The 56,686-nt window shown below is 62.8% G+C and carries 54 protein-coding genes and 1 riboswitch (1 of these 55 cut by a window edge); of the genes, 36 read left to right on the top strand and 18 right to left on the bottom strand.

Annotated elements, in window-relative coordinates; genetic code table 11:
* Window positions 1-75: the start of a DUF6101 family protein gene (locus HK439_RS07415; RefSeq protein ID WP_190290762.1), read on the bottom strand. It extends 522 nt beyond the left edge of the window; 75 of the gene's 597 nt are visible here — the first part of the coding sequence; it begins with the start codon at window positions 73-75; the stop codon falls past the left edge of the window.
* A gap of 231 nt (window positions 76-306) precedes the next feature.
* On the opposite strand from HK439_RS07415, the gene HK439_RS07410 reads away from it, so the two are divergent.
* From HK439_RS07410 to lpxK, 6 genes are read left to right on the top strand one after another with little or no spacing between them, the layout of a single operon-like run.
* Window positions 307-1,650 carry a TldD/PmbA family protein gene (locus HK439_RS07410; protein ID WP_190290761.1) on the top strand — a complete coding sequence of 448 codons (1,344 nt, stop codon included), beginning with the start codon at window positions 307-309 and terminating at the stop codon, window positions 1,648-1,650.
* Window positions 1,637-2,434, top strand: a complete 798-nt coding sequence (locus tag HK439_RS07405; protein WP_209011629.1) for a 3'(2'),5'-bisphosphate nucleotidase CysQ — start codon at window positions 1,637-1,639, stop codon at window positions 2,432-2,434. Before HK439_RS07410 ends, HK439_RS07405 begins: the two co-directional genes overlap by 14 nt.
* 34 nt (window positions 2,435-2,468) lie before the next feature.
* Entirely contained in the window at window positions 2,469-2,708 is a 240-nt protein-coding gene (locus HK439_RS07400) for a DUF4170 domain-containing protein (protein WP_190290759.1), read from the top strand.
* A 42-nt stretch (window positions 2,709-2,750) separates the two neighbouring features.
* Complete coding sequence (locus tag HK439_RS07395; RefSeq protein ID WP_190290758.1) at window positions 2,751-3,449, top strand: lysophospholipid acyltransferase family protein; 699 nt, start codon at window positions 2,751-2,753, stop codon at window positions 3,447-3,449.
* Window positions 3,442-4,749, top strand: a complete 1,308-nt coding sequence (locus HK439_RS07390; protein WP_190290757.1) for a 3-deoxy-D-manno-octulosonic acid transferase — start codon at window positions 3,442-3,444, stop codon at window positions 4,747-4,749. Before HK439_RS07395 ends, HK439_RS07390 begins: the two co-directional genes overlap by 8 nt.
* Window positions 4,746-5,768, top strand: coding sequence for a tetraacyldisaccharide 4'-kinase (gene lpxK / locus HK439_RS07385; protein ID WP_190290756.1), 1,023 nt, complete (start codon window positions 4,746-4,748; stop codon window positions 5,766-5,768). Before HK439_RS07390 ends, lpxK begins: the two co-directional genes overlap by 4 nt.
* A 118-nt stretch (window positions 5,769-5,886) precedes the next feature.
* Here the strand turns inward: lpxK and HK439_RS07380 are convergent, their stop codons facing one another.
* Window positions 5,887-6,114, bottom strand: coding sequence for a DUF2093 domain-containing protein (locus HK439_RS07380; protein ID WP_190290755.1), 228 nt, complete (start codon window positions 6,112-6,114; stop codon window positions 5,887-5,889).
* Window positions 6,115-6,728: 614 nt separating this feature from the next.
* Between HK439_RS07380 and tldD the strand changes: the two genes are divergently transcribed.
* Both tldD and HK439_RS07370 read left to right on the top strand, forming a co-directional pair.
* Window positions 6,729-8,144, top strand: a complete 1,416-nt coding sequence (tldD, locus tag HK439_RS07375) for a metalloprotease TldD (protein WP_419247578.1) — start codon at window positions 6,729-6,731, stop codon at window positions 8,142-8,144.
* Window positions 8,145-8,283: 139 nt separating this feature from the next.
* Complete coding sequence (locus HK439_RS07370; RefSeq protein WP_190290753.1) at window positions 8,284-10,080, top strand: monovalent cation:proton antiporter-2 (CPA2) family protein; 1,797 nt, start codon at window positions 8,284-8,286, stop codon at window positions 10,078-10,080.
* Window positions 10,081-10,135: 55 nt separating this feature from the next.
* On the opposite strand, the gene HK439_RS07365 is transcribed toward HK439_RS07370, so the two are convergent.
* Window positions 10,136-10,624: an invasion associated locus B family protein gene (locus tag HK439_RS07365; RefSeq protein WP_190290891.1), complete on the bottom strand. Its 489-nt coding sequence runs from the start codon at window positions 10,622-10,624 to the stop codon at window positions 10,136-10,138.
* A gap of 602 nt (window positions 10,625-11,226) precedes the next feature.
* On the opposite strand from HK439_RS07365, the gene coxB reads away from it, so the two are divergent.
* From coxB to HK439_RS07325, 8 genes are all read left to right on the top strand, one after another.
* A complete protein-coding gene (coxB, locus tag HK439_RS07360) occupies window positions 11,227-12,129 on the top strand; it encodes a cytochrome c oxidase subunit II (protein WP_190290890.1) in 903 nt (300 codons plus the stop codon).
* A gap of 86 nt (window positions 12,130-12,215) precedes the next feature.
* Window positions 12,216-13,862: a cytochrome c oxidase subunit I gene (ctaD, locus tag HK439_RS07355; RefSeq protein ID WP_190290752.1), complete on the top strand. Its 1,647-nt coding sequence runs from the start codon at window positions 12,216-12,218 to the stop codon at window positions 13,860-13,862.
* 141 nt (window positions 13,863-14,003) lie between these two features.
* Window positions 14,004-14,942 carry a heme o synthase gene (locus HK439_RS07350; protein WP_190290751.1) on the top strand — a complete coding sequence of 313 codons (939 nt, stop codon included), beginning with the start codon at window positions 14,004-14,006 and terminating at the stop codon, window positions 14,940-14,942.
* Window positions 14,943-14,949: 7 nt separating this feature from the next.
* Window positions 14,950-15,105, top strand: a complete 156-nt coding sequence (locus HK439_RS07345; protein ID WP_190290750.1) for a hypothetical protein — start codon at window positions 14,950-14,952, stop codon at window positions 15,103-15,105.
* Between the two features lie 38 nt (window positions 15,106-15,143).
* Window positions 15,144-15,728, top strand: a complete 585-nt coding sequence (locus tag HK439_RS07340) for a cytochrome c oxidase assembly protein (RefSeq protein WP_235987668.1) — start codon at window positions 15,144-15,146, stop codon at window positions 15,726-15,728.
* 50 nt (window positions 15,729-15,778) lie between these two features.
* Complete coding sequence (locus tag HK439_RS07335; RefSeq protein ID WP_190290748.1) at window positions 15,779-16,651, top strand: cytochrome c oxidase subunit 3; 873 nt, start codon at window positions 15,779-15,781, stop codon at window positions 16,649-16,651.
* A 117-nt stretch (window positions 16,652-16,768) separates the two neighbouring features.
* Window positions 16,769-17,146: a DUF983 domain-containing protein gene (locus tag HK439_RS07330; protein ID WP_190290747.1), complete on the top strand. Its 378-nt coding sequence runs from the start codon at window positions 16,769-16,771 to the stop codon at window positions 17,144-17,146.
* Window positions 17,136-17,930 carry an SURF1 family protein gene (locus HK439_RS07325; protein WP_209011626.1) on the top strand — a complete coding sequence of 265 codons (795 nt, stop codon included), beginning with the start codon at window positions 17,136-17,138 and terminating at the stop codon, window positions 17,928-17,930. The genes HK439_RS07330 and HK439_RS07325 overlap by 11 nt, the downstream gene beginning before the upstream one ends.
* A 37-nt stretch (window positions 17,931-17,967) precedes the next feature.
* On the opposite strand, the gene HK439_RS07320 is transcribed toward HK439_RS07325, so the two are convergent.
* Together HK439_RS07320 and HK439_RS07315 are read right to left on the bottom strand one after the other, a co-directional pair.
* Entirely contained in the window at window positions 17,968-18,450 is a 483-nt protein-coding gene (locus HK439_RS07320) for a peroxiredoxin (RefSeq protein ID WP_190290745.1), read from the bottom strand.
* A gap of 110 nt (window positions 18,451-18,560) precedes the next feature.
* Window positions 18,561-19,391 (bottom strand): protein-disulfide reductase DsbD domain-containing protein, encoded by an 831-nt coding sequence (locus HK439_RS07315; protein WP_190290744.1) that lies wholly within the window; start codon window positions 19,389-19,391, stop codon window positions 18,561-18,563.
* Window positions 19,392-19,580: 189 nt separating this feature from the next.
* On the opposite strand from HK439_RS07315, the gene HK439_RS07310 reads away from it, so the two are divergent.
* From HK439_RS07310 to HK439_RS07290, 5 genes are all read left to right on the top strand, one after another.
* The gene (locus HK439_RS07310) at window positions 19,581-20,177 is read left to right on the top strand and encodes a YqgE/AlgH family protein (protein WP_190290743.1); all 597 of its coding nucleotides are present in this window, start codon (window positions 19,581-19,583) and stop codon (window positions 20,175-20,177) included.
* Between the two features lie 433 nt (window positions 20,178-20,610).
* Complete coding sequence (thrC, locus tag HK439_RS07305) at window positions 20,611-22,017, top strand: threonine synthase (protein WP_190290742.1); 1,407 nt, start codon at window positions 20,611-20,613, stop codon at window positions 22,015-22,017.
* Window positions 22,018-22,020: 3 nt separating this feature from the next.
* Window positions 22,021-23,307: a M16 family metallopeptidase gene (locus tag HK439_RS07300; RefSeq protein ID WP_190290741.1), complete on the top strand. Its 1,287-nt coding sequence runs from the start codon at window positions 22,021-22,023 to the stop codon at window positions 23,305-23,307.
* 49 nt (window positions 23,308-23,356) lie between these two features.
* Entirely contained in the window at window positions 23,357-23,995 is a 639-nt protein-coding gene (locus tag HK439_RS07295; RefSeq protein ID WP_190290740.1) for a GNAT family N-acetyltransferase, read from the top strand.
* Window positions 23,996-24,053: 58 nt separating this feature from the next.
* Window positions 24,054-26,936, top strand: a complete 2,883-nt coding sequence (locus HK439_RS07290; protein ID WP_190290739.1) for an EAL domain-containing protein — start codon at window positions 24,054-24,056, stop codon at window positions 26,934-26,936.
* Window positions 26,937-26,957: 21 nt separating this feature from the next.
* Here HK439_RS07290 and HK439_RS07285 read toward each other — a convergent pair whose 3' ends face one another.
* The 4 genes from HK439_RS07285 to ispH all read right to left on the bottom strand — a co-directional run bounded on the left by HK439_RS07285 (window position 26,958) and on the right by ispH (window position 30,341).
* Window positions 26,958-27,809, bottom strand: coding sequence for a diacylglycerol/lipid kinase family protein (locus tag HK439_RS07285; protein WP_209011624.1), 852 nt, complete (start codon window positions 27,807-27,809; stop codon window positions 26,958-26,960).
* A 71-nt stretch (window positions 27,810-27,880) separates the two neighbouring features.
* A complete protein-coding gene (rnhA, locus tag HK439_RS07280; RefSeq protein ID WP_190290737.1) occupies window positions 27,881-28,360 on the bottom strand; it encodes a ribonuclease HI in 480 nt (159 codons plus the stop codon).
* Window positions 28,357-29,322, bottom strand: coding sequence for a homoserine kinase (thrB, locus tag HK439_RS07275; RefSeq protein ID WP_190290736.1), 966 nt, complete (start codon window positions 29,320-29,322; stop codon window positions 28,357-28,359). Before thrB ends, rnhA begins: the two co-directional genes overlap by 4 nt.
* Before the next feature lie 8 nt (window positions 29,323-29,330).
* Complete coding sequence (gene ispH, locus HK439_RS07270) at window positions 29,331-30,341, bottom strand: 4-hydroxy-3-methylbut-2-enyl diphosphate reductase (protein ID WP_190290735.1); 1,011 nt, start codon at window positions 30,339-30,341, stop codon at window positions 29,331-29,333.
* 276 nt (window positions 30,342-30,617) lie between these two features.
* On the opposite strand from ispH, the gene HK439_RS07265 reads away from it, so the two are divergent.
* The 8 genes from HK439_RS07265 to HK439_RS07230 all read left to right on the top strand — a co-directional run bounded on the left by HK439_RS07265 (window position 30,618) and on the right by HK439_RS07230 (window position 40,275).
* The gene (locus HK439_RS07265) at window positions 30,618-31,253 is read left to right on the top strand and encodes a hypothetical protein (RefSeq protein WP_190290734.1); all 636 of its coding nucleotides are present in this window, start codon (window positions 30,618-30,620) and stop codon (window positions 31,251-31,253) included.
* 146 nt (window positions 31,254-31,399) lie between these two features.
* Window positions 31,400-31,491: riboswitch (glycine riboswitch) on the top strand.
* 189 nt (window positions 31,492-31,680) lie between these two features.
* Window positions 31,681-32,835, top strand: a complete 1,155-nt coding sequence (gene gcvT / locus HK439_RS07260; RefSeq protein ID WP_190290733.1) for a glycine cleavage system aminomethyltransferase GcvT — start codon at window positions 31,681-31,683, stop codon at window positions 32,833-32,835.
* A gap of 27 nt (window positions 32,836-32,862) precedes the next feature.
* Window positions 32,863-33,234, top strand: coding sequence for a glycine cleavage system protein GcvH (gene gcvH, locus HK439_RS07255; RefSeq protein WP_190290732.1), 372 nt, complete (start codon window positions 32,863-32,865; stop codon window positions 33,232-33,234).
* Window positions 33,235-33,236: 2 nt separating this feature from the next.
* Window positions 33,237-33,722 carry an OsmC family protein gene (locus tag HK439_RS07250; protein ID WP_190290731.1) on the top strand — a complete coding sequence of 162 codons (486 nt, stop codon included), beginning with the start codon at window positions 33,237-33,239 and terminating at the stop codon, window positions 33,720-33,722.
* Between the two features lie 16 nt (window positions 33,723-33,738).
* A complete protein-coding gene (gcvPA, locus tag HK439_RS07245) occupies window positions 33,739-35,085 on the top strand; it encodes an aminomethyl-transferring glycine dehydrogenase subunit GcvPA (protein ID WP_190290730.1) in 1,347 nt (448 codons plus the stop codon).
* On the top strand, window positions 35,082-36,674 hold the full coding sequence (gcvPB, locus tag HK439_RS07240) for an aminomethyl-transferring glycine dehydrogenase subunit GcvPB (protein WP_190290729.1): 1,593 nt from the start codon (window positions 35,082-35,084) through the stop codon (window positions 36,672-36,674). Before gcvPA ends, gcvPB begins: the two co-directional genes overlap by 4 nt.
* Window positions 36,675-37,207: 533 nt before the next feature.
* The gene (locus HK439_RS07235) at window positions 37,208-39,079 is read left to right on the top strand and encodes a feruloyl-CoA synthase (protein ID WP_190290728.1); all 1,872 of its coding nucleotides are present in this window, start codon (window positions 37,208-37,210) and stop codon (window positions 39,077-39,079) included.
* Window positions 39,076-40,275: a thiolase family protein gene (locus HK439_RS07230; protein ID WP_190290727.1), complete on the top strand. Its 1,200-nt coding sequence runs from the start codon at window positions 39,076-39,078 to the stop codon at window positions 40,273-40,275. The genes HK439_RS07235 and HK439_RS07230 overlap by 4 nt, the downstream gene beginning before the upstream one ends.
* 277 nt (window positions 40,276-40,552) lie before the next feature.
* Here HK439_RS07230 and HK439_RS07225 read toward each other — a convergent pair whose 3' ends face one another.
* On the bottom strand, window positions 40,553-41,665 hold the full coding sequence (locus HK439_RS07225; RefSeq protein ID WP_190290726.1) for a C4-dicarboxylate TRAP transporter substrate-binding protein: 1,113 nt from the start codon (window positions 41,663-41,665) through the stop codon (window positions 40,553-40,555).
* 302 nt (window positions 41,666-41,967) lie between these two features.
* On the opposite strand from HK439_RS07225, the gene HK439_RS07220 reads away from it, so the two are divergent.
* Both HK439_RS07220 and HK439_RS07215 read left to right on the top strand, forming a co-directional pair.
* Entirely contained in the window at window positions 41,968-42,453 is a 486-nt protein-coding gene (locus HK439_RS07220) for a MarR family winged helix-turn-helix transcriptional regulator (RefSeq protein WP_190290725.1), read from the top strand.
* A 210-nt stretch (window positions 42,454-42,663) separates the two neighbouring features.
* Window positions 42,664-43,272: a hemerythrin domain-containing protein gene (locus HK439_RS07215; RefSeq protein WP_190290724.1), complete on the top strand. Its 609-nt coding sequence runs from the start codon at window positions 42,664-42,666 to the stop codon at window positions 43,270-43,272.
* On the opposite strand, the gene HK439_RS07210 is transcribed toward HK439_RS07215, so the two are convergent.
* Window positions 43,269-43,931, bottom strand: a complete 663-nt coding sequence (locus HK439_RS07210) for a glutathione S-transferase family protein (RefSeq protein ID WP_190290723.1) — start codon at window positions 43,929-43,931, stop codon at window positions 43,269-43,271. The genes HK439_RS07215 and HK439_RS07210 overlap by 4 nt on opposite strands.
* Window positions 43,932-44,027: 96 nt before the next feature.
* Between HK439_RS07210 and HK439_RS07205 the strand changes: the two genes are divergently transcribed.
* Together HK439_RS07205 and tyrS are read left to right on the top strand one after the other, a co-directional pair.
* On the top strand, window positions 44,028-44,480 hold the full coding sequence (locus HK439_RS07205) for a MarR family winged helix-turn-helix transcriptional regulator (RefSeq protein WP_190290722.1): 453 nt from the start codon (window positions 44,028-44,030) through the stop codon (window positions 44,478-44,480).
* 222 nt (window positions 44,481-44,702) lie between these two features.
* Entirely contained in the window at window positions 44,703-45,983 is a 1,281-nt protein-coding gene (tyrS, locus tag HK439_RS07200; RefSeq protein WP_190290721.1) for a tyrosine--tRNA ligase, read from the top strand.
* A gap of 293 nt (window positions 45,984-46,276) precedes the next feature.
* On the opposite strand, the gene HK439_RS07195 is transcribed toward tyrS, so the two are convergent.
* The 5 genes from HK439_RS07195 to HK439_RS07175 all read right to left on the bottom strand — a co-directional run bounded on the left by HK439_RS07195 (window position 46,277) and on the right by HK439_RS07175 (window position 49,377).
* Window positions 46,277-46,420, bottom strand: a complete 144-nt coding sequence (locus tag HK439_RS07195; RefSeq protein WP_190290720.1) for a hypothetical protein — start codon at window positions 46,418-46,420, stop codon at window positions 46,277-46,279.
* A 21-nt stretch (window positions 46,421-46,441) separates the two neighbouring features.
* Window positions 46,442-46,663: a hypothetical protein gene (locus tag HK439_RS07190; RefSeq protein ID WP_190290719.1), complete on the bottom strand. Its 222-nt coding sequence runs from the start codon at window positions 46,661-46,663 to the stop codon at window positions 46,442-46,444.
* A 221-nt stretch (window positions 46,664-46,884) separates the two neighbouring features.
* Window positions 46,885-47,091 (bottom strand): cold-shock protein, encoded by a 207-nt coding sequence (locus HK439_RS07185; RefSeq protein WP_190290718.1) that lies wholly within the window; start codon window positions 47,089-47,091, stop codon window positions 46,885-46,887.
* Between the two features lie 331 nt (window positions 47,092-47,422).
* Window positions 47,423-48,562, bottom strand: a complete 1,140-nt coding sequence (locus tag HK439_RS07180; RefSeq protein ID WP_190290717.1) for a site-specific DNA-methyltransferase — start codon at window positions 48,560-48,562, stop codon at window positions 47,423-47,425.
* 131 nt (window positions 48,563-48,693) lie between these two features.
* Window positions 48,694-49,377 carry a DNA-3-methyladenine glycosylase I gene (locus tag HK439_RS07175; RefSeq protein ID WP_190290716.1) on the bottom strand — a complete coding sequence of 228 codons (684 nt, stop codon included), beginning with the start codon at window positions 49,375-49,377 and terminating at the stop codon, window positions 48,694-48,696.
* A gap of 368 nt (window positions 49,378-49,745) precedes the next feature.
* On the opposite strand from HK439_RS07175, the gene HK439_RS07170 reads away from it, so the two are divergent.
* Window positions 49,746-51,221, top strand: a complete 1,476-nt coding sequence (locus tag HK439_RS07170) for an AMP nucleosidase (RefSeq protein ID WP_328804120.1) — start codon at window positions 49,746-49,748, stop codon at window positions 51,219-51,221.
* 36 nt (window positions 51,222-51,257) lie between these two features.
* Here HK439_RS07170 and HK439_RS07165 read toward each other — a convergent pair whose 3' ends face one another.
* Window positions 51,258-51,884 (bottom strand): TetR/AcrR family transcriptional regulator, encoded by a 627-nt coding sequence (locus HK439_RS07165; protein ID WP_190290714.1) that lies wholly within the window; start codon window positions 51,882-51,884, stop codon window positions 51,258-51,260.
* A 119-nt stretch (window positions 51,885-52,003) separates the two neighbouring features.
* On the opposite strand from HK439_RS07165, the gene HK439_RS07160 reads away from it, so the two are divergent.
* Complete coding sequence (locus HK439_RS07160; RefSeq protein ID WP_190290713.1) at window positions 52,004-54,463, top strand: GcvT family protein; 2,460 nt, start codon at window positions 52,004-52,006, stop codon at window positions 54,461-54,463.
* A 72-nt stretch (window positions 54,464-54,535) separates the two neighbouring features.
* Here the strand turns inward: HK439_RS07160 and HK439_RS07155 are convergent, their stop codons facing one another.
* Window positions 54,536-55,615, bottom strand: coding sequence for an MBL fold metallo-hydrolase (locus HK439_RS07155; protein ID WP_190290712.1), 1,080 nt, complete (start codon window positions 55,613-55,615; stop codon window positions 54,536-54,538).
* Window positions 55,616-55,745: 130 nt separating this feature from the next.
* On the opposite strand from HK439_RS07155, the gene HK439_RS07150 reads away from it, so the two are divergent.
* Window positions 55,746-56,686: AraC family transcriptional regulator (locus HK439_RS07150; protein WP_190290711.1), on the top strand; the 941-nt coding region annotated here is incomplete at its 3' end.

Here is a 56,686-nt window from a genome sequence, read left to right as displayed (position 1 = left end):
ACGGCCGGGGTCGAGCGGGAAACCCGTGCTCGCCCCGGCTGCGGTGGCCGCCTCATATGCTGTTTGACGTCCCAATGTGCCTCTCCGTCGGACCTGTTTTGTTTTTGGTCTCGCGAATGAGGTCAATCTAGCAGCATGAAGTACCGATCAGCTTAACAGGCACAGTTAAAAAAGTCTGATTTTTAAGAGGGTTACCGAATTTTCACCAATGGGTTCAGGTTTTGTGAACCATGACCTGTCCACCACGTCCTTGCCCTTGGCTGGACATCGTCCTAAACAATCCCTCCATCAGGAGAACCGATATCCATGTCAGACATCATTGACCAGAGCGAACTGGAAAGCCGGGCGGAGCGCCTGGTCGAGGCTGCTAGGAAGGCCGGCGCAGATGCCTGCGACGCCGTCGCGATCACTGGTGTGTCGCTATCCGTCGATGTGCGTGACGGCAGGGTCGAGGAAACCGACCGGGCGGAAGGGGACGATGTGACCTTGCGGGTCTTCGTCGGCAAGCGCGCCGCGTCCGTTTCGGCAAACACCATCGATGATCCGCAAGCGCTGGCCGAGCGGGCCGTTGCCATGGCCCGGGTCGCGCCTGAAGATCCCTTTGCCGGGCTAGCCGACAAGAACCGGCTGCTGACCAGCCTTCCGGAGCTGGAAATGCTCGATACGAAGGAACTGGATGCTGCCGCCGTGACCTCCCTTGCCCTTGAGGCGGAGGAAGCCGGACTTGCGGTCACGGGTGTGTCCAAGTCCGGCGGCGCCGGCGCGTCCTGGCGCCTGGCCGGCGTCGTGCTGGCGACGAGCCATGGATTTTCCGGCGCCTACCTGACGTCCCGTTACGGTCTGTCGATGACGGCGGTCGCCGGTGAAGGCACCGGGATGGAGCGCGACTACGACTACGATTACCGGACGTTTTTCGAAGATATGGAAAACCCGGCCGATATCGGCCGGCGCGCAGGCGAACGGGCCGTACGCCGGCTCAATCCGCGGAAGATTTCCACCCGGACGACCAACGTCCTTTATGAATCGCGGGCGGCGCGCAGCCTGCTCGGACATCTTGGCGGAGCGATCAACGGTGCGTCCGTTGCCCGCGGCTCCAGTTTCCTGCGCGACAAGATGGGCGAGCGGATCTTTGCGCCCGGCATCACCATCGTCGACGACCCGTTCAAGCCGAGGGGAGCCGCCACCCGGCCTTTCGACGGCGAAGGGACGGGGGCGAGCGTTCTGAACATGATCGACGACGGCTATCTGCGGCACTGGTTCCTGGACAGCGCTTCGGCCCGCGAGCTTGGACTGGAGCCGAACGGACGGGCCCATCGCGGCGGATCCGGAACGGCGCCGGGGCCGACCAACCTGACGCTCAATCCCGGCGCGAAGTCGCCGGAGGAATTGATGAAGGAGGTCGGTGAAGGCCTGCTCGTCACCGATCTGATCGGCCATGGCGTCAACGGGGTGACCGGCGATTATTCGCGCGGCGCGGCCGGTTTCTGGTTCGAGAACGGCGAACCGGTCCAGGCCGTCAGCGAGATCACCATCGCCGGCAATCTGAAGGACATGTTTGCCCGGCTGGTGCCGGCAAGCGATCTCGATGCGCGCTACTCTGTGGCAAGCCCGTCAATCCTCATCGAAGGACTGGCCCTTGCCGGAGACTGATCCGAATCTGGACGATCTCACCCTGCTGGAAGAGGCGGCAAGGCACGCCGGTGATATTGCGCTGTCCTTCTTCGGCGGCGATCCGAGAACCTGGTTCAAGGACAACAAGTCGCCGGTCTCGGAAGCCGACATGGAGGTCGACGGCTACCTGGCGGAAGTCCTTAGGGTGGCCCGGCCGGACTACGGCTGGCTGTCGGAAGAGGCCGTCGACAACAAGGAGCGCCTTGCCCGCCCGCGGACCTTCATTGTCGATCCGATAGACGGAACCCGCGCCTTTCTGGCCGGCGGCGACGAATGGACGGTGGCGCTCGCGGTTGTCGATCGCGGCCGGCCGGTGGCAGGCGTGGTCTATTGCCCGGTCCGCAAGGAACTGTTTTCTGCCGCCGCGAGCCATGGCACCCGGCTGAACGGTGAGAAGATAACCGTTTCGGAACACGACGCCATACAAGGTGCGCGCCTGTCCGGACCCCATTCGATCGTGGCGAACGAGGAGATTCTGCAGGCCGGTTTCGAGCGCATGCCGAACATCCGCTCGCTGGCCTACCGGATCGCTCTCGTTGCCGCGGGCCGGGTGGAAGTCGCCGCGGCGCGCGGTGGCCCGAGCGATTGGGATCTTGCGGCTGCGGATCTTTTGGTGCAGGAAGCGGGCGGCAGGTTGACCGACCTGGCAGGGAATGGTGTCACCTACAACAAGGCCAGCACCCGGCACCCGGGCCTGATTGCGGCGCCGCAGCGCCTTGTCCGGCCAGTGTGCGAAGTCATTTCAGCAGCCGTCGGCAAATAGCAGGCACGGCTTACTCAGCAGCGGGATTTGAACAATGAGCGAAACCGATACTTCCAAGCAGCTCCTGCATCTTGTGTTCGGCGGTGAGCTGGAAAGTCCGGAAGGCCTGACCTTCCGAGATCTGGATGATCTGGATATCGTCGGCATCTATCCCAACTACGCCAAGGCCTATGAGGCCTGGAAAGCGAAGGCGCAGGCCACGGTCGACAATGCGCATATGCGCTATTTCATCGTCCATATGCACCGGCTTCTGGATCCCGACGCAACTGCATGAGCCCAAGCCAAGATCTGGGGCCCGTTCGGACTTTTTGAAGAAATGATCAAACGTATCGGCCGTCACCCCGCCGTCGTAAGGGGTGTCGGTTCTTTCCTCGCCGGATATCTGAAATTCGTCTATCGAACCAACCGGTTCGTTTTCGATCCCTCCGACCTGTACGGAAAACTCGATCCGCATCTGCCGGTCATCTTCGCGATGTGGCACGGACAGCATTTCATCGTCCCTTTTTTTTCGCCCGAAGGCTGGCCGACCCGCGTGATGATTTCCCGGTCGGCGGACGGAGAGGTCAACGCGACGGTCATTCGCAAGCTCGGGATCGGCCTGATCCGGGCATCGGGAAGCCAGAAGAAACATCAGATCGCCAAGCGCGGCGGCATGCGCGGCTTCATCGAAGCGCTCAGGGCATTGAAGAACGGCGAAAATATTGCGATGACGGCGGACGTGCCGAAAGGGCCTGCGCGTGTGTCGGGCAGCGGGATCGTTCAACTGGCCAGACACTCCGGACGCCCGATCGTCCCGGTTGCGGTGGCAACGAGCCGGAGCCTCGATCTTTCGACCTGGGACAAGGCAAGCGTCAATCTGCCGTTTGGCAAGGGGGCCGTTGTGGTGGACGAGCCGATCTACGTTTCGGCGGAAGCCGATGACGAGGAACTGGAAAATGCCCGCAAGAGTGTGGAAGCCGGTCTGAACCGGGTGACGGCGCGGGCCTATGAACTCGTCGGGCGGAGCGATGGCTGAAGCTCGCCCCCTTCTGGTGACGCTTTATCTGGCGGTCGCAAGGCTCGCGGCTCCTCTCTACCGGCTTGTGCACCTGGTGCGATGCCGGACGGGCAAGGACGATCCGGCACGGGGAAACGAGAAATGGGGCCGGTCCGCCATTCCCCGGCCGAAAGGTCCCCTGGTCTGGATCCATGCGGCAAGCGTGGGCGAGACGAATTCGGTCCTGCCGCTTGTTGAAACCCTCTGCAATCGCGGGTTCTTTGTTCTTCTGACCACGGTTACCCGCACGTCTGCGGAACTGGCGGCGGCAAGACTGCCGGGCCGGGCGCTGCACCAGTTTGTGCCGTTCGACAGTCCGGGTTTTGTGGGGTCCTTTCTCGGTCACTGGAAACCGGACATGGCCATGACCGTGGAATCGGAGATCTGGCCGGGCATATTCGTCGCAATCCGTGAGCGGCGGATTCCGTTCATCCTCATCAACGGCCGCATGTCCGATCGCAGCTTCAGGGGCTGGTCGCGCTCGCCCGAGGCCGCTGCCTATCTCTTCGGCTGCCTGGATATCACGCTCGCCCAGACGCCTGCGGATGCCGGCCGCCTGGAAAAACTCGGCTGCCGGGATGTGTTGTGCCCGGGAAACCTGAAATTCGATGCCCGTCCGAAGGATGCGGATCCGGGGCAACTGGATCAGTTGACGAAGGCGGCCGCCGGCCGGCCCGTCTGGCTGGCGGCCCTGACCCATCCCGGCGAAGATGAAATTGTCCTGGGCGCGCATCGCGCAATCCTGGATAAACAACCCGATTGCCTGCTGATCCTGGTGCCGAGACATCCCGCACGTGGAGATGCGATCGAAGCGCTCGTTGAAACGCAAGGCTTCTTTCTTGCCCGGCGCAGCCGGGACGAGCTGCCGGAAGCCGGGACCCAGGTCTATCTGGGGGACACGCTCGGCGAGATGGCGCTGTTTTACCGGCTGGCGCCGATTGCGTTCGTCGGCGGATCCTATGTCGACGTCGGTGGACATAATCCGGTGGAGGCGGCAAGCTTCGGCGCAGCCATTCTCTCCGGTCCGAAGGTGGCCAATGCCCGCGCGATCTACAAATCGCTCTGGGAAGGCGGGGCGGCGAAAAGGATTGAACATCCGGAAAAACTGGCCGAAGCGGTTCTGGCCTTGCTGAACGGTGACGGAGAGCGGAAACGGCTGGTGGCGCGGGCCGCCGAAATTGTCGAAAGCGGGCGCGGTGCGCTGAAGCAGACACTCGAACAGCTGGAACCGCTCATTGCAGAAGCGGTCCAGACGGCCGGGGACGGAGCAGGGAAATGAAGCAGGCACCGGATTTCTGGTGGCGGCGGGGCTTCAGCTGGCAGGCGCTTGTTCTCGCCTTGCCATCCCTCGTTTACGGGCGCATTGCCGGGCGGCGGATGCTGCAAGAACCGCGCGGCCGGGCATCGGTGCCTGTCGTCTGTATCGGAAACTTTGTCGTCGGGGGCACGGGCAAGACGCCGTTCAGCCTCCGGCTGGCGGAACGCCTGAAATCGGAAGGCTACAAACCGGCCTTTTTGCTGCGCGGCTACGGCGGTTCGGCGGAGGGGCCGCTTGTCGTCGACGCTTTCGAGCATGACGCGGAAACCGTCGGCGATGAAGCGCTGCTGCTGGCCCGGCAGGCGCCGACCGTGATTGCCGCCGACCGGGTCGCGGGCGCCGACCTCATCCAGGACCTCGATGCCGATATCATCCTCATGGACGACGGCTTTCAGAACCCGGCGCTGCACAAGGACCTCAGCATCGTCCTGGTCGATGCCGAAACCGGCCTGGGAAACGGACGCTGTCTCCCGGCAGGCCCCTTGCGGGCGCCGTTGAGCATGCAGATCCTCAAGACCGATGTCTTGGTGGTCGTGGGCGAAGGCGACGCGGCGCGGCAAGCCGTTCATCTCGCCTCGCGCAAGGGGCTGCCGATCTGCACCGCGACGGTGGAAGCCGAAGACACGGAGCTGCTGCGGGAATGCTCCCTGCTGGCCTATGCCGGGATAGGGAGGCCGCAGAAATTCTTCGCCACCCTTGAAAAACTGGGGCTGGACGTCGCCGAAACCCGCGCCTTTGGCGACCATCACGGATTTACCGAGAAGGAAGCCGAGACCCTGCTGACCAGGGCGGAGGCCGGCGGGCTGCAGCTGGTCACCACATCGAAGGACATGGCGCGGCTGAAGACCGCGCGGCACGAGATCTTCCGCTGGCTGGCCGCGCGCTCCGCCGTTTTGAACGTGACCATGAAAATCATAGGGGAGGACCGGCTGATCGGCCTCATCCGCGAGATCAGGCGGTCGCGCACCTTCAGGCGCTGAGGGAATAAATCAGTCCGTCCGCTGAAGATTGGCGATCACCCGTCCCATCACGCCGACGAACGTGGTTTGTGCGTCTTCCGACGGAGGGACTGGGGGCTCGTTCCTGATACTGGCGGTGTCAGTCCCTGGCCGGATGCGTTTCCTTGTAGCGCTTGAGCGAGGCGGCCGCATCGACGTAGGCCTCCTGGAGGTCCACGGACCAGTATTTCAGCTCTTCCAGTGGAATGGCGGCGCCTGTGACCGCGCAGCGGACGAACGTGCCCGTGCTTTCGACCTGATAGTCGCCGTCGAGGTATCTGATCTTGGCTTCGCTCGGCATGCGCGGATTTTCGTAACGGTTCATCATTTTTATTATCCGGGGTGGCGAAAATGCCGGCACCTTTGATTGCTCAAGCGCCGGCTTCCATCTTTTGCGCGATCCTAGAGCATCGGGCGCTAACTTTGAAGCATTTGATGTCTGAAAACAGTTCATTCGGCTAAGCGCGTCGTGAAGCGTGATGCGGTGCATCGTGCAAGCGGCGCAACGCAGCCGATGGACTGCTTTCAGACACCCGAAGGGCCGGGCTCTTTTGCCCGCTGACCGCGTTGGCTCGCGCTTGTGGTGGGAAACACCACGGCGCGCAATCCGCCTTGCCAGCAGACAAAAGCGCGCCGGTCAAATGGTTCAAAGTTATCGTCCGATGCTCTAGGCAGTCCGGCGGGACAGGGCAGGTCTTGGGCAGAATACCTAGCCGGATTCAGTCGAAAGCCGGGGGGCGGACGTCTCCGGCTCCTTTCGGACCGGATGCGGCGCCCCGGATCGGGTCTTGCGAGTGGAGAATTGTTCCCGGCAGGTGAAATCATTTGAAAAATGTCTATGTTACCGGGAACGACACTTCTCATACCGGACCCGGGCAGGGACGCAGGCAAGGCCGCGACCTGCCGGCAGGCTTCTGAAACAGGGATTTCACCATGGCCGATATCACCTCCGATCTCATTGAAACGTCGGGCCTTGGCCTAGAGACCGCTCGTCGGATCACGGCCGATGCCCTGTCCGGCGCCGATGACGGCGAGCTTTTCGTCGAATACCGCCAGTCGGAAGGGCTGGTCTTCGATAACGGCCGGCTGAAAGGCGCCAACTATGACACCGCACAGGGTTTCGGTTTGCGCGCGGTTGCCGGTGAGGCGGCAGGCTATGCCCATTCGGGCGAAATCTCCGAAGCGGCCCTGAAGCGGGCCGCCGATGCGGTGAGCGCAGTCAAGACCGGGTATTCGGGTTCCTATGCGGCCGCGCCTGCCCGCACCAACCAGTCGCTCTATACCGATGCCAATCCGCTCGGCGGGCCGAGCTTCGAGGAAAAGGTCAAGCTCCTGCAGGAAATCGACGCCTACGCACGGGCGAAGGATCCGCGGGTGCGCCAGGTAACCGCATCGCTTGCCGGCGCCTGGCAGGTGGTCGATATTCTCAGGGCCGACGGTCATCGCGTCCGCGACGTGCGCCCGATGGTCCGCATGAGCATCAACGTGATCGCCGGGTCCGACGAGCGCCAGGAAACCGGTTCCTTCGGTTGCGGCGGACGGGAAGGCTTCGAGCGTTTCATCACGCCCGAAAACTGGCAGGCAGGGGTCGATGAGGCGCTGCGCCAGGCACTGGTCAATCTGGAGGCGGTTCCCGCTCCCGCCGGCACGCTCGATGTGGTGCTCGGTCCGGGCTGGCCCGGGATCCTGCTCCACGAAGCGGTCGGCCACGGCCTCGAAGGCGACTTCAACCGCAAGAAAACGTCCGCCTTCGCCGGACTGATGGGCCAGCGCGTGGCCTCTCCCGGTGTGACCATCGTCGATGACGGCACGATCCCGGACCGGCGCGGCTCCCTGAGCGTCGACGACGAGGGCACGCCCTCCAGCCGCACCACGCTGATCGAAGACGGCATTCTCGTCGGCTACATGCAGGACCGCCAGAACGCCCGGCTGATGGGAATGGATCCCACCGGCAACGGCCGCCGCCAGTCCTATGCCCACATCCCCATGCCGCGCATGACCAACACCATCATGCTGGGCGGCGACAAGGAGCCCGAAGAAATCCTGTCGTCGGTAAAGAACGGGATCTATGCGGTTGCCTTCGGCGGCGGCCAGGTCGACATCACCTCCGGCAAGTTCGTCTTTTCCTGCACCGAGGCCTACAGGATCGAGAACGGCAAGGTGGGCGCGCCGGTCAAGGGCGCCATGCTGATCGGCAACGGGCCCGACGCCCTGACCCGCGTTGCCATGATCGGCAACGACATGAAGCTCGATCCGGGCATGGGAACCTGCGGCAAGCAGGGGCAGGGCGTTCCCGTCGGTGTCGGCCAGCCCTCCATGCGCATCAATGCGCTGACGGTCGGCGGCACAGCGGTCTGACGGCGTAGTCTCCGGGCTTCGGGGTGCTGAAGCCCGGCAAATTGCCGCTCTTTATACCGGACTTCGGAAATGAGTTACCGATTCGGGTTACAGTCAGTCGCTGACGGGCTTTGCGGCTGATTTGAAACCGGGAGACAGAATGGCGGCTGACGGCGTACCTCCGTTTCTTCATGAAGCGATCGTTCTTCTGACGGCGACCGTCGTGGCGGTGCCGATCGCCAAGCGGCTCGGGTTGGGGTCGGTCGTCGGCTATCTGGCCGCCGGTGTCGTCCTCGGCCCCTTCGGCTTCAAACTGATCGAGGCCGGCAAGGATGTGCTGCATGTCGCCGAACTGGGCGTGGTTCTGCTGCTGTTCGTGATCGGTCTGGAGCTCGATCCGAAGAAATTGTGGCGGATGAAGCGGGACATTTTCGGCCTGGGAACCGCCCAGGTCGTCCTGACGGGGCTGACGTTTTTCGGCGTCGCTTCCCTTGCGGGCCTGTCGACCGGCGCAGCCCTGGTCGCCGGTTTCGGCATGGCCCTGTCCTCCACCGCCTTTGCCCTTCAGATCCTGCAGGAACGCGGACAATTGTCCTCCGCCTACGGTCAGCGCGCGTTCGGCATCCTGCTCCTGCAGGACATTGCCATCGTGCCGCTTCTGGCGATGGTTTCCATCCTGGCGCCGGGGGAGGCCGGTGAAGGCGGTCCCGGCATTCTGGCGGAAACGGCCAAGACGCTCGGCGCCGTCGCGGCGGTTATCCTGGCAGGACGATACCTGGCCTCTCCGCTGTTTCTGTTTCTGGCCGGAAGCCGGGCCCGGGAAGTCATGCTGACCGCAGCCCTTCTGGTTGCGCTGGGAAGCGCGGACCTGATGCATACGGTCGGCCTGTCCATGGCGATGGGCGCGTTCCTGGCAGGGGTCCTTCTTGCCGAATCCAGTTTCAAGCACACGCTGGAAGCCGATATCGAACCGTTCCGCTCTCTGTTGATGGGCCTTTTCTTCATCGCGGTCGGCATGTCTCTCGATTTCTCGGTTCTTCGGAACCATCTGGCGGAAGTGCTTGCCGGCGTGGTCGTCGTCATGCTGATCAAGGGCGCCTATCTCTGGGGGCTGACCCGGGTGAGCGGGTCGTCCAATTCCGATGCGCTAAGGGTTGCGGTGACCTTGCCCCAGGGCGGGGAATTCGCCTTCGTGCTCTTTACCGCGGCGATCGGCAGCCGGGTCCTGGACTATCAGCATGCCAATATCCTGAACGCGATCGTCATCATCTCGATGCTGATGACGCCCCTGGCCTGTCTCGGCCTCGATGCGGTCGCCGGCCGCATGAAGGCGAGAGGCAGCGACAGCCCGGCCATCGAGACCTTCGAGGAGGCGATGCCGACCGTCCTTGTCATCGGATTCGGTCGGTTCGGGATGATGGTCGCGCAGATCCTGACGTCGGAAGGTCTCGAAATCACGGCGATCGACAACCGGCCGGACCGGATCGCCTACGCGCGCAAGCTCGGTTACAAGGTCTATTACGGCGATGCCACGCGCGCCGACGTGCTTGCCGCCGCGGGCGCGGGCAAGGCCGCCCTGATTGCCATGTGTATCGAAAACGATCGTGTCATGGGCAAATCGATCGAACTGATCCGGGAAGGCTTCCCCAAGGCGCTGTTGTTCTGCCGGGCGACGGACCGGGCGCATGCCCTCGCGCTGACGAAACAGGGCGTCGACTACCAGATCCGGGAAACGTTCGAATCCAGCGTCGCCTTCGGAAAGGCCGCCCTGGAACGGCTCGGCATTCCCCAGGACCGCATTGCCCAGGTTGAAGAGGATGTCCGCCGCCGCGATCAGGAACGGCTGGACATGGAAATGACCGATGGTCCGTTCGCCGGGACCGACCGGCTCCACGGCATTACGCCGCGACGGTCGGCTGCCGCCGACGAGGACGACAAGCCTGGCCCGTCCGCCTGAGGCAGAAGTCCGGGATGTTGGCGGTCAGATCGACCGGTGGTCAGATGGCCAGCGATCAGGGCAGGGCGTCGAAGCCTGCGGAAAAGCCCTTCAGCGAGATCGGGATGCCGATGCCTTCTTCCGGGGTCTGGAAGATGATGAAGGTCGCCTGTCCGCCGGCTTTCAGCTTGGCCAGCAGCGCATCTTCCAGAATGACTTCGGCGATGCAGCCGTTGGGCAGGCAGCGGACGAAGCCGGCCCGGCCGATATCCGTATCATCCACTCTCAGTCCCAGACCGGAAGGCAGGAGAACGCCGAGAGGCGCAAGGACCCTGAGGATCCGTGCCTGTTTGTCAGCCGTTTTCAGCACAATGACCGACAGGCCCACGTTTTCGCGGTCTTCGGCCGTAACGTTCTGGATAAGGGCGCATTGCTCGCTTGTGGCGCCCGGGGGCGTATCGCAACGCATTTGCCAGTCGCCATGGGTCGACTTGACTTCTCCCTGGGCCGAAACCGGCGGGGTCGAAGTGGCAAGGCCTGCTGCAATCACGCTCAGGGTCAACAGCGCCTTGCAGAGTTTTTTGCCGTAATGTCCGGCCGACGTCCGGAGAAAAGCAGTACGGTATTGCAACGAACGGATCGACAAAGAATCCTCCAGTCAATTGCGCCAGTCGATTCCGGCCTGGATCACATGAGTTTTCAACCGTAATCCAGAAGACGAATCAGCGTCAGATTTCATCGGCGACATTGCCGCAACAGGGTGCCCATGACCAGCCCGTAGGCACTGTCGATAGCATATTCCTTGGTTTTTTAGCGGAATTCGGGCGGTCATTGACAAATATCAACTGGAAGGGTTCTTGCTACGGCAAAATAAAAACCGTTAACACCATTGCAGATAGGCGATTGTTGTGGTTTTTGTGCGGCATTAGGCCTCTAGCGTGATGCATGCGGCAGATCGCCGCTCCAGCTACGGGCCAGATCGCGCTACATTGGCGATTGTGTTTATGATGCGGCAAATCCGGATCGGAATGCCGTTTCTTGGGCAGGGTTCTGCCTAAATGTTGAGCGGGCTTCACGGCCCGGGAAATAGGCATGCGTGGTCCGCCTGGAATTGGGCGGATTAAGAGGGAAGGGAGCGTAGACGTGAAGGCTATCTTCAAGCGTCTCATGAAGCTGACGGGCGGTGCGGCTGCACTCGCCGCTTCAACAGGGGCGGTTCTGGCGGAATCCGGAATCAAGCCGTGGCAGATCGGGCTGCAGGAGTCCGATACCGAGATCATGGACGGCATCCATTCGTTTAACAATCTGACACTCGGAATTGTCACCGTCATCACGCTGTTTGTCCTGGCCCTGCTGGTGATCGTGATGGTGCGGTTCAACTCCAAGGCCAATCCGACACCGTCGCGGACGTCGCACAACACGGTGATCGAAGTGGTCTGGACGATCGTTCCGATCCTGGTCCTTGTCGTGATTGCGATCCCGTCGTTCCGCCTGCTCTTCAAGGAGCTCGACATCCCGGAATACGACATGACCGTCAAGGCGACCGGCTACCAGTGGTACTGGGGCTATGAATACGCCGACGAGGGCATGGAGGATGTGAGCTTCGATTCCATCATCATGAGCGACGACGAGCGCAAGGATGCCGCCGAAGCCCGTGGCATCGATATTTCGCAAGTGCCGCGCCTCCTGGCCGTCGACAACACCATGGTGGTGCCGGTGGGAAAGACCGTGCGTATTCAGGTGACTGCGGCCGACGTGCTTCATTCCTTCGCCATGCCTGCATTCGGCATCAAGGTGGATGCCGTTCCGGGCCGCCTGAACGAAACCTGGTTCCGTGCCCGCAGCACCGGCATCTACTACGGTCAGTGCTCCGAGCTTTGCGGCAAGGATCATGCCTTCATGCCGATCGCCATCCGCGTCGTCACCCAGGAGCAATACGATGCCTGGGCTGAGGCAGCCAAGGAAGACGTCGACGAGGCGAACCAGCAGCTGCTGGCCAAGATCGACGCCGAGCGCAAGTCTGCCGCTGCAGACACCGCCAAGGCCAACATGAAGGTCGCCGCACGGTAAGCTTCCGGACGGCAATGAAACTGGGGAAGCTGCGCGCTCAGGGCAAACAGGCGCGCAGCGCATGAAATCTACGAGGGAGCACAAGCATGGCTGCGACCGACGCCCACGCAGCGCACGATCATCCGACAGGATGGCGCCGCTACGTTTATTCGACGAACCACAAAGACATCGGCACGATGTACCTGATCTTCGCGATCATCGCAGGTATCATCGGCGGTTTCCTGTCCGTGATGATGCGGTGGGAACTGGCTGAGCCGGGTATTCAGATCTTCCACGGCCTGGCGTCCATCGTCTACGGCGCCGAGGGGGATGCCGCGATTGATGCCGGCAAGAGCATGTACAATGCCTTCACGACGGCGCACGGCCTCATCATGATCTTCTTCATGGTCATGCCGGCCCTGATCGGCGGTTTCGCCAACTGGTTCGTGCCGATCATGATCGGTGCTCCGGACATGGCATTCCCGCGCATGAACAACATCTCCTTCTGGCTCCTGCCGCCGGCATTCCTGCTGCTGCTGCTCTCGGCCTTCATGCCGAGCGCGCCAGGCGCCTACGGTGTGGGGGGTGGTTGGACCATCTACCCGCCGCTGTCGACCAGCGGCCAGCCCGGACCGGCCATGGATCTGGCGATCCTGTCGCTGCACATTGCCGGTGCCTCCTCGATCCTCGGGGCGATCAACTTCATCACCACGATCTTCAACATGCGCGCACCTGGCATGACCATGCACAAAATGCCGCTGTTCGCATGGTCCGTGCTGATCACCGCGTTCCTGCTGCTTCTGTCCCTGCCGGTTCTGGCCGGCGGCATCACCATGCTGCTGACGGACCGCAACTTCGGCACGACATTCTTCGATCCGGCCGGCGGCGGTGACCCGCTTCTGTTCCAGCACCTGTTCTGGTTCTTCGGCCACCCGGAAGTGTACATCCTGATCCTGCCGGGCTTCGGCATCATCAGCCACGTCATTTCCACCTTCTCCCGCAAGCCGGTCTTCGGTTACCTGGGCATGGCCTATGCCATGGTCGCCATCGGCGTCGTCGGCTTCATCGTGTGGGCGCACCACATGTACACGGTGGGCATGTCCGTCGACACGCAGGCCTATTTCGTGGCGGCCACCATGGTGATCGCAGTGCCGACGGGCGTGAAGATCTTCTCCTGGATCGCCACCATGTGGGGCGGCTCCATCGAGTTCCGCACCCCGATGGTCTGGGCGATCGGCTTCATCTTCCTGTTCACCGTCGGCGGTGTGACCGGGGTGCAGCTTGCCAACGCCGGTCTCGACCGCGCCCTGCACGACACCTATTACGTTGTGGCTCACTTCCACTACGTGCTCTCGCTCGGTGCCGTGTTCGCGATCTTTGCGGCCTGGTACTACTGGTTCCCGAAGATGTTCGGCTACATGTACAATGAAACGATCGGGAAGCTGCACTTCTGGATCACCTTCATCGGCGTGAACCTGATCTTCTTCCCGCAGCACTTCCTGGGTCTTGCCGGCATGCCGCGCCGGTACATCGACTACCCGGATGCGCTGGCCGGCTGGAACCACGTCTCCTCCATCGGCTCCTACATCTCCGCCTTCGCGGTCCTGGTGTTCCTCTTCGGTATCGTCGAGGCCTTCGCCAAGAAGCGCGCCGCCGGAAACAATCCGTGGGGCGAAGGTGCAACGACGCTCGAGTGGACCCTGTCGTCCCCGCCGCCGTTCCACCAGTTCGAGACGCTGCCGCGCATCAAGTAACGGCAAACGGCCGGCAGACCTTCCGGGGTCCGCCGGCCGCCACCGACAACCGGCATCGCGCCCTCAGGCGCGGTGCCGCAACACAAAAAGCACCGGCACGCAAACAATCGCCGGTTCGGGAAGAGAATAAGGATAGGCCGCATGTCGCTCGCAGAGCGCCACGAAATGATGACCGGGCAGGACGCCACCTGGGAAGGTGGAATGGGATCGGTCGGTGACTACATCGCGCTGTTGAAGCCGCGCGTCATGTCACTGGTGATCTTCACCGCCTTCGTCGGCATGATGCTGGCTCCGGGTCAGCTGCATCCGGTTCTCGCCGGCGTGGGCCTCCTTTGCATCGCCATCGGCGCAGGCGCTTCCGGAGCGCTGAACATGTGGTATGACGCCGACATCGACCGCATCATGTCGCGGACGAAAAAGCGCCCGATTCCGGCCGGCAAGATCACGCCCGACGAAGCCCTGGTCTTCGGCCTGACCCTTTCTCTCGGATCCGTCCTGACGCTCGGTCTCGTGGTGAACTGGTTCACCGGAGCCTTTCTCGCCTTCACGATCCTCTTCTACGTGGTGATCTACACCATGTGGCTGAAGCGCTCCACGCCGCAGAATATCGTCATCGGCGGTGCGGCCGGCGCATTCCCTCCGATCATCGGCTGGGCGGCGGTAACGGGCAATGTCAGTCTGGAAAGCCTGATCCTGTTCCTGATCATCTTCATGTGGACGCCGCCCCATTTCTGGGCGCTGGCTCTGTTCAAGAGCGGCGACTACCGGGCCGCAGGCATCCCGATGATGCCGGTCGTGGCCGGGGAATCCTCCACGCGGACCCAGATCCTCGCCTATGCGGTCATCCTGGCGCCGATCGTGGTCAGCCCGTATCTGCTCGGCTTCGCGGGCCCGGTTTACGGCGGCGTTTCGTCCGCCTTGAGCGCCGTGTTCGTTGCCCTTGCCTTCAACGTCTGGCGCAAGCGCGAAGGCGATGCGGCGCGCAAGGCCGCGATCCGGCTTTTCAGCTATTCCATTCTTTATCTCTTCCTGATTTTCGCTCTTCTCCTGGGCGAAAACCTTCTGACGCGGATGGTCTGAGGTGGTCATGGAAGACGATCGTGTGAAGCTGACCGAAAAGCAGAAGCAGGCCCGCCGCTCGCGCTCGATCGCGATCGCACTGGTGCTCGCTGCCCTGGTCATCCTGTTTTACGTGGTCACCATCGTGAAGATGGGGCCTGACGTTCTCACCAGGCCCTTGTGAGGATCGCAATGACCAACCGTCCCGCCACAGAATCTGACATGTCTGCGCGCCGGAACCGGATCGTCGGTCTGGTGTGCGCCGGCCTGTTCGTCTCTATGATCGGTGCGGCCTATGCCGCCGTTCCGCTTTACCAGCTCTTTTGCCAGGTGACCGGCTACGGCGGCACGACCCAAAGGGCGGAAGCCGGCTCCGATGTGATCATCGACCGTGAAATCACCGTCCGGCTCGACGGCAATGTCAATCCGGCATTGAACTGGTCCTTCAAGCCCGAGGTGAAGACCGTCAAACTGAAAATGGGCGAAACGGCCCAGATGGTTTATCTGGCCAAGAATACCGGTAACCGCAAAACCACCGGGACGTCCGTCTTCAATGTCACGCCGAATGAAGCCGGTGTCTATTTCAACAAGATCCAGTGCTTCTGCTTTACCGAGCAGGCGCTTGAGGCCGGTGAGACTGCGGAAATGTCCGTCGTGTTTTTCGTCGATCCCGAAATGGCGAAGGATCCGAACCTGACACACGTGAAGGAAATCACGTTGTCATATACCTTTTTTCCGGTCGAAGAGCCGGTTAAACCAGTTGCGGTACGGACCGATGACGGTTCGGTCGCAAAAGATAGGCTATAGAACCGTGGCGATGGACGCGACGGTATTTGGGAACTCCGGGGAGCACGCCTATGGCTGAGGCACACACCAAACATCACGACTACCATCTGGTCGATCCCAGTCCGTGGCCGTTTATCGGCTCGATCGGCGCATTTGTCATGGCCATCGGCGCCATCGGCCTGATGAAGGGCCTTCAGGACAAGGAATTCGCGATCTTCGGTATCGACCTCACCGGTTGGGGCATCTTTGCCGTTGGTCTGGCGATCGTCCTGTACACGATGTTCAGTTGGTGGCGTGACACGATCCGTGAATCGCATGAAGGTCATCACACCCGCGTCGTTTCGCTCCATCTGCGCTATGGCATGCTGCTGTTCATCGCTTCGGAAGTGATGTTCTTCGTTGCCTGGTTCTGGGCCTATTTCGACGCGTCGCTGTTCTCCGGCGAAACCATTCAGTATGCCCGCGCCGAATTCACCGGTGGCCATTGGCCTCCCGCAGGTATCGAAACCTTCGATCCCTGGCACCTGCCGCTGCTGAACACGATCATCCTGCTGACTTCCGGCACGACCGTGACCTGGGCGCACCACGCCCTGCTGCACAACGACCGCCAGGGCCTGAAGTGGGGCCTGACGCTGACCGTTCTGCTCGGTGTGCTGTTCACCATGACCCAGGCGTTCGAATACTCGCACGCTGCCTTTGACTTCAGCGGCAACATTTACGGCGCGACCTTCTTCATGGCGACCGGCTTCCACGGCTTCCATGTGATCGTCGGTACGATCTTCCTGCTGGTCTGCCTGATCCGTGCTCTGAACGGCGGCTTCACTCCGGAAAAGCACTTCGGCTTCGAAGCGGCTGCCTGGTACTGGCACTTCGTTGACGTGGTTTGGCTGTTCCTCTTTGCCTCCATCTACGTCTGGGGTGCGGGCGTGCCTGCCGCCCACTGATCCGGGCACAAGTGAAATTGCCAGGCGCCCGGTCCTCGCGTGGGATCGGGCGCTTGTCGTTTGAAAACAAAATTCGAAACGGCGGGGGGCAGTCGAAAGATCATGAAAGGTTCGAGCATGTCCGATAAAGCCCATTATCCGCCGGTCAACCCGATCTCGGCCGGCCTGTCCGGGCGCTGTCCCCGATGCGGTCAGGGCAAGTTGTTTTCCGGATTTCTCACCATCGCCAAGTCCTGCCGCAACTGCGGCCTGAGTTATGACTTCGCAGATAGCGGCGACGGGCCGGCCGTCTTTGTCATCATGATCGTCGGTTTCATCATCGTCGGTCTGGTTCTGGCGGTGGAACTCGCCTATCAGCCGCCGATCTGGGTCCACCTGGTCCTCTGGCTGCCGCTGACCGTCATTCTGGCAGGCGGTGTTCTGCGTCCGCTGAAGGGGATCCTGATCGCCCTGCAGTACAAGCACAATGCCGAGGAGGGTCGTCTTGACCAGTAAGACGGCCGCCGGAAACAGCAGTCCGTTCAGAAAATTATTGTGGCCCTTCATCGCGGCGGTATGTGCACTGGCGGTCCTTTTGAAGCTCGGCTTCTGGCAGGTCGATCGTCTTGCGTGGAAGGAAGCCCTGATCGCCAAGGTCGCCGAAGATCTGCAGATGGACCCGGTGCCGGCCCCGGGTCCGGACCAGTGGCCTGCGATGGACCTGGACGAGGCGGATTACCGCCATGTCATGACAGGCGGCCATTTTCTGGACGGCGCGGCGCAGTACTACATCGCGCTGTCCCAGGCGAAGGGCAAATATTCCGGGCCGGGGTATTTCATCTACAGCCCGTTTGAAACCGGTGAGGGCTGGCTGGTCATGGTCAACCGCGGTTTTATTCCGCAGGACCTTCCGCCGGACATCAAAAAGGAAGTCTTCACCCCGCCGCCGGGCACGGTGCGGATCGAGGGTGTGCTGCGCCGCTCGGAAAAACCGAACTGGGCGACGCCGGAGACGGATGTGAAGAACCGGATCTGGTTCGCGCGCGACACCGAAGACATGGCCTCGATCCTGGGCGTGCCGGACGAAAAGCTCGCCCCCTACAGCATCGATCTCGACGCCAGATACACGCCGGCTTCGGGCCTGCCCCAGGCCGGTGAGACGATCGTGAAATTCAAGAACGACCACCTGGGCTATGCCCTGACCTGGTTCGGGCTCGCCGCGACTCTGGTCGGCGTCTTCCTCACCTATGCGGTGAGCCTTCTGCGCCGCGCGCGGGCAGAAAAAAACGGGGGCGCATAGGCCCCCGTTTCCAGCTGGATTTGATTCGTCCGGACGTTCAGGAAAGCGCCTCGAGAATGGCCGCGGCTCCCGACTTGGACAATTCGCGGCCTTCCTCGATGCCCAGATGGGTCACGACGCCATCCTTTGCGATCAATGCGAACCGCTGGGCCCGGGTGTGCCCCAGGATCGGCGCTTCCATCGAAAGGCCGATTTCCTTGACGAAGTCGCCCGACGTATCGGACAGGAATTCGATCTTGCCGGCGGCGTTGGTCGCCTTCGCCCAGGCGTCCATGACAAACAGGTCGTTGGTCGCAAGCACGGCAATGGTATCGACGCCCTTGGCCTTGATGGTATCGCCATGTTCCACAAAACCGGGCAGGTGGTTCATGTGGCAGGTGGGCGTGAAGGCGCCGGGCACGGCGAAAAGCACCACGGTCTTGCCTGCAAAGATGTCGTCTGTGCTGATTTCTCCCGGCCCGTCGGCCGTCATGTGATGAAACTTGGCCTGCGGAATTTTATCGCCGACTTTGATGGTCATTCAGGTGTCTCCCCAAGGTTTTGTGCGCGCACGGGCACCAGAAAACGACTTAGGGCCTGTTGGCCCTTCCGTCGAGAGCCGGCGCGTATAATTCTGTTTTCGGAAGGCGGTTAATTCAGCAGGGCAGCCGATAGCACATGCCGGCTTTCCACCGCTTTGTCGCCTTGGACGAGGACAAGCGTCAGCGTGGAGCCGTCTCCGGTTCGCGCCAGGCCGTTGGTCGAAAGCGTCCAAAGCGCCGTCCCGCCATCATGCGACTGCAGCACCGGAACGCCGATATAGGAGCCGTCCGGCCCTTGCGCGAACAGCTCGGGCTCGGATGTATCAGGATCGACCTTGGCCCTGATCTTCAGAACCGGGCCCTTCTTGCCGGGTTCACTGGTAATCGAGACGATCCCGGAAGCCGGTCCTTCGGCGATCTGCGGCACCAGGGCCAGATCCCTTTCGATCAGCATCGCTGAGACCTTGTCCGCGCGATCGGAGGGGTTCAGGGTGAGGTCGAACACCCCGTCGCCGGGCACGCAGATGTCCTTGCAGATTCCGAAGAACAGGGACGCTTTTAATTGTACGGGGGCTTGCGGGTCGTCCGGGGTAACGAGGATCGGCAGCACGACGTTCTCGTCATAGACGATCGAAGTTGAAAATCCGTCGTTATAGCGGCCGGGCGCCGGATACCGGACGTCCGCCCCGGCAAGGTTCTGCGAGCCGGAAAAGTCGAAGGTCGGTGGAACGCCGGCCTCGCCCGGATAGCGCCAGTAGGTATGCCAGCCCGGATCAAGCGAAAACTCCAGGCCCACGCGATAGGTTCCGTTTTCCAGCGGCCCCGCCGAAATGATCCGGACCGCGCCGCCGGTCACGGTAATCCAGTCCGTCGAAGCGGCCTGGGCCGGCAGGCACGCCAGGCATAGCCAGGCAAAGAGGGAAGCAAGTCTGGTTTTCATGATCGATACCTACAACATGGAATAACCGCCGTCACGGGAAGGATCAGCACAATCCGGTCATTTCGATGTGACAGCCCCGTGAGCAGACTACGCCGTTCCACCGCATCGGCAGGCGTTAACAATCGGGATGGAACAGGTTAGGGTGACGTTGCGCGATGGGTGTTGGGGCAATCAACCTGTGAGGTGTAGATGACGGATCAGTCGAGTGCGGATTCTCTTGAGGGGCAGCTTTTAATCGCCATGCCGAACATGATGGACGGGCGGTTCGACCATTCGGTTGTCTATCTGTGTTCCCATTCCGAACAAGGCGCAATGGGACTTGTCCTGAACCAGATAGCCCGGCATTTGTCCCTGGAAGATCTTCTGATCCAGCTCAATATCCTCAACGACGAAACCGCGATCCGTCTGCCCACGAAGATCCGTGAAATGAACGTTCACAAGGGCGGGCCGGTCGAGGTCGAGCGCGGCTTCGTGCTCCATAGCGACGATTTCGTCATCGATCGCTCGACGCTGCCCATCGCCGACGGGATCTGCCTGACCGCGACCCTGGAGATCCTCAAGGCCATGGCCGAAGGGGACGGGCCGGAGCAGGCGATGCTAGCGCTCGGCTATTCCGGATGGGCGCCGGGGCAGCTGGAGAGCGAGATCCAGGCGAACGGCTGGCTCACCTGTCCGGCAAGCCGGCAGCTCGTTTTCGATCCGGTCTATGATGACAAGTGGCAGCGCGCCCTCTTGTCGATCGGCATCGATCCCGCCATGCTTTTCGGCGACGCCGGTCACGCCTGAACCGGGACGCCGAAGCCCCGGCCAGAAGAAAATCCGTTGTCGGGGAGAACTTACCCCTGACAGGTCCATGGTTTTGTTTTAAATCCGGCAAAGTTTGATTTAGGGTCTGTTGAGTATCAGGTTTGGAGCGTGGTAGGTGCCAAAATCGCCCGGTTCAAGAAGCGAAGTCGCAGGAAGGGTAGACCCTTTCAAGACTTTGCGACGCCGAAATGGGCGATTTGGGCTCTATCCGTTCCGGACGCGGCGGATTTCGTCTCCGAAGACGTTGAAGCGCCCTTGTGGTGGGCGACACCACGGCGGTCGCTTCGCCTTTTCGGAAACGAAATCCGCTACGCGCCACGCCCTAAACCTGATATTCAACAGACCCTAGGTGAGCGAAAACCGGAAGCTCGTAGTTTCCGGCATCAAATAGTATGTGGAGGCAATTGGCGCGGTGAGATACTTCAGTACGCGTGGCGAAGCACCTGTCCTTGGATTTTCCGATGTTCTTCTCCAAGGCCTGGCGCGGGACGGGGGGCTCTACCTGCCCGAATCCTGGCCAAGCTTTGACGCGGCCAAGATCGCCTCCTTTGCCGGCAAGCCCTACGCGGATGTTGCGTTTGAAGTGATCGCGCCCTTTGTCGGTGACGCCGTTCCTGCCGACAGGCTCCGCAAGATGATCGCGGACACTTATGCGGAATTTTGCCACGAGGCTGTGACGCCGCTGGTGCAGATCGCACCGAATGCCTTCGTCCTCGAATTGTTCCACGGCCCGACGCTCGCCTTCAAGGATGTGGCGATGCAGTTCCTCGGCCGCATGATGGATCATGTCCTGACCGAGCGGGGCCTGCGGGCGACGATCGTGGGCGCCACGTCCGGCGACACCGGCGGCGCCGCCATCGAAGCCTTCCGGGGACGGGAACGCACCGACGTCTTCATCCTCTTCCCCGACGGCCGGGTGTCCCCGGTGCAAAGGCGGCAAATGACGACCCCGTCGGAAGCCAACGTCCATGCACTCGCCCTGACCGGGAATTTCGACGACTGCCAGTCGATCGTCAAAGGCATGTTCAACAACTTTGCCTTCCGCGACCGGGTGGCCCTGTCCGGCGTGAATTCGATCAACTGGGCGCGGATCCTGGCGCAGATCGTCTACTACTTCGTCTCCGGCGTCGCTCTTGGAGCGCCCCACCGCCCGGTGTCCTTCACGGTTCCGACCGGCAATTTCGGCGATATCTTTGCCGGCTATGCGGCCATGAAGATGGGGCTTCCGGTGGAGAAGCTGGTGGTTGCGACCAACGTCAATGACATTCTTGCCCGAACCCTCGAAACGGGCACCTACGAAATGCGCGGCGTGACGGCCACCACGTCTCCGTCCATGGATATCCAGATTTCCTCGAATTTCGAGCGGCTGCTGTCGGAGGTCTATGGCCATGACGGGGAGGCGGTGCGCGGGCTGATGAACCGCCTGGGCCAGTCGGGCAGCTTTACCCTTGCCGACGCGCCGCTGGCGAAGATCCGCGAACGGTTTTCCGCCGGGCGCTGCGACGAGGCCGCGACGGCCGCGACCATCGCCGGGACATTGAAAAGCAGCGGCTACCTGCTCGACCCGCATACGGCAATCGGCGTCCATGTCGCCAGGGACCATGCCCATGCCGGTGTGCCCATGATCGTGCTCGGCACGGCCCATCCGGCAAAATTCCCCGATGCGGTGGAAGCCGCCTGCGGTGTCCGGCCGGAACTGCCGGCCGAACTTCAGCCGATGATGACGGCGGAGGAGCGCCAGCAGGTCCTGCCGGCCGAGCAGTCCGCGGTCGAAAGGCATATCGAAACCCATGCCCGCGCCGTACACAGCGGGGTATAATTGATGCAGGTCCGCACAAGCACACTTGCAAATGGCATGACGGTCGTCACCGACCGGATGCCGCATTTGAAGACGGCGGCCCTGGGGGTCTGGGTGAGAACCGGATCCAGGGCGGAAAACCTGGACCAGAACGGCATCACCCATCTGCTGGAGCACATGGCCTTCAAGGGGACCCTGTCCCGGTCGGCGCGCGAGATCGCGGAACAGATCGAGGCGGTTGGCGGCGAGCTGAATGCCGCCACCAGCATCGAGCACACCAATTACTACGCCCGGATCCTGTCCGAAGACCTGCCGCTCGCGGTCGAACTCCTGGCGGATATCCTGCAGAATTCGACCTTCGACGAGGAGGAGCTGACGCGGGAAAAGCACGTCATCCTGCAGGAGATCGGGGCTGCGCACGATTCTCCGGAAGACCAGGCCTTCGACCTGTTCCAGGAGACCGCATGGCCGGACCAGGCCATCGGGCGGCCGATCCTGGGCACACCCGACACGGTCAGAGGATTCAGCCGGGACGCGTTGAACCAGTATCTCAGGTCCCGTTATCGCGGGCCGGACATGATCCTGTCCGCCGCCGGGGCCGTCGATCATGATGTCCTGGTCGCGCTGGCCGAAGAGAGATTTTCCGGAATTGGCGCCGAGGCGGCGGAAAACGGAACCCTGGCGCAGTACCGCGGCGGCGAGCAGAAGCTCGTGAAGGACCTGATGGAAGCGCAGATCCTGATTGGGTTCGAGGGCAAGCAGTACAAATCGCCCGATTATTACGCGATCCAGATCCTGGCGTCCGTGCTTGGCGGCGGCATGTCTTCAAGGCTGTTCCAGGAAATCCGCGAAAAGCTGGGTCTTTGCTACGCGATCTACAGTTTCCACTGGGCCTTCTCCGACACCGGCCTCTTCGGGCTGCATGCTGCGACCAGCCAGGAAGACATCGCCAATCTGATGCCGGCGATTGTCGGTGAATTGAAATCGGCCTGCGAAACGGTCACCGATGAGGAAGTCGCCCGGTCCCGCGCCCAGATCAGGGCGGGCCTGATGATGGCGCTGGAAAGCCCGGCAGCCCGGGCAGGCCAGATCGCCCGCCAGATCCTTGTCCATGGCCGGACCCTGACCCTGGAGGAAATTTCCGCAAAGATCGAAGCCGTCACGGCGGCCGATATTCGCCGTGTGGCGCATGAGACATTCACCGGATCGACACCAACCCTGACGGCAGTCGGACCGGTTGGCAAAATAATGAGTGCCGAAGAGATTTCACAACGGCTGAACGCACCGCTGTTGAAAGCGGTATCGATGTAGGGCGCGATCTCATTCAGGAGTTCGAGGTCCAGGAAAGGGGACGTCAGGCATGTCACTCTTGCGCTCCACGATCACGCTGGAAGCCGAGCCCCGCATCGAATCGAGCACCCACTACCTGCGCCCGCCCGTCATCGGCGATTTCCGGGCCTGGGCCGAGCTCAGGGCCGCCAGCCGCGAATTCCTGAAACCCTGGGAACCTCTCTGGCCGAGGGACGACCTGACCAAGTCCGGCTTTCGCCGCCGTTTGCGGAAATACGCCAGGGACCGGCGGGATGGACGCAGCTATCCCTTCCTGCTTTTCAGCACCCGAACCGGTGAATTGCTCGGCGGACTGACCCTGTCCAACGTTCGCAGGGGCGTATGCCAGTCGGCCACGATGGGCTACTGGATGGGAGCGCCCTTCGCCGGAAACGGCCACATGAGCCACGCCGTTCGCCTGGTCCTGCCTTATTGCTTCGACGTCCTGGGGCTGCACCGGGTGGAGGCCGCCTGCCTGCCGAACAACGAACCGTCCATCCATCTCCTTCAAAAAGCCGGATTTCGACGCGAAGGCTACGCACGCAAATATTTGCTGATCAACGGGAAATGGCAGGATCACCTTCTGTTTGCCTGCCTTGCCGAAGATCATGCGCTTGCTTGCGATCCCCCCGCCATGTCTGGTGGGAGAACTCTGAAAGAAATCTTGTGACATGCGGCGCAACCCGATACTCATTCGGCCCATGTCAGAATTGATACCGGAACGGCTCGTGGGCATTCGTAAAATACTCGCCGCATTACTCCTAGGATTGATCGGGTTTTTTGTCACCGTTCCGGCGTGGGCAGTGGAACCCATCCCGGTTCCGATCGATGCCGATGCCCTGGACCTGACCAATATGGTCGAAATTCATGCCAATGCCGGTCCGCGCCTGCAGGTCTCCACCGCGCCGGGTGCCGACGGCATCGTGCGCCGGATCGAAGTCGCCTCCCGGGACGGCAAGAACAAGAGCTGGGCCGTCTTTGCGCTGGCAAATACCAGTGACGAACAGATCGACCGGCTTCTGGTCGCGCCCTATTTCCAGCTTGTCGGCTCCAAACTGTTCTGGCCGGATCTCGGCTCGTCGCGGATCACGGCGATCACGCCCAGCCAGGGCATCGCGCCGACACGGCAAAAGAGCCTGGAAGCGGACGTCTTTCTGGTAACACTCGATCCGGGGTCGGTCGTCACCTTCGTTGCCGAACTGACATCGCCCAACCTGCCCCAGTTCCGGCTCTGGGAGCCGGATACCTACACCGAGAAGGTCAACGCCTACACGCTCTATCGCGGCATCGTGCTCGGGATTTCCGGGCTTCTGGCGCTGTTCCTGACCATTCTGTTCGTGGTCAAGGGGACGGTGATGTTCCCGGCGACCGCGGCCCTTGCCTGGGCGGTTCTGGCCTATCTGTGTATCGACTTCGGTTTCTGGAACCTGGTGTTCAATCTGAAGGAGGGGGGCGACCAGCTCTACAGGGCCTATGCAGAGGTGATGCTGGCGGCCAGCCTTATTATCTTCCTCTATGCCTATTTGAACCTGAACCGCTGGAACATTCACTATTCGCACCTGGCGCTGACGACGCTGGTTTTGCTGCTCGGCCTCATCGGGGTCGCAGTCTGGGATCCGTCGATCGCAGCCGGCATCGCCCGCCTGTCGCTGGGGATCATCGGTGTTCTCGGGTTCATCACGATCATGGTGCTCGCCTTCCAGGGCTATGACCGGGCGATCATGCTCATCCCGACGTGGTGTCTGCTGATCGCCTGGCTGATCGGCGCGGCCATGACGATCACCGGAACGCTGGCGAACGACATCGTACAGCCCGCCCTTGGCGGCGGCCTTGTCCTGATCGTGCTTCTGATCGGGTTCACGGTGATGCAGCACGCCTTCGCCGGCGGGGCCATCGCGCAGGGGCTGATTTCCGATGTGGAGCGCAGGGCGCTCGCGCTGACGGGCGCCGGCGACATCATCTGGGACTGGGATGTGGACCGGGACCGGATCTTCACCGCCCATGAGGTCGAGGATCTCCTCAACCTGCGCCACGGCACGCTGGAAGGGCCCGCACGCGACTGGCTGGAAGTCCTGCACCCCCAGGACCGGGACCGGTTCCGCGCCACGCTGGACGCGGTGATAGACCAGCGTCGGGGCAAGATCGTCCAGACCTTCCGCCTGCGCTCAGAAGACGGCCACTTCCGCTGGTTCCGGCTGCGCGCCCGGCCGATCATCGGCTCCGACGGGGAAGTGATCCGCTGCGTCGGCACGCTGCTGGACGTGACCGAGGAAAGAACCGCGGAGGAGCGCCTGCTCCATGACGCGGTTCATGACAACCTGACCGGGTTGCCGAACCGCGAGCTGTTCATGGACCGCTTGCAGGCGGCCCTGGCCTTTGCCCGCGCGGACGGGAAAAGCAAGCCGGCGGTGATGATCCTGAACCTCGACCGGTTCAAGCAGGTCAACGACAGCATCGGCCTGTCCGCCGGCGACAGCATTCTGCTCACGGTCGCCCGCCGCCTCGTCCGCATGATCGGCGAACAGGATACCCTGTCGCGCATCAGCGGCGACCAGTACGGTTTGCTCGTTCTGTCGGAGACGGAACCGGACCGGATCGTCGCCCTGGCCGACGGCCTGAGAAAGGCAGTGCGTTCGCCGATCACCTTCGGCGACCGGGAAATCTTCCTGACCTGCTCCGTCGGCATCTCGCTTTACGAGGATGAAAAGCAGACGGCGGAAGACCTGATCACGAATACGGAAATCGCGCTCAATCACGCCAAGCGGCTGGGCGGCGACCGGCAGGAAGTCTTCCGTCCGATCCTGCGCCCGCTCGGCAAGAATATCATCGATATGGAAACCGACCTGCGCGAGGCGATCCGCAAGGAAACGCTCGGGGTTTTCTTTCAGCCGATCATTCGCCTGGAAGACCGGACGATCGCGGGCTTCGAAGTGCTCGCCCGCTGGAACCATCCGAAGCGCGGCAAGATCGCTCCCGCCGAGTTCATCCCGGTTGCCGAGCAGTCCGGCCTGATCAACGAGCTGGGCATGTACATGCTGGAAAAGGGTGCGCACCAGCTCGCCTTCTGGCAGCGGGAGACCGCCCTGCCGCGGCCCCTGTTCGCGTCGGTCAACCTCTCCTCCCGGCAGTTGCTGAAACACGACCTGATCAATGATGTCAAAGCGGTCCTGTCGCGTTCCTCGCTGGCGCCGGGAACCCTGAAGCTGGAACTGACGGAATCGCTCGTCATGTCCAACCCGGAATATTCTGCGAAGGTTCTGGAGCGGCTGCGCGCGCTTGGCGCCGGCCTGTCGCTGGACGATTTCGGCACGGGCCATTCGTCGCTGTCCTACCTGCAGCGGTTCCCCTTCGACACGATCAAGATCGACCAGTCGTTCGTCAAGGCGAACGGCAAGTCCGCGCGTCCCGTTCTGCTCAGGACGATCGTCGCCATGGGGCACGATCTCGGCATGTCGGTGGTGGCGGAAGGTGCGGAAAGCGAGGCGGACGCCCTGGAGCTCTACCAGCTCGGCTGCGAATTCGCGCAAGGCTTCCATTTCGGCCAGGCGGTTTCCGCGGATGAGGCGACCAAGCTGCTCAGGCGTCAGCCGGCGGAAGCCCACACCGCCTAAAAGCTGGCCGGACGCTGTGTCTCAGGGAACGATGATCGCCAGGTGCCCGGGCGCCGGTTCGATCTCGACCGGGGTCGTGCCGAAGGGGTCGCCGTCGATCTGCACGGGAACGGGCCGGCTGGCCAGGATGCGAGCGCGCTGGAAATTGCGCACCGTGACCCCCTTGGCCTTGTGAACCCGCCCCATCAGCAGCGCCAGCCCGAAGCGGAAGCTGGACAGCGGGTCGTCCTTTTCCAGCATGAGAAGCTGCAGACCGGCCTTTGTCACCGATGCGTCCGGGCTGATCACGAAGGGACCGCCGTAGAAGCGGCCGTTGGTCGCCACCGCGAGCTTGCCGTGCAAGGTTTCGCCATCGATCTCCGCCGTCAGGTCGCTGGTCTTGCGGGTCAGGCCGATCCGGATGGCGGTGATCACGTAAGCCAGCTTTCCGAACCGGCGTTTCAGCGACAGCGGAATGCCGTGGACGACTTCCGCATCGAACCCGGAAGAGGCCATCAGGACAAAGGGGTGGCCGTTGGCAAGGCCTGCATGCAGCGGCCTGGTCCGCCGGCGCAGGATGGTGTCCGCAATGGCGCCGGAGCGTTTCGGCAAACCCAGTTCGCAGGCGAGCACATTGGCCGTCCCGAAGGGAATGACCGCAAGGTCGGGCGGGGCGGGATTGGACTGGAAACCGGCGAGCGCCTCGTTGATCGAACCGTCTCCCCCGGCGATGACGAGCAGTCCCACGGCAAGCTTCGGATCGGCACAGACCTCGCCGATCTCGCCGGCATGGGAGGTCAGGTGCAGGGTGACCTTGCAGCCGGCGGCCTGAAGCTTTTGACGGACCTTGGCAAGCAGCTTCGGTCGATATCCGCCCGCGGTCGGGTTTGCCATGATCAGGACATCACAGGGCGCAGCCCGATAAGAAGGCGCTTGCGACGATGGGTCGGTGCGCCGGAACATCCTCAAGGAAGCTCCTCCGCAATGGCCGGGTCCGATCCCCGCTTGAAGGGCGCCATGCCCATTCTGGCAAGCTCGTCGGCCCGCTCGTTTTCCGGATGGCCGGCGTGTCCCTTGACCCAGTGCCAGGTCACGTCATGGCGCAGGCGCGCTTCGTCCAGCGCCTGCCAGAGGTCCGCGTTCTTGACCGGCTTCTTGGCCGCCGTCCGCCAGTTCTTTCGCTTCCAGCCGTCCAGCCATTCCATGATGCCGCTGCGCACATAGGTGGAATCCGTATAGAGATCGACGGCGCAGGGGCGTTTCAGGGCGTTGAGCGCCTCGATCGCTGCCGTCAGTTCCATGCGGTTGTTCGTCGTTTCCGCCGCGCCGCCGGAAAGTTCCTTCTCGTGCTCGCCGAACCGGAGGATCACTCCCCAGCCGCCCGGACCCGGGTTTCCCGAACAGGCTCCGTCCGTGTAGATGGTCACTCTGTTTGGTGCGCTCATATATCCAGCCCGTAGGCGCCGGCATTGCCGACGCTCTGGTGAAACCGCAGTTTTTTCAGGTATTCGAGCGGGTCTTTCGGCGTGACCAGGGCCCCTTCGGGAACGCTGAGCCAATCGTAAAGCCGCGTCAGCAGGAAGCGGAGCGCCGCGCCGCGCGCCAGCAGGGGAAGGGCGTCATATTCCTGCCCGGTGAGCGGGCGGACCCGGCAATAGCTGTTGAGGAGCGCGCGCGCCTTGGTCACGTTGAAGGAGAGATCCGGCTCGAAGCACCAGGCGTTCAGGCAGATCGCCACATCGTAGGCGAAGGCATCGGTGCAGGCGAAATAGAAGTCGATCAGGCCGGAGAGCTTGTCCGACAGGAAGAAGACGTTGTCGGGAAACAGATCCGCGTGAATGATCCCGGTGGGCAGGTCTGACGGCCAATTCGCCTCCAGGAAATCGAGTTCCTTTTCGATTTCGGCTTCAAGCCCGGGTACGACCGTATCGGCGCGGCCATCGCATTGTAGAAACAGCGGGCGCCAGCCATCGACGCTCAGGGCGTTCTTGCGCGTCATGCCAAAGTCTGCGCCGGCCAGATGTAACTGGGCCATGCCCTCGCCGAGGGCGCTGCAGTGTTCAGGCTTGGGCCGCCGGACCCACATGCCTTCCAGAAAGGTGACCAGGGCCGCGGGACGGCCCGCGAGCGTGCCGAGCAGCTTTCCGTCGACGGTCTGGACAGGCGTCGGGCAACTCAGTCCCTTCCAGGCCAGATGCTGGAGAAGGTTCAGGAAAAACGGCAGATCGTTCGGATCCACACGCTTTTCGTAGAGCGTGAGGATGTAATAGCCGCTTTCTGTGTGAACCAGGAAATTGCTGTTTTCGACGCCCTCTGCAATGCCCTTGCACGAGAGCAGCTTGCCGATGTCGTAGGTGTCGATGAACGCGGCGAGCTCTTCATCCGCGACTTCTGTGTAAACGGCCATTCTTCGGTCTACTCTGCTGCCGCGTCTTGAGCGCCGCCTTGGGCGCCCGTCATATCCCGCAATTCGCGGGGCAGATTGAATGCAATGGTTTCCTCCGCCGTCCGGACCGTGTCGACGGAGACGCTGAAACGGTCGGCAAAGGCGGCGATCACTTCCTCGACAAGGGTCTCGGGCGCGGAGGCGCCGGCTGTCAGGCCGAGCGAGGAGATGTCTTCGAACCGGCTCCAGTCGATGTCGGCGGCGCGCTGGATCAGCACGGACGTCTTGCATCCGGCCCGCTCGGCCACTTCGCGCAGGCGCTGGGAATTGGAAGAGTTGGGTGCGCCGACCACGATCATGGCATCCACCTTCGGCGCAATCGCCTTGACCGCTTCCTGGCGGTTGGTGGTGGCGTAGCAGATGTCTTCCTTGTGGGGTGCGACAATGTCCGGGAACCGCTCGCGCAGGATGTCGACGATACCCGCCGTGTCGTCGAGCGACAGGGTCGTCTGGGTGATATAGGCGAGCTGGCGTCCGGATTTCGGCTGGAAGGCCTTCGCATCCGCCTCGGTTTCGATCAACGTCACCGTTCCGGACGGCAACTGGCCCATGGTGCCGATGACTTCCGGGTGTCCCGCATGGCCGATCAGCAGGATCTCGCGATCCCGGCGGTGATGGATTTCCGCTTCCTTGTGGACCTTGGAGACCAGCGGGCAGGTGGCGTCGAGATAGAACATGTTCCGGCTGCCCGCATCGGCGGGAACGGACTTGGGCACGCCGTGCGCGGAAAAGATCACCGGACGGTCGGCATGGTCTGCCGGGATCTCGTCGAGTTCCTCGACAAAGACGGCGCCTTTCGCCTTGAGGCCGTCGACGACGAATTTGTTGTGCACGATCTCGTGGCGCACATAGACCGGGCGGCCGTATTTCTCCAGCGCCAGTTCGACGATCTGGATCGCCCGGTCGACGCCCGCGCAAAAGCCGCGGGGCGCGCACAGGAGCACGGTAAGCTCAGGCTTTACAGCTGTTGGTTCGCTCATGATTTCCTGGCCCGGTTTCTCACATAGTCTACGAACTGCATCCCATTTCGGCGCGCCGGATGCCGGTGAGAGACCCGTAGAGCATAGCCTGCGTCATGGTCAAGCGGCTTTCACCCTGTGCGGGCCGCCGGAACGCGCCCCTTTCCGCCTGTTTTGTGCGGGGGAGGACGAACGCGGAACCTGAACCGAACGCTTCATCTACGCCTCAGTCTCGCCAATGTTTCCCTCTCCTGCTATGAAGCAACGCCAAATGGCAGCTAATAAGACAGGTGACGAATGAAAATGGGCGTCAATGCCTCCTGGCTCAAGGCCGTATTGGCCGGAACGTTGTGTGCCGGTGTCCTGAGCGGGTGTATGAGTGGCGGTTCGGACGAACTCGCCGGCAGCGGCGATACCGGGCAGGGGGCGTCAGGCAAGTCCCGCGGAACCCTTGCGACCATCGTGGCTGGCGGTCAGCAGCCGATCCAGGTCGACCCGAACGCATTCGCGGCAAAGATCTACTGCCCGCCGATCCAGCTCAAGCCCGATACGTATCTCATCATGAAATACGCCCGCGGCAAGGAAGATCAGCCCGAGGGGCTGCTCTATCAGGCGGCGATCGAGGAATGGGCCAGAAGCTGTACCCGGGAAGGTACGGACCAGGCGCGAATCAAGGTCGGCTTCTCCGGTCACGTCACGCCCGGACCGGCCTGGAAAGGCGGAGAGGTGGCCCTGCCGATCCGCGTCGCGATTCTGCCCCCGGCCGAGGGCGAGGCCCCGATCGTCTCGGAATTGCTGGCCGTGCCGGTCACTGTCGGTGAGGGAGCGCCGAGCGAAGCCTGGACCCTGGTCGAGGACAAATTCGTCGTTCCGCAGAATAAGGAAATGAGGATTGTCTTCGGTTTCGATGAAGGCCGAAAGAAGCGTCGATAAATTCCCGCTGTGGTCCGAATGTATAAGGTCGGGTTATTGACAACGGCCGGACCGCAGTAAACAATCCCGGCACTGGCTCGGGTCGTTAGCGAGCCGCCGGAATGGTCTGCAGGAAGCCTTCGACAGGAAACCTGCCGGCCGTGCCAAACGCCCAAGCGGGAGAGACCGGGTGAAACAGACCGGAGCCGAAGGAGCAACCGCCCCGGAAACTCTCAGGCAAAAGGACCGCTTGGACTTCGACGCTCTGGAAAGCAGTTTTCCGCCCCGGGTTTAAAAGGGACGGAACGGCTCACCGAAGGAGTAACCGCCCCTTTGCCGGCAGTCTTGCCGGCGGGACGCGGGAAATCTCTCAGGTACTCGGACAGAGGGGGTGCAGATGGCGATGAAGACTCGTCACTTGCGCACTCTTTCAACCCGAGGAGCTCACATGGCTGGACCGGACGTCTCAGGCGACTTGAAAAGGACGCCGCTTTACGATCTTCACATCGAACTCGGTGCGCGCATGGTGCCCTTCGCCGGCTATGAAATGCCGGTGCAATACCCGAGCGGCATCATGAACGAGCATCTGCACACCCGTGCGGCGGCCGGCCTGTTCGATGTCTCCCACATGGGCCAGGCGATTCTGCACGGGCCGGATCACGAAACCACGGCGCGCGCGCTCGAGGCCCTGGTCCCCTCCAACATGATGGAACTCGGCCGCGGCAAGCAGCGTTACACGGTTCTTCTCAACGGCGAAGGCGGCATTGTCGACGACCTGATGGTCACGCGGCCTCTCAGCCAGGACCGGGACGGGCAACTGCTGCTCGTGGTCAATGCCGCCCGCAAGGATGTGGATTATCCGCTGCTGAAAGCCGGTCTGCCGGAAAACATCCGTCTCGAAATCCTGGAGGACCGGGCCCTGATTGCCGTACAGGGGCCTGAGGCCGTGGCTGTTGTCGCCGCCCACGCACCGGCTGCCGCTGACCTTGGCTTCATGTCCGGCGATTTCATGGAATTCGACGGTATCGCCTGCCATATCGCCCGCGCCGGCTACACCGGCGAGGACGGGGTGGAGATGTCCGTGCCGGCAGGGACAGCCGAAGCGATTGCCCGCGCGCTGCTCGCCGACGAACGGGTGAAGCCGGTCGGGCTTGGCGCCCGCGACAGCCTGCGCCTGGAAGCCGGTCTCTGCCTCTACGGCCACGATCTCGACGAGACCACCTCTCCGGTCGAAGGGGCGATCACCTTCGCCATGCAGAAACGCCGGCGCGAAGAAGGCGGCTTCCCGGGAGCAGACCGCATCCAGGCGGAACTGCGCGATGGACCGGGGCGCCTGCGCGTCGGCCTGAAGCTGGAGGGCAGGGCGCCGGCCCGCGAGGGCGCGGAAATCCGCTTGCCCGGCGGCCCGGTTGTCGGCACCGTTACCTCGGGCGGGTTTGCCCCGACCCTCGGCGCGCCGATTGCCATGGGCTATGTCGCCGCCGAACATTCTGCCGTTGGAACGAAGCTCGATCTGGTCGTGCGCGGCAAGGACCTGCCGGCGGAAGTCGTCGACATGCCCTTCGTGCCGAACCGTTATTACCGCAAACCGAAAACCGCATAATCAACTTCCAGAACTCCGGGATAAAACATGACCACCTATTACTCCAAAGACCACGAATGGATTTCCGTTGACGGCGACACCGCCACCATCGGCATCACCGGCTACGCCCAGGAACAGCTCGGCGATGTCGTCTACGTGGAGCTGCCCGAAGTGGGCAAGGCCCTGTCGAAGGGCGACGAAGCCGCCGTCGTGGAATCGGTCAAGGCCGCCAGCGAAGTCTATGCCGCGGTGGGCGGTGAGGTCGTTGAGGCGAATGACGCCCTGGTCGACGAACCGGCCAAGGTCAACGATGACCCGGAAGGGGCCGCCTGGTTCATCAAGGTGAAGCTGGCGGACGCCGGCGAACTTGAAGACCTGATGGATGCGGCCGCCTACAAGGCCTACGTGGACACGCTCTGATCATGGCCGGACACCTCTACACCGCTGAAGTCGTCTGGCACTGCGAGGGAAACTTCGCCAAGGGACAATATTCCCGCAGCCACCTGTGGCGCTTCGACGGCGGTGTGGAGGTGCCCGCCTCGGCCTCTCCTTCCGTGGTGCCGCTGCCCTATTCGAAGGAAGCCGCCGTTGATCCGGAGGAGGCCTTCGTGGCCGCCCTTTCGTCCTGCCACATGATGACCTTCATCGACCTGGCCCGCCACGCCAAGTTCGTCGTCGAGAGCTATACGGACAAGGCGGAAGGCGTGATGACCCGGATCGCACCCGGAAGGATGGCGGTCACCAAGGTGACGCTCCGGCCGGAGATCACGCTGCGGGCCGACGAACTGCCCGATCCGACCTGGTTCGAAGACCTCCACGAAAAGGCGCATGAAATCTGTTTCATCGCCAATTCCGTCAAGACGGAGATCGAGATCGTACCCGAACCCCTGCGTCTCGTTTCTCCCTAACTCAAAGAGCTGCACCATGCGCTATCTGCCCTTGAGCGATACGGACCGCGGCGACATGCTGGCACGTATCGGCGTCGACACAATCGACGACCTGTTTGCCGATGTCCCCGAAAAGGCCCGTTTGAACGAACTTCTCGACCTGCCGCGCCGCGCCGGCGAACTCCAGGTCGAACGCCAATTGTCTGCCCTGGCAGCGAAAAACGTCTCCGCCGGATCGGTTCCCTTCTTCGTCGGCGCCGGTGCCTACAAGCACCATGTGCCGGCAACCGTCGATCACCTGATCCAGCGGTCCGAGTTCCTGACCTCCTATACGCCGTACCAGCCGGAGATCACGCAAGGAACGCTGCAGTACCTGTTCGAGTTCCAGACCCAGGTCGCGCGGCTGACGGGCATGGATGTGGCCAATGCCTCCATGTACGACGGCTCGACAGGCACCGGCGAGGCGGTGCTGATGGCCCACCGGGTGACACGGCGCAACAAGGCAGTGCTATCCGGCGGACTTCATCCGCAATACCGGGACGTGGTCGAAGACATCTCCGGCATGGCCGACGACACGGTCGTCTCCCTGCCGGCGGATCCAACGGGAACGGAGGATATTCTGAACCAGATCGACGACGACACCTCCTGCGTCGTCGTCCAGTCGCCGTCTTTCTACGGCCAGCTGATCGACCTGAAGCCGATTGCCGAAAAGGCCCATGCCCATGGCGCCCTGCTGGTCGCCGTCTTCACCGAAGTCGTTTCCCTGGGCCTGATCGAACCGCCGGGCGGGCAAGGCGCGGATATCGTCGTCGGCGAAGGCCAGTCGATCGGCAACGGTCTCAACTTCGGCGGTCCTTATGTCGGTCTCTTCGCCACCAACCAGAAATTCATCCGCCAGATGCCCGGGCGCCTGTGTGGCGAGACGGTCGACGCGGAAGGCCGGCGCGGTTTCGTGCTCACCCTGTCGACTCGCGAGCAGCATATCCGCCGGGAAAAGGCGACCTCGAACATCTGCACCAACTCCGGGCTCTGTTCGCTCGCCTTTACGATCCACATGTCGCTCCTGGGTGGCGCGGGGCTGAAGAAGTTGGCGCGGATCAATCACGCCAATGCGGTGAAGCTGAAAAAGGACCTGTCGGCGGTGCCCGGTGTGGAGGTTCTGAACACCGCCTATTTCAACGAGTTCACCGTCCGGCTGCCCGAACCGGCCCATGGCGTGGTCGAGGCCCTGGCCGAAAAGGGCGTCCTCGGCGGCGTGCCGGTGTCGCGGCTCGAGCCGGGCAAACCGGAACTTGAAAACCTGCTGGTGGTCGCGTCCACGGAAGTGAACACCGATGAGGACCGCGCGGCCTTTGCAGGCGCGCTGAAGGAGGTGCTGGCATGAGCATGAACACGCAGGGACGTCCTACCGATGTGGGCGAAGCGGAAACCAGCTACCGCCCGAAGACCTTCACCGGCAACCGCGGTCTCGACATGGAAGAGCCGCTGATCTTCGAATTCGGCCATTTCGACACCATGGGCGTCGATCTGGACGAGCCGGAGGATTTCGCACCCGAGCTCGGAAGCCACGCCCGCGCGGCGGAGCTGGAGTTGCCAGGCCTCGCCGAACCGGAAGCCATGCGCCATTACGTGCGCCTGTCGCGCAACAATTATGCGATCGACAGCGGGCTTTACCCGCTCGGCTCCTGCACCATGAAGCACAATCCGCGCCTCAACGAAAAGATGGCGCGGCTGCCGGGCTTCGGCGACATCCATCCGCTGCAGCCGCTGTCCACGGTCCAGGGCGCGGTCGAGCTGATCGACGACCTGGCCCGCTGGCTGATGGTCTCCACCGGCACGTCCGCCGTCGCCATGAGCCCCAAGGCCGGCGCCCACGGCGAACTCTGCGGCATGATGGCGATCAAGGCGGCGCACAAGGCCGCCGACCGGAACCCGACGATGGTGCTGGTTCCCGAAAGCGCCCACGGCACCAACCCGGCAACGGCGGCACTTCTCGGCTACAAGGTCGTGTCCATCGATGCCAAGGACGACGGCACGGTCGATCTCGCCTCCGTCAAGGCGACCATCGCCGAGCACGCCGGCAACGTGGCGGCGATCATGCTCACCAACCCGAACACCTGCGGGCTGTTCGAGCGCGAGATCATCGAGATCGCCGACGCGGTTCACGCGGCGGACGCCTACTTCTATTGCGACGGCGCGAACTTCAACGCCATCGTCGGCAAGGCGCGCCCCGGGGATCTCGGCGTCGACGCCATGCACATCAACCTGCACAAGACCTTCTCCACGCCCCACGGCGGCGGCGGTCCGGGCTCCGGTCCGGTGGTCCTGTCGGAACGCCTCGCCCCCTTCGCGCCGCTGCCCTTCATCCGCAAGACGGATGACGGGCCGGTGCTGGTCGAAACCGAAGCGGACACTATCGAAGGCGAACAGCCCTTCGGCCGCATGACCGCCTTCCACGGCCAGATGGGCATGTTCGTGCGCGCCCTTGCCTACATGATGAGCCACGGCTCGGACGGGTTGAAGCAGGCCTCCGAGGATGCGGTGCTCAATGCCAACTACGTCCGCGTCGGCCTGCAGGACCTGATGAGCCTGCCCTTCGGCGAGCGGCCCTGCATGCATGAGGTTCTGTTCGACGACAGCTTCCTCAAGGACACGGGCGTCACCACCCTCGACTTCGCCAAGGCGATGATCGACGAGGGCTATCACCCGATGACCATGTATTTCCCGCTGGTCGTCCATGGCGCCATGCTGATCGAGCCGACGGAATCGGAAAGCCGTGCGGCGCTCGACCTCTTCATCGCCACCATGCGCGATCTGGTCATGAGCGCACAGCGCAAGGAAACCGACCGCTTCTCCGGCGCCCCCTACCTTGCCCCCCGCCGCCGTCTCGACGAAACGACGGCGGCCCGCAAGCCGGTCCTGAAATGGACCCCGCCCGCCCCGGCGGAGGTCACCCCGGCCGCGGCGGAGTAGGGACGTTCCGAGCAAGAATGAGAAAGCCCGGTCAGCCGACCGGGCTTTTTTGTTGCTAGGAAGCCATACACCACCCTCTCGAAGTCATCCCGGAAAAGCCGTCAGGCTTTATCCGGGACCGGCGAGTCCTTGAGCTATCGGTCTGGTTCCGGTCTCCAACGACAGACCTCAGCTCCCCGGTCCCGGCTCTCCGCTTCGCTACGGCCGGGATGACGGCGGATAGAAAACGGGTGTCGGCGTTTCGACTCGGTGTCATCACCCGGCGAAGTCCGGGTGATCTACTCGTTTCCAGAGCGAAGAGACCTCAACGCAGGTGATTTAGTTGGATCTCAGGTCCTTCCTGATAGCTCAACGCAAACTGTAAAGTGGATTGGATGACCCGGACTTCGCCGTGTGATGACGGCCGGAGAATGACGTGATGCCGTGCCCCGACAGAAAGTCCTTGCATTCGGACCGTCTCCCGGACAATAGTTTACAGGGAAAGTAAATTGAGGCGAGCCGGGGGGAGCCGGGGCGTCTGGGAGGAGAATGAAATGAGCACCTGGTCCGGAAGGCGGAGCGAACCTTTGTTCGCGCCGCCAAGCGTTGTGAAAACCGTCGAACCATCGGGCGCGATCCTGCTGGAAAGCAGCATCCCGCTGCCGGCCTACGAACGCTGCGTCGGAGAGTGGCTGGTGCGCTGGGCGGAGGAGCGCCCCGACACCACCTTCCTGGCCGAACGGGATGCCGACGGCGGTTGGCGCAAGGTCAGCTATTCGCAAGCGCTCACCCGCGTGCTCGGACTCGCCGGCTGGCTTTTGTCCACCAGCGCCTCGCCGGAGCACCCGGTTCTGGTCTTGTCGGAAAACACCGTCGAACATGCGCTCTTGGCACTGTCTGCCATGCATGTCGGCGTGCCGGTCGCTACCGTTTCGACCGCCTATTCCCTGTTGTCGCACGACCATGCCAAGCTGAAGGCCATGGTCGAGCTGCTTGACCCGTCCGTGATACATGTCTCCGACCCGGACGCCTATGCCGGCGCCCTGGATGCGATCGACGATCTGCATGACGCGGTCATTCTGGCCGGCCGGGCGCCTGAAAAGACAAGCCGCATGGTCCAGCTCCTGGACGAGGCCGATCTGCCGGAAGCTTCTTCCGCCGTCTCCTCCGCCTTCCACGCCATCGGACCGGACACGGTCGCCCGGCTTCTCTTCACCTCCGGCTCGACCGGCACGCCGAAGGCGGTGATCAACACCCACCGGATGCTGACGTCCAACCAGGCGGCAAACGCGGCCGTCTGGACCTTCCTGGAAAAAAACCCGCCCGTGATCGTGGACTGGCTGCCGTGGTCGCATACCTTCGGCGCCAATTTCACCTCCAACACGGTACTGCGCAACGGCGGCTCGCTCTATATCGATACGGGCAAGCCGGCGCCGGGCCTGATCGAGCGGACGATCGCCAATTTCAAGGACGTGAAGCCGACCATCAGCTTCAACGTTCCGCGCGGCTACGATCTCATGGCGCAGGCGCTGGAAACCGACGCGGAGTTGCGCGAGGTCTTCTTCAACATGGACCTCGTCATGAACGCGGCCGCCGCCCTGCCGACTACGGTCTGGGAGAACCTCAAGAGGCTCAGCCGTAACACGATCGGGCGCGAGATCCCGATTGTCGGCTCCTGGGGCTCGACAGAGACCGCGCCGCTCGCCACCCATTGCCATTTCCAGGTGGAGAACATCGCCAACATCGGCCTGCCCGTGCCCGGCGTGATCCTGAAGCTGATCCCGAACGGCGACAAGCTGGAGGTCCGCGTCAAGGGACCGGGTGTGACGCCCGGCTATTACCGGCATCCTGAACTCACCGCGTCGGCTTTCGACGAGGAGGGCTTCTACATTATCGGCGACGCGGTGCGCTTTGCCGATCCGGACGATCCGTCTAAGGGGCTCTTCTTCGACGGCCGGGTGAGCGAGGACTTCAAGCTCGCTTCGGGAACCTGGGTCAGCGTCGGTGAACTCCGCGTCGCCGGCATCGACGCCCTCGTGCCCCTGGTGCAGGACGTCGTCGTCTCCGGCCATGGCCGGGACGAAATCGGCTTCCTGCTCATTCCCAACGAAGCGGCCTGCCGGGCCTGTGCAGGCCTGTCTGCCGATGCGCCTCTGGCCGAAGTTCTGGCCTCCGATGCGGTCCGCGACAAGATCGCCGAAGGATTGCACGGTCTCAAGGCCCAAGGCGGCGGCTCGTCCCGCTATGCCACGCGCGCGCGGTTCCTGCTGGCCCCGCCGAACCCGGATGCCGGCGAGATCACCGACAAGGCCTATCTGAACCAGCGCCAGATGATCGCCAACCGTGCCGATGACATCGAAGCCCTGTTCGGCGACCGGCCGGAAGATTTCATCGATCTTAAACGGGCTGAGGTTCCGGCCGCATGAACGCCTACATTCCCTATGGCGCCTACTGGAGTACACCCTTCGCCCGCTGGCAGGGCGAGTTCGCCCACCTGCATTCCATGGAATTCGCCGCCCATGTGGCGCGCGAAGAACTGGAAAAGCGCAAGCTTCCCCTGAGCGCTTTCGACTTTGTCGCCTATGGCATCACCGTGATGCAGAACCGCAGCTTCTACGGCCTGCCGTGGTTTACCGGTCTGCTGGGGGCGGAACACCTGCCCGGACCGACCGTGAACCAGGCCTGCGCCACCGGCGCGCGACTGGTGGCGACGGCCGCCGGTGAATTCGCCATGGGAACGGCGGCAACCGCGCTGCTGGTGTCCGGCGACCGGACCTCCAACGGTCCCCATGTCTATTATCCCGCGCCCGAGGCGCCCGGCGGAACCGGCGTCAGCGAAAACGTGGTGCTCGACAGTTTCAACGTCGACCCCTTCGCCCGGTGCGCCATGGTGGATACGGCCGACAACGTCGCCCGGCGCGAAGGCATCGGCACCGCCGAACAGCACGAGCTGACGCTTTACCGCAATACGCAATATGCCGAGGCGCTGAAGGACGGCCGCGCCTTCCAGAAGCGCTACATGCCGGCGGAATTCGCGGTTCCCGACGCCCGCTTCCGCAAGACGGTGAAGACCGTGACAGGCGACTGCGGCGTCTATCCGGCGTCTGAGGAAAAAATGGCGGCGCTCAACCCGGTTCGCGACGGCGGCAGTGTCACCTTCGCCGCCCAGACCCATCCGGCGGACGGCAATGCGGGCCTCGTCATGACGGCCGATCCGGGACGTGCCCGCGAGCTGTCGCCGGTGTCCGGCGGACCGCTGGTGAAGGTGATCGCCGTTGGACAGGCGCGGGTGGAAAAGGCCCACATGCCGGCCGCCCCCATCGATGCGGCCCGCAAGGCGCTCGATTTCGCCGGACTGACCATCGCCGACATGGCGGCGGTAAAGTCGCACAACCCATTTGCGGTCAACGACATCGCCTTCGCCCGCGCCTTCGGCATCGACTGGAAGATCATGAACAACTACGGCTGTTCCCTGATCTGGGGCCATCCTCAAGGGCCGACAGGCCTGCGGGCGATCATCGAGATGATCGAGGAGCTGGAAATCAAGGGCGGCGGCTACGGCCTGTTCCAGGGCTGCGCCGCCGGCGATTCCGCCATGGCCGTGATCCTGCGCGTGGGGTGAGGCTGTTTAATCGCCGTCAAATGACGCAAAAGGGTTGAGACTACGCCGCTTGCTCCCGTCTCCCCCCTTGGGGGAGATGACACCGTAGGTGACAGAGGGGGGTAGTTGCGTCTGCGCCCCATTTCAGCGCTGCGATATGTCGAGAGGTCGGACACACCCCTCTGTCCGCTGACGCGGACATCTCCCCCTCAAGGGGGGAGACGAGAGCAAGGGCCGTAGTTGCGAATAAAAAAGGGCGGCCGCTGCAGCGGCCGCCCTTGTTGTTCAATCCGGTTGGTTAGAGCCCGTAGGTCGAATAGTCGACCTTGGACCAGACTTCTTCCTGGACCTTGGCTGCGATGGCTTCGGCATCGGGACCGGTTTCGGCTACAATCCCGTTCCACTTGTCGACGAGCGTCAGGAAGCGTTTCACCATGGCGTCGGCTTCGGTGATGCCGTCTCGTTCCGCATAGAGTTTTGCGACGGCTTCCGCATCCTTCGCGGCGTAGGCCTTGACCGCTTCGGCCATGTCCGCCGGCGGGTCGGTGAAGGTGATGCCGGCCTTTTCCGCAGCAGCCGTTGCGGCCGCTGTCAGTTCGTGTGCCCAGCGAAGCGTGGTGTCCGCATTCGCCCGGTTCGCCGCCCGCGCGAGCGCCGCCCGGTCTTCCGGTTTCAGGCCGGCCCAGGTTTGCCCGTTGACTGTGAAATAGGACGTGGCGTGATAGGTGCCCAGGTTGATCGTGTTGATGTCCTTGGTGACCTCGACCAGCCGGAAGGACAACAGGTCGCCGTAGGATGTGGCTGTGCCGTCGATGGCCCCCTGCGACATGGCTTCGAAGGTTTCGCCCACCGGCATGCTCACCGGCACCGCGCCGAAGGCTTCGGCAAACCGGGACCAGGGCGATCCGCCCGAGCGCAGCCGGAGCCCCTTCAGGTCTTCGAGGCTCTTGACCGGTTTGGTCGTCAGCAGGTGATAGATATCCGTCGAGCCGGAGCCCAGGAACACCACGCCGAAGGCTTTCAGTTCCTTCTGGCAGGGTTCGCAGGTGACGACGAACTCGGTCATCGCCGCGCCCATCGCATCGGGCGAGGTTCCCACCAGTGCGACTTCGGACGGAATGCTGAGATAGGGGAAGTCCGCCGGGAAATAGAGCGGCAGCAGCAGCCCGACCTGGGTGACGCCGGCCTGGAGCGCCTCTTTCATCTGGCCGAGGCTGACGACCTCCGGTCCGATCAGGGTCGCGGTCAGCGCGCCGTTCGATTCTTCCGGAAGATATTTGAGCAGATGTGCATAGCCGTGGCTGTAGGCGGGGTGCGCGGACGGAACGCCGGGCGATACCCGAAGATCTTCCGCGTGGGCCGATACCGCGATTGAAGCCGCGGCAACGGCGCCGATCAGTAGCCGTTTCATGAATTTCCTCCCTGTTTCGTCTTTGGCCGCATGGTTGGGGTTCTTCTGAATGCGGTCGCAAAGTCCGGCAGAGCCTAGCATAAAAACTTCACACGTAAACTTAATTCGATGCTAGAAAGCTATCCTCATGAACTAAAAGGCCGGCCGGAGTTGCTCGGGACAGGCAGGGGCTATAGACACTATCGGGTAGCGGCTTCAGGGTCGCGGATTGAGGAATGTTCCAGCATCAGCTTCGGATACGCAGTCAGCATCGCGTGTCTGCCAGCTGGACTTCGGCCGGGACGGTAATCGAGACGGTGAGCATGCAAGAGAATCTCAAATCCGACGCGACCTGCGAAGAACGGTCCTATGGCGGACTGGAGAACATGTCCGGCTTCCTGATTTCGCTTGCCCAGGCCTATGTCTTTGAGCATTTCAGCGAGGAACTGACGCCCAAGGGAATGCGTCCCGCGCAGATTTCCGCCCTGATCCTGATCCGCGAAAATCCGGGCATCCGCCATGGCGAACTGGCGGAAATGCTGAAGCTCAAGCTGGCCTATACCACCAAGCTCATCAAGTCTTTCGAGGCCGATGGCTGGGTCAGGAGGGAACAGTCGGAGGAAGACCGGCGCGCGATCCAGCTTTACCTGACCCCCGAAGGAGCCGCCTTCGTCGACGCGATGAAGCCGGTGCTGACGGAAAGCGATGCGGCGCGTCCGAGCGGCTTGACCGCACGCGAGACCCAACAGCTCATGCGCCTTCTCAGGAAATATCTCGGGATGGATGTCCCCGGTGCTACTGCGGACTGAACCGGACGGGTATTCGCGCTTCGGCAGGACCGGAGGAAACCGCCTGAATCGCGGCTGCCGCCTGCCGAAACGGTCGTTTTTGGTCCACTTTTGCTATAATCTGGGCATCCCGGTTTTCGGGGGAGTCATGTGGCCGATCTGCCCGCGCGCCCTAGATAGTCTTGCGGTAGCGATGACCCGGACACGATCCGCCCGGAGGCGGAGAGCACCATGAACGAAAAAGCAGTCAGCCCGGCGGAAGGCCCGTCCGATCTGTCCATGCGGACCGGTCTTCCGGACGAGTGGCTTTATCTCCTGAAATCCCACCCGCGCGAGGGCTGGCAGGCGCACCACAACCTCGGGCCGCTGACCGAATTCTGGCTGGCCCGCCACAACGGCTTTCGCGAAATGGGCGGCGTCCTGGACGTGGCGCTGACGAAGTTTCGGGAAGGCGAGGTGGAGGCAAAGCCCTTCGCCCACCATTTCGGCAGCAACCTGCAGCACTTCCTGACCGGGCTTCACCATCATCATATCATCGAGGACAACCACTATTTTCCGGTGTTCGCGGAGGCCGAAAAACGTCTCCTGCCGGGGTTCCAGCTTCTTGAAAACGACCACGAATGGCTGGATCACCGGATCGCAAATATCGTTGAAAGCGCAAACGCCTTTTTCAAGGCGCTGGGCGAAGGCGACAGGGATGCGATCCTGAGAGCGGCGGAGACCTTCGGCATGGCCAGCGACCGTCTGCTCGGCGGCCTCATGCGCCACCTAGACGACGAGGAAGACCTCGTCGTGCCGCTCATCCTGGACCGGGGCGAGGAAGAACTCGGCATTTCCTAGATTAATCCGGAGATCCAGGACTGCCGACGTTTGAGGAAGCGCGTCAGGTCCGCCGGATAGTCCGCTGCGACCGCCTCGACGACCGACCTCCGCTTCGCCAGGTTGTCTCGCCAGCGCCCGACCTTCTCCAGCCCATCCAGAATTCCGAACCGGCCCAGCCGGTCGAAGACGTCGAAATAGCGGAACACGGGCCCGAAGGTCGCGTCCACGAGGCTGAAATCGGGGCCGCTGAAGAAAGGCCCTTCTCCATCCAGTTCCTGCTCCAGGTGGAGAAACTTCTCCCGCAGGGCTGCCGCCTTTTCCTCGAAACCCTGCCGGTCGGCAGCGTCATAGAGGGCGCCGATGCCGTTCAGCACCTGCGAGCCGAATTCGATATAGGCCCGATGCCGGGCGCGCGCGACCGGATCGCGCGGATGAAGCGGCCGGGGTTGGCTGTCCTCCAGATATTCCAGGATCGGCGCGGATTCGAACAGATAGGTCTCGCCGGTCTTCAGAAGCGGCACCTTGCCGAGCGGCGAGACCTTCCGGAACCAGTCCGGCTTGTCCGACAGGTCGATCGTGACCCGTTCGAAGGGGACGCCCTTTTCTGCAAGAGCAATGGCTGCCCGCTGGACATAGGGGCAAAGCGAATGGCTGACGAGCGTGAGGTCGGATGTCATCGGAAACTCCATTTGAATGCATCTGCATAAAAATATATGCAACTGCATTTAAAAATCAAGATTGATGCAAGTGCATGAAAAGTGCTAGCTGGGGCGATGTCGAAGACCCCGAGTGAAATCGAGACTGCCGCCTGGGCTCGCTTGATTCGCGCCAGCACGTACGTGCTCGCGGCGGTGGAGGCGGACCTGAAGAAGCAGGGCTTCCCGCCCCTTGGCTGGTATGACGTCCTGCTGGAATTGAAGCGGGAACGGGACGGGGCACTGAGCCCGTCTGAGATCGAGAACCGCACCCTGCTTGCCCAGTACAATATCTCCCGTCTGCTGGCGCGGCTGGAGACCGCCGGTTATGTGTCGAAGGAGAAATCCGAAACCGACGGCCGCTCGGTGGTCGTGCGCCTGACCGGGGAGGGGGTGGAACTGTTGAAACGCATGTGGCCGGCCTATGCGGCTGCGATCCACCGTCACTTTTCCGCGCGACTGGAAGAAGGCGATGCGGAGCAACTGGGAGCGATCCTGGCGCGGCTCCTGCCGGACAGGTCCCCCGATTGATTGCCGGTTCGCAAGTGGACTTGACTTATCCGCCGCCGTCGCGCATCTAACATCCATGAGCAACGAGATCTTCGCCCTCACCGGATTTTATTACTACGTCACCGACATATCGGCGGCTGCGTAGGATCTTGTCTCACTGAACGAACCCGAAAAAGCCGCCGCGTCAGGCGGCTTTTTGGTTTGAAAAGGGCACCTGGCGGGCCGATCCCCAGGAAGCCGAACATGACCACCCACATGATTGAAGCCGGAAAGCCGGCAACGAAGCTCAAATCCGAAGCAGCCCAGGTGCTCTTCGAACGCGGCCTGATCAACCAGTGTACCGATATCGAAGCGCTGGACGAGGCGCTCGCTTCGGGGCCCGTGACCGCCTACGCCGGGTTCGACGCCACCGGCGCAAGCCTCCACGTCGGCCATCTGATGCCGCTGATGACCCTGCGCTGGCTGCAGAAGCTCGGCCACCGGCCGATCGTCGTTCTTGGCGGCGGCACCAGCCAGGTCGGCGATCCGAGCTTTCGCAACGACGCCCGGCCGCTTCTGGACGGAAGCCAGATTGCCGCCAACATCGCCGGCATCCGCCGCTCGGTGGAACGGCTCGTCGACATGCGCGGGCCCGACGGTGCGCTTCTGGTCGACAACGCCGAATGGCTCACCGAGTTCCGCTTCCTGGAGTTCCTGCGCGACTACGGCAGCCAGTTCACCGTCAACCGCATGCTCACCTTCGACAGCGTCAAGTCGCGGATCGAGGCCCAGCAGCCGCTGACCGTGCTGGAATTCTGCTACATGATGCTGCAGGCGGTGGACTTTCTGGAACTGGCGCGCCGCCACGACTGCACGCTCCAGATCGGCGGCTCCGACCAGTGGGGCAACATCGTCAACGGCATCGAGCTCGGCCGCCGCTGCGACGCCCGCCGCCTGTTCGGCCTGACCGTGCCGCTGCTGACGACGGCGTCCGGCACCAAGATGGGCAAGACCGCCGACGGCGCCGTCTGGCTTCATCCCGAGCACCTGTCGTCCTTCGGCTTCTGGCAGTTCTGGCGCAATACCGCCGATGCCGACGTGCCCCGCTTCCTGCGCCTCTTCACCGAAATGCCGATCAGCGAGGTGATCCGCCTGTCGGAGCTCCAAGGCGCCGAACTCAACGAGGCCAAGAAGATCCTGGCGACCCAGGTCACCGCCATCGTCCACGGACCCGATGCGGCCCGCGCGGCCCTGGAACAGGGCGATGCCCTGTTTTCAGGGAGCGACGAAATCGCCGAGCCGACCCACCGGATGGAGCGGCACAGGCTGGCAGAAGGCCTCGGCCTGCTGGAACTGATCGTCGGTGTCGGCTTCGCCGCCTCCAACGGCGAGGCCCGCCGCCTGGTCGAAGCCGGCGGCGTCCGCCTCAACGGCCAGGTCGTTGACGATCCCCGCCGCCGGATTTCAAGCGGCGATCTGGGGGCGGAGGACCGGCTGTCCCTGGCCGTCGGCAAGAGACGCAAGGCGCTGGTGGAATTCGGGTAAGGGCGGCAAGCTTCATCACACTCTCCGCCGTCATGCCCGGACCTGATCCGGGCATCCATGCCGTTTCGGCGCCATTTGTCGAAGCGATTACGGGATGAAACGTCACGGCATGGATGCCATGGTCGAGCCACGGTGTGGCGGAGAGAATTGGTCGGGTGGAAAGGGAAGGGGACACGCAGGCCGTCCCCGATAACAAAACGCCCCCGGCCGGAAGCCGGAGGCGCTTGTGCAGTTCAATATCGGGCGTTGCCGGTGAGCCTTGATGGTTCAGCCGGCCAGCAAGCAGTGTCGCTTCAGGACTTGCCCTTGCGGCCGGCAGCGTCCCGGTTCTTGATTGCTTCAACCTGAGAGCCGAAGGCGACGGGTGCCGCCTCGACCTTTTTCGGCTGCTTGGGTTTTCTCTTTTCGCGGTTACTGCGCAGTTGGCCCTTGGCCATCGGATGTTCCTTCCGGGGATATTACGCGGATTTCCAGAACGAGGCCGTGTCCGCGTTTTCAAGATTGTCTTCGGTCGTGACCCGTTCGTGGCGCTCGTTGTCGCTGCGAATGCGGTATTGAAGCAGGTCGTTGCGCTCCGGAAGCGTCGCCACGACGCGGAACGTTTCGGCCGGACCGGCCGATTGCCGGCGCCAGCCGGTCATGCGGACCTGTTGTCCGACCGAGAATCGATGAAGTGCCATTTCAGATTTTCCTTGTGCGGGGTGAAACCGCGGCCTCGGCAGGACCTCAACGCGCCCGGTGGGGATGTGCGTCAGGTCTGCGCCCGAAGGCCCGCAGCGACGCGGTCGCTGCGATTGGTGTACCGGGCGGCGGCGCAGTGTCGCTGCCTGCCGCCCGATAAGGTCGTCGTCTGGATCCTGTCACGCCCCTTGCGGGGCGTGCCGGAGATCGGCCGGTTGGGTCAGGCGGCCTGGACGCCGGTGGCGTTGAAGCGACCGCGTGCGTCCTGCTCGACACTGAAAGTCAGCTGCTGGCCTTCGACCACCGTCTCGATGCCGGCGCTCTGCAGGGCGCTGATGTGGACGAACACGTCCTTGGCGCCGTCGTCAGGCGTGATGAAACCAAAGCCGCGCTGGCTGTCGAAGAATTTTACTGTTCCGTTTTTCATGATTTTTTCCGAATTAACGCACCTGCGGAGAAAAGGTTTTCTCCACTTCCATTGCGATAAATTTTATGGATTTGTACAGATAATTCGATATTTTACGTCGAAGTAAACGTCAGTCCAAAATAATTTATAAAGAATACATAGGTGCGTTCGGGTAAATAATCCATCTTTATTTTTTGAAGAAGAAGTAATTTCTGGAAAAATATATAAAAAAGCTCTTTTAAATCAGTGCTGTACCGGTTGGAAAAATAAAATAAAGGTACGAAAATAAAGACGCCCCCGGCTTTCACCGGAGGCGTGAGGGTTCGCGGGGAAGTCGCGAAAGCCGTCGTGCTTATGCCTGCAGACGGGATCTGATTTCCTTGCGCAGCTCGTCGATCGGCGAGCGCGAACGGCCCTTCTTAACGTGCCAGAAGGTCCAGCCGTTGCAGGCCTCCTGACCCTGCACCAGCGCGCCCACCTTGTGGATCGAGCCGGTGTGATCGCCGGACTTCAAGGAACCGTCGGCGCGCACGATGGCCAGGTGTTTGCCCTTTGCACAGGAAAGCTCGGTGCCCGGTTCCAGAAGACCGGATTCCAGCAGGGTGCCGAAGGGAATGCGCTTTTCCGCGCGCTTGCCCTTCTGCATTTCCAGCGACACGCCGGAACCGGCCTCGATGGCCTCGATCCGCGCGGTGGCGGCGTCGATGTAATCCTGTTCCCGCTCGACACCGACGAAATGCCGGCCGAGCTTCTTGGCGACAGCACCGGTGGTGCCGGTGCCGAAGAACGGGTCGAGCACGATGTCGCCCGGCTGGGAGGAGGCGGTCAGCACCCGGTAGAGCAGGGATTCCGGCTTCTGGGTCGGGTGCACCTTCTGCCCCGCGTCGTCCTTCAGCCGTTCGGAACCGGTGCACAGCGGCAGGTGCCAGTCGGAGCGCATTTGCAGATCGTCGTTGAACACCTTCAGCGCGTCATAGTTGAAGGTCGGCTTGGACTCCTTCGACTTCGTCGCCCAGATGATCGTCTCATGGGCATTGGTGAAGCGCTTGCCGCGGAAGTTCGGCATCGGGTTCGACTTCAGCCAGACGATGTCGTTCATGATCCAGAAGCCGAGATCCTGCAGGATCGCGCCGACGCGGAAGATGTTGTGATAGGAGCCGATCACGTAGATCGAGCCGTCGTCCTTCATCACGCGGCGCACGGCCAGAAGCCAGGCGCGGGTGAAGGCGTCATAGGCCTCGAAGCTCTCGAACTGATCCCAGTGATCGTCGCAGGCGTCGACCTTGGACTGGTCGGGCCGGTGCAGATCGCCGCCGAGCTGAAGATTGTAGGGCGGATCGGCAAAGACCAGATCCACCGACTTCGCAGGCAGCTTCTCAAGGGCGGCAACGCAGTCGCCCTTCAGGATCGTGTCGAGCCAGGCAGCCTCGCCGGCCGGCCGATGGGACGGGTGGGGTGCCACGGTGGACACCCCGGTACGCAGTACTCTCATTGCGACGCAATACCTCACGCAATTTCGAGTGTCATGGTTACCGGGTTTGGTAAATCAGCGGTTAAACCGTGAAAAAGAAAAATACCGCAATTTCAATAGTTTGTTTACACTGGTAAAAGCTTTACGAGAAGTTAATCGACTGTCCCGACCGAAAAGGCCAGAATTCTGCTGATTTCGTTCAGGTTGTGCCCGGAGGCGGCTTTCCATTCGTTAAATGCGGCCTGGATTGCGGCCAGATTTTTTTTCGACAGGGCATCGTTTTCAACAACGCCTTCGCGGATCAGGGCATTAACCACGTCCTTCGACAGGATGAAACTCTCCTTGCCCATGAAGCGGAGCGCATACTGGCCGGTGTTGCCGCCGAGCCGGCTGCCGCGTTTCTTCAAAAGCTCCATCAGCCCGGTCTGGTCGGTCACCGGATAATCGGCGAAGAAGGCGGCGGCGCTGCCGTGCTCCTTGGCGAGGTCGCACAGGAACCGGGCGTTGTCCGGAACGGAGCGGATCTTGCCGCCGTTGCGCACGATGCGCGTGTCCGACATCAGGCCGTCGTAGAACTCGTCCGGCTGGAAGGCGAGGAAGGCCGGGTCGAAATTATGGAAAGCTTCCTCGAACCCGTCCCACTTGGCATCGATCACCTTCCAGTTGAAGCCCGCCTGGAAGATGCAGCGGGTGAACATGGCAAGCCACCGGTCGTCGCCGACATTGCGCAGCTCCGCCGGCGATTTCGGCTGATGACCGGAGAGCAGCTCCGCAAGCCCTTCCGCCCCGCCCTTGCGGGCGCTGGCGAGTTCTTCGATCCGGCTGAATGAACGCATGTGACTCCTCCCTGAAAGTCTGAGAATAGCAGCCTGCCGGGTTCGCCATCCAGTGCTACATGGCGGCGTGGATTGGATCACCCGGACTTCGCCGTGTGATGACGCAGTATGTGTGGGTAAGCCTTGCCTCTCGCCGGTGTCATTGCCCGGCGAAGTCCGGGCAATCCACTCACATCGCCAACGTGGCAAAAGCGGTGGTATCCCAATGCACTCCGCGCCAAATTCAAAAATTCTTCCATCCGTGAAAAATTTTTCAAAATTCCGGGGCAGGGTCATTGACGGGACAGGCGAACATGCGATCCTGACCTGATAAAGATAACAACAAGGAGACGGTCTTGTCCGACACATCCGGCTATTTCAGGGCCCCGGTGACGCGCCCGGTAGAACTGGCACCTGCGCACGCATTCGAGGCGTTCACGGACGCAGAAAAAGCCGTCGACCGCCTGATCGAAATCTTCGAGGCCAACACCGAGTTTCTGAGATCGGCCTTTTACAAGCATCTGGAAGGCGAACCGCTGGAGGGCCGTGTCCGGGCGTTTTATCCGCAGGTGCAGATCACCACCGAAAGCCATGCCCGGCTCGACAGCCGTCTCTCCTACGGCTTCGTCTCCCGCCCCGGCGTCCACGCGACGAGCGTGACCCGTCCGGACCTGTTCCGCTCCTACCTGGAGGCCCAGATCGCGCTTCTGGTGCGCAACCACGATCGGCCGGTGATGATCGGCGATTCCGAAATCCCGATCCCGTTGCACTTCGCCTTTTACGACGGCACCCATGTGGAGGGCGGGGCGGCCGCCGCCAACCTGGACCGGCCGCTGGCGGACGTCTTCGACCTGCCGGACCTGTCGCTGATGGACGATGCCATTGCCAACGGCACCTACGAGCCGGTCGACGGCGTTCTGCCGCTCGCCTCCTTTACAGCACCCAGGGTGGACTATTCCCTGCACCGGCTGCAGCACTACACGGCAACGGCGGCCGAGCATTTCCAGAACTACGTGCTCTTTACCAACTACCAGTTCTATATCGACGAATTCTGCCGCATGTCCCACCAGCTGCTGGCGGATCCGGACAGCGGCTACGAGGCCTTTGTCGAACCGGGTAACCTGATCACGCTGCCCGGGGAGGGCGGCGCGTCCGGGGCGGCCCTTTCCAAACTGCCGCAAATGCCGGCCTATCATCTGAAGCGCAAGGGCAATGCCGGCATCACCATGGTCAACATCGGCGTCGGCCCGTCCAACGCCAAGACCATCACCGACCATATCGCGGTCCTGAGGCCCCACGCCTGGCTGATGCTCGGCCACTGCGCGGGTCTCAGGAACAGTCAGACGCTCGGCGACTACGTGCTCGCCCACGGTTATGTGCGCGAGGACAACGTGCTCAACCAGGATCTGCCCGTCTGGGTGCCGATCCCGCCGCTGGCGGAGGTGCAGGTGGCGCTGGAGGACGCGGTGGCGGAGATCACCGGCTATGACGGCTACGAGCTGAAACGGGTGATGCGCACCGGCACCGTCGCCTCCATCGACAACCGCAACTGGGAACTGTGGAACCAGAGCGAGCTGGTCAGGCGCTTCTCCCAGTCGCGCGCGATCGCGCTGGACATGGAATCGGCCACCATCGCCGCCAACGGCTTCCGCTTCCGCGTGCCCTACGGCACGCTGCTGTGCGTCTCCGACAAGCCGCTCCACGGCGAATTGAAACTCCCCGGCATGGCGACGGATTTCTACAAGCGCCAGGTCGCCCAGCACCTGGAGATCGGCATCAGCGCCCTGGAAAAGCTGCGCGGCATGCCGAGCGACCGCCTGCACTCCCGCAAACTCAGAAGCTTCGCCGAGACGGCGTTTCAATAGGCGCCGCCTGGAAACCGTCAATATTGAGCGGGGAATTCAGGGCCTGAAATGCCCTGGAAAGACCGTTGCCAGGTACTTCAGGGTTTGGTCCGCCGCTGCTTCCCTTGAGAACTTCGCCGGATACATGAGCATGTTGAGCCAGAAGCCGTCGAACAGGCTTTCGAGCGTCAGCGTCACGCCTTCGGCATCCAGATCGGAATAGCCCCCGTCCCCGATGATCTGCCGGCACAGGTCCGCGCAGATCTCCTGCCGCTCCATGTCGATATGCGACGAGATGGTGCGATAGGACTTGCGGTGTGCGGTCTCGCCGAAGAAGGCGAACCAGACGGTCAGCTTCTTGCGGCTGCAGATGCGCGGATGAAACTGGGCCTCGACCATGGCGCGAAGCTTGGCGGCCGCACTAAGGTCCGGGCGGTCCAGCGCCTTCATCCACAGCGCGCGATGTTCCTCAGCAAGCGCATTCAACGTCTCGGCAAGCAGCGCGTCCTTGTTCTTGAAGTGGAAGTTGACGATGCCCAGCGACAGGCCGGCTTCCTTCGTCACCGCCGTCAGCGTCGTGCCCGGAATACCGGACCTGCTGATGCAGCTGATGGTCGCATCGATCAGCTGCTTGCGACGCACTTCCGGCGGCGCGGTTCTGGGCTTTTTGACAGTCTCCGTCATGGCTGTCCGGCTTCTTCCACTGAATGTTCATTCAATCAATGACTTGATTTGCAGGCCGGGTCAATCCTAAGCTCGGGTCAAATCGGAAATCCCGGCCGGAGTCGTCACAGGAGCCCTCCATGAGCAATAATTTCCCCACCCACGCCCAGGCCGTGATCATCGGCGGCGGATCGATCGGCTGTAACCTGGCCTATCACCTGACGCGGCTCGGCATGAGCGATGTGGTGGTGCTGGAGCGCGACAAGCTGACGTCGGGAACGACATGGCACGCGGCCGGCGAGATCGTGCCGGCCGTGCTCGGCAGCGAGTGGGAGTGCGAGCTTTACACCTATGGCCGGAACCTGATTGCCGGACTGGAAGCTGAAACCGGCCAGGCCACCGGCTTCCGTCAGGTCGGCTATATCCAGCCCGCCGACACGCCGGAACGGCTGGAAGAGATGCGGCGGGGTGCTGCCTTCATGAACCGCTTCGGCATCGAGGTCCACGAGATCACGCCGGCCGAGGCCGCCGAACGGTTTCCCATCGGCGATTTCTCCGACACCATCGCCGCCTTCTGGTATCCGCTCGAAGGGCGCACCAACCCGGTGGACACGACCATGGCACTGGCGCGCGGCGCACGCAGCAGGGGCGCCCGCATCATCGAGGACACGAGCGTCCTGGACATCCTGACCGAAAACGGCCGCGCGGTCGGCGTGCGCACCGACAAGGGCGATATCGCCGCCGAACACGTGGTGATCGCCGCCGGCATGTGGTCCCGCCAGATCGGCGCCCGGGCCGGACTGAACCTGCCGCTGCAGGCCGCCGAACACTATTACCTCATCACCGAGCCGATGGCGGGTTTCAGCCGCGACCTGCCGCTGGTGGAGGACCCGCATAGCTGGGCCTATTTCCGCGAGGAGGTGGGCGGGCTGCTGGTCGGTCTGTTCGAGCCCGACGCCGCGCCATGGCACATCGACACGATCCCGGAGAATTTCTCCTTCGGCGAGATCGACCCCGACTGGGACCGGATGGCGCCGCATCTGGAACTGGCCTTCAGGCGGGTGCCGTCCGCAGCCAACGCCGGCATCCGCAAGCTGTTCTGCGGACCGGAAAGCTTCACCCCCGATCTCGCACCGCTGGTCGGCGAGGCGCCGTCCTTGCGCAATTGCTGGGTCGCGGCGGGGCTCAATTCGCTCGGCATCCTCAACGGACCGGGCATCGGCATGGCGCTGGCGCACTGGATCGTCGAGGGCCATTGCCCGGTCGATCACACCCGGTTCAATGCCGACCGTTTCGCCGACGGCAGTCACAACACGCCTGCCTTCCGCCGCGCCCGCACGCCGGAATTGCTGGCGAAAAGCTTCGGCGCGCATTTTCCCAACGAAAGCTTCAAGACCGCGCGCGGCCTCAAGCAGTCCGCGCTCTACGACCGGCTCAAGGCCGCCGGCGCCTGTTTCAGCGAAAGCCACGGCTGGGAACTGCCCGACTGGTTCGCACCGACGCCCGCCGAGGCCAAGGTCGACAGATACAGCTGGGGCCGCCAGAACTGGTTCGACTGGCACGCCGCCGAACACCGGGCGGCCCGCGAGGACGTGATCCTGATGGACATGTCGTCCATGGCCAAGTTCCTGGTGCAGGGCCGCGATGCCTGTGCGCTTCTGAGCCGGATCAGCTGCAACGATGTCGACGTGGCGCCGGGCCGTGTCGTCTACACCGCCTGGACGAATGACCTGGGCGGCTTCGAGGCCGATTTGACCGTGACCCGACTGGCCCGCGACCGTTTCCTCGTGGTGGTGGGCGAAAACAGCCACGGCCACACGGAGACCTGGATGCGCCGCCACATCGGCGCGGACGAGTTCGTCACCATCACCGACATCACCCCCGGGATCACCCAGATCAACATTCATGGGCCAAAAGCCCGCGACCTGATGCGCAAGGTGAGCGAGGCGGACCTTTCCAGCGAGGCCTTCCCGTTCATGACCGCACGCCATATCGACGTCGGCTTCTTCGAGGTGCTCGCGCTGCGCGTGACCTATGTCGGCGAACTCGGCTGGGAACTGCACGTGCCGGGCCTGCATGCCGTTCAGGTCTATGATCTGCTGATGGCGGCAGGAGAAGAGTTCGGCCTTCGCAATGCCGGCATGCAGACCCTGTCCTCGCTCCGGCTCGAGAAGGCCTACCGCGACTTCGGCGTTGACGTGGACAACACCGACAACCCGATCGAGGCGGGGCTCGGCTTTGCGGTGAAACTGGACAAGCCGGGCGGTTTCATCGGCCGCGACGCGCTCGCCGAAATCAAGGCGGCGGGCGTGCCGAAGAACCGCATGCTGCAATTCCTGCTCGCCGATCCCGAGCCGCTGCTTTACGGCAACGAGCTGATCTGTCTGGACGGCAGGCAAGTCGGCCACATCCAGGTCGGCGCCTATGGCCACACCCTCGGCGGCGCGGTCGGCATCGGCTTTGCCGAACTCGACGAACCGCTCACCGCCGAAATCGTCAGGACCGGCGATTGGGAGATCGACGTTGCCGGTAAGCGCATCAAGGCAAGGGCCTCCCTGCAGCCGATGTTCGATCCGGCCATGGAGCGGGTGAAGAGCTGATCGCATAAAAAAGCGCGCCGCCCGGACCAACGTGCGATCCGGGCGGCGGGCGTTGCGAAATCGGCTCTGCCTTTAGTGCATGATGTAATAGAGGATCGCCGTTTCGCAGTGGCTGTCGGCATAGATGTCGACCACCGACAGGCGCTCCGACCAGCGGTCGATGATCTCGGCGGCACATTCGTTGCGCATGCCTTCGATCGCCATGCGGTAGGTCAGGTTGTCGTTGACGTAGTTGGTGGCGGCATGAAGCTCCCCGAACCTCTGGTACATGGTCTCCATCTTGGCGAGCACCGTGTCGCGCACGTCAAAGGCATAGTCGCGGTTGTCGATCACGTCCTGGCGGGTGCCGAGCACCGAGATATGGCCGGGCAGGAGCAGGTCGAAGTCGTATCCGAGCAGCGTGTCGAACACCGTCAGGTAGCGTCCGAAATCGGCCGTCGCGCCGAAGTTCATGAACGGCACCTCGCCCGGCGTGATCGTGTCGATCGCGATCAGGAACTTGAGGCCCGGCAGGTAGGCGATCACGTCCTCGTCTTCGGAATGATAGGCCGCGGTGTCGAGCTGGATGTCGACGCCGCCGGGCTTGAGTTCCAGATGGCCTTCAAAGGTGCGCGTCGGCGCCATCACCCCCGGATAGCCGTCGCTTTCCAGGCTGTCGGCGACGGAAGCCGACGTGATCACCTCAAGCCCCGGCACCTCGGCGAAGACGCCCGCGCCGCCGATGTGGTCGGCGTGGTCGTGGCTGTAGATCAGCGTGGTGATCTTTTTGCCTGACGAATTCTGCGCGATCGCCGCGGGCAGCCGGTCGGCGAAGCTCTTCGGCGCGTCGAAGACGACGATGCCGTCTTCCGTCACCAGGAACGCCGACTGGTAGATGCCGTCGGTGACGTAGAACAGCCCCGGCTTGACCTCCTGCACCGAAAGGCCGGTCTCGGCATCGAGCGCCGGCTTGCGCGCCACCGTCTTCGCCAGCTCGGGCGCGAAATTGCCGAAATAGCTCGGGTTCGCCGGGTCCATGCTGATCGTATCGGCCGTGTGGCGCTTGATTGCGTTGTCGGGTTTGGTGTCCGACTGGGCGGCGGCGCTCATGGCAAAGCCGGAAACGATCGCCGCGATCGTCCAGGCGGCAAGCCTTGTGGGGATGATTTGCATTGGTCCTGATCCTCTTCGAAAGTCCGGTGTCGCAGGCTCTCTGCGACCCGCTGGCCAAGATGATCGCAGACCGTCTTCCGGGCCATGTCCGGCAGTTCCAAATGCATTTGTGATCGTCTAATCTCGCCCCATGACGGCGATTTTGAACATGCTCGAAGGGACCAGGGCGCGTGAAGCGTTTGCCCTGCGCGCGGTCATGTCTGCGCCGTGGTCGATCCTCGTTGCGCCGGAATCGCCCCTGACCCTGCTTGCGGGCGTGAAGTCCTCGTTCTGGCTCCTCTCCGACGACAGCGCACCCGTCGAGATCCGCCCCGGCGACATCGCCATCGCCCGCGCCAACACCCGCTTCGCCATTGCCGACACGCCGGAACGCGCGCCCACGGTGACGATCTTCCGCAACCAGGACTGCCGCGACAACGACGGCAATTCGGTGAGCGAAAGCATGCTCCACGGCGTCAGAACCTGGGGCAACGACCCGGCTGGCGACACCGTCTTCACTGTGGCGGCCTACGAGAACCTCAGCCGCACCAGCGACCGGCTCAACGCCGTCCTGCCGCCGATCCTCGTGATCACCCGCGAGGAGTGGCGTTCGCCGCTGGTGGACCTCCTGTGCGAGGAAATGGGCCGCGACGAGGACGGCCAGGCCGCCGTGCTCGACCGGCTGGTGGATCTTCTTCTGACGTCGGCGCTGAAGGCCTGGGCCGCCCGGCCCGACACCGCCTCCGCGCCCGACTGGAAATCCGACGGCGATCCCGTCGTCACCCGCGCGCTCAAGCTGCTCTACGCCGAGCCGGCCCAACCCTGGACCATCGAGAGCCTGTCGGACCGCTGCCACGTGTCCCGCGCCACGCTCGCCCGCCGCTTCCGCGAGGTCGTCGGCGAACCGCCGATCACCTTCCTCACCAACCACCGCATGGCGCTCGCCGCCGACCTCCTCCAGCACCGCGGCCAGACCCTGGCCACCATCGCCGCCCAGGTCGGCTACACCGACCCGTTTGCGTTTAGTGTCGCGTTCAAGCGGAACCGGGGGGCGAGCCCGAGTGATTTCCGCGCTGCGGCGGTGGCGGGGGG

It is taken from the genome of Roseibium aggregatum (assembly GCF_014692675.1).
Taxonomy (GTDB): Bacteria; Pseudomonadota; Alphaproteobacteria; order Rhizobiales; family Stappiaceae; genus Roseibium; species Roseibium aggregatum_C.
Note: the sequence above shows the minus strand (reverse complement) of the source record. Positions and strands in the feature narration are given on the sequence as shown.

Excerpts from the sequence above, each read along its gene's own strand:
- HK439_RS07190 (WP_190290719.1), bottom strand. The coding sequence starts at position 46,663 with ATGGCACTTCATCGATTCTCGGTCGGACAACAGGTCCGCATGACCGGC.
- HK439_RS07320 (WP_190290745.1), bottom strand. The coding sequence starts at position 18,450 with ATGACCATCAAAGTCGGCGATAAAATTCCGCAGGCCAAGTTTCATCAC.
- HK439_RS07185 (WP_190290718.1), bottom strand. The coding sequence starts at position 47,091 with ATGAAAAACGGAACAGTAAAATTCTTCGACAGCCAGCGCGGCTTTGGT.
- lpxK (WP_190290756.1), top strand. The coding sequence starts at position 4,746 with ATGAAGCAGGCACCGGATTTCTGGTGGCGGCGGGGCTTCAGCTGGCAG.
- coxB (WP_190290890.1), top strand. The coding sequence starts at position 11,227 with ATGAAGCTGACGGGCGGTGCGGCTGCACTCGCCGCTTCAACAGGGGCG.
- rnhA (WP_190290737.1), bottom strand. The coding sequence starts at position 28,360 with ATGAGCGCACCAAACAGAGTGACCATCTACACGGACGGAGCCTGTTCG.
- HK439_RS07390 (WP_190290757.1), top strand. The coding sequence starts at position 3,442 with ATGGCTGAAGCTCGCCCCCTTCTGGTGACGCTTTATCTGGCGGTCGCA.
- HK439_RS07395 (WP_190290758.1), top strand. The coding sequence starts at position 2,751 with ATGATCAAACGTATCGGCCGTCACCCCGCCGTCGTAAGGGGTGTCGGT.
- HK439_RS07215 (WP_190290724.1), top strand. The coding sequence starts at position 42,664 with ATGAACGAAAAAGCAGTCAGCCCGGCGGAAGGCCCGTCCGATCTGTCC.
- HK439_RS07220 (WP_190290725.1), top strand. The coding sequence starts at position 41,968 with ATGCAAGAGAATCTCAAATCCGACGCGACCTGCGAAGAACGGTCCTAT.
- HK439_RS07370 (WP_190290753.1), top strand. The coding sequence starts at position 8,284 with ATGGCGGCTGACGGCGTACCTCCGTTTCTTCATGAAGCGATCGTTCTT.
- HK439_RS07410 (WP_190290761.1), top strand. The coding sequence starts at position 307 with ATGTCAGACATCATTGACCAGAGCGAACTGGAAAGCCGGGCGGAGCGC.
- HK439_RS07165 (WP_190290714.1), bottom strand. The coding sequence starts at position 51,884 with ATGACGGAGACTGTCAAAAAGCCCAGAACCGCGCCGCCGGAAGTGCGT.
- gcvPA (WP_190290730.1), top strand. The coding sequence starts at position 33,739 with ATGCGCTATCTGCCCTTGAGCGATACGGACCGCGGCGACATGCTGGCA.
- gcvPB (WP_190290729.1), top strand. The coding sequence starts at position 35,082 with ATGAGCATGAACACGCAGGGACGTCCTACCGATGTGGGCGAAGCGGAA.
- HK439_RS07380 (WP_190290755.1), bottom strand. The coding sequence starts at position 6,114 with ATGATGAACCGTTACGAAAATCCGCGCATGCCGAGCGAAGCCAAGATC.
- HK439_RS07310 (WP_190290743.1), top strand. The coding sequence starts at position 19,581 with ATGACGGATCAGTCGAGTGCGGATTCTCTTGAGGGGCAGCTTTTAATC.
- thrB (WP_190290736.1), bottom strand. The coding sequence starts at position 29,322 with ATGGCCGTTTACACAGAAGTCGCGGATGAAGAGCTCGCCGCGTTCATC.
- tyrS (WP_190290721.1), top strand. The coding sequence starts at position 44,703 with ATGACCACCCACATGATTGAAGCCGGAAAGCCGGCAACGAAGCTCAAA.
- gcvT (WP_190290733.1), top strand. The coding sequence starts at position 31,681 with ATGGCTGGACCGGACGTCTCAGGCGACTTGAAAAGGACGCCGCTTTAC.
- HK439_RS07400 (WP_190290759.1), top strand. The coding sequence starts at position 2,469 with ATGAGCGAAACCGATACTTCCAAGCAGCTCCTGCATCTTGTGTTCGGC.
- HK439_RS07340 (WP_235987668.1), top strand. The coding sequence starts at position 15,144 with ATGTCTGCGCGCCGGAACCGGATCGTCGGTCTGGTGTGCGCCGGCCTG.
- ctaD (WP_190290752.1), top strand. The coding sequence starts at position 12,216 with ATGGCTGCGACCGACGCCCACGCAGCGCACGATCATCCGACAGGATGG.
- HK439_RS07300 (WP_190290741.1), top strand. The coding sequence starts at position 22,021 with ATGCAGGTCCGCACAAGCACACTTGCAAATGGCATGACGGTCGTCACC.
- HK439_RS07315 (WP_190290744.1), bottom strand. The coding sequence starts at position 19,391 with ATGAAAACCAGACTTGCTTCCCTCTTTGCCTGGCTATGCCTGGCGTGC.
- HK439_RS07265 (WP_190290734.1), top strand. The coding sequence starts at position 30,618 with ATGAAAATGGGCGTCAATGCCTCCTGGCTCAAGGCCGTATTGGCCGGA.
- HK439_RS07155 (WP_190290712.1), bottom strand. The coding sequence starts at position 55,615 with ATGCAAATCATCCCCACAAGGCTTGCCGCCTGGACGATCGCGGCGATC.
- gcvH (WP_190290732.1), top strand. The coding sequence starts at position 32,863 with ATGACCACCTATTACTCCAAAGACCACGAATGGATTTCCGTTGACGGC.
- HK439_RS07345 (WP_190290750.1), top strand. The coding sequence starts at position 14,950 with ATGGAAGACGATCGTGTGAAGCTGACCGAAAAGCAGAAGCAGGCCCGC.
- HK439_RS07230 (WP_190290727.1), top strand. The coding sequence starts at position 39,076 with ATGAACGCCTACATTCCCTATGGCGCCTACTGGAGTACACCCTTCGCC.
- HK439_RS07175 (WP_190290716.1), bottom strand. The coding sequence starts at position 49,377 with ATGCGTTCATTCAGCCGGATCGAAGAACTCGCCAGCGCCCGCAAGGGC.
- HK439_RS07210 (WP_190290723.1), bottom strand. The coding sequence starts at position 43,931 with ATGACATCCGACCTCACGCTCGTCAGCCATTCGCTTTGCCCCTATGTC.
- HK439_RS07205 (WP_190290722.1), top strand. The coding sequence starts at position 44,028 with ATGTCGAAGACCCCGAGTGAAATCGAGACTGCCGCCTGGGCTCGCTTG.
- HK439_RS07335 (WP_190290748.1), top strand. The coding sequence starts at position 15,779 with ATGGCTGAGGCACACACCAAACATCACGACTACCATCTGGTCGATCCC.
- HK439_RS07195 (WP_190290720.1), bottom strand. The coding sequence starts at position 46,420 with ATGGCCAAGGGCCAACTGCGCAGTAACCGCGAAAAGAGAAAACCCAAG.
- HK439_RS07330 (WP_190290747.1), top strand. The coding sequence starts at position 16,769 with ATGTCCGATAAAGCCCATTATCCGCCGGTCAACCCGATCTCGGCCGGC.
- HK439_RS07180 (WP_190290717.1), bottom strand. The coding sequence starts at position 48,562 with ATGAGAGTACTGCGTACCGGGGTGTCCACCGTGGCACCCCACCCGTCC.
- HK439_RS07285 (WP_209011624.1), bottom strand. The coding sequence starts at position 27,809 with ATGGCAAACCCGACCGCGGGCGGATATCGACCGAAGCTGCTTGCCAAG.
- HK439_RS07250 (WP_190290731.1), top strand. The coding sequence starts at position 33,237 with ATGGCCGGACACCTCTACACCGCTGAAGTCGTCTGGCACTGCGAGGGA.
- HK439_RS07235 (WP_190290728.1), top strand. The coding sequence starts at position 37,208 with ATGAGCACCTGGTCCGGAAGGCGGAGCGAACCTTTGTTCGCGCCGCCA.
- HK439_RS07350 (WP_190290751.1), top strand. The coding sequence starts at position 14,004 with ATGTCGCTCGCAGAGCGCCACGAAATGATGACCGGGCAGGACGCCACC.
- ispH (WP_190290735.1), bottom strand. The coding sequence starts at position 30,341 with ATGAGCGAACCAACAGCTGTAAAGCCTGAGCTTACCGTGCTCCTGTGC.
- HK439_RS07225 (WP_190290726.1), bottom strand. The coding sequence starts at position 41,665 with ATGAAACGGCTACTGATCGGCGCCGTTGCCGCGGCTTCAATCGCGGTA.
- HK439_RS07160 (WP_190290713.1), top strand. The coding sequence starts at position 52,004 with ATGAGCAATAATTTCCCCACCCACGCCCAGGCCGTGATCATCGGCGGC.
- HK439_RS07295 (WP_190290740.1), top strand. The coding sequence starts at position 23,357 with ATGTCACTCTTGCGCTCCACGATCACGCTGGAAGCCGAGCCCCGCATC.